The sequence below is a fragment of the Bacillus sp. T17B1 genome (genome assembly GCF_026796395.1).
Classification (GTDB): domain Bacteria; phylum Bacillota; class Bacilli; order Bacillales; family Bacillaceae; genus Bacillus; species Bacillus spizizenii_A.
The window spans coordinates 173,015-230,685 of the sequence record NZ_JALAYA010000008.1 but is presented as its reverse complement, the minus strand read 5'-3'; the positions used below and the strand labels follow the sequence as shown (position 1 = coordinate 230,685).

Genomic DNA, 57,671 nt, shown 5'->3' with positions numbered 1-57,671 from the left:
CCTTGCGTTTCGCGAGCTGCCGCTGATCATCGAGGCGGCCAAAAAACTGAAGATAGAACCGGATGTGTTTTTGTTTGATGGCAACGGGTATCTGCATTACAACCATATGGGCGTTGCCACACATGCGGCTTTTTTTCTTGGTAAGCCGACAATTGGGATTGCGAAAACCTATCTCAAAATCAAAGACTGTGATTTCGTGATGCCTGAAAATGAAATTGGCGCATATACCGATATTATCATTGACGGTGAGGTATATGGACGGGCATTGCGGACGCGGCGGGACGTGAAGCCTATCTTCTTGTCTTGCGGAAATCATATTGATTTAGAAAGCAGCTATCAGATCACGATGAGCCTGATCAATCAAGAAAGCAGGCTGCCGATTCCTGTCCGCCTTGCTGACCTAGAAACACATGTCTTGCGAACGCTCTATCAGAAAAATCACGCGTAACACTTGCAGGCCCAGATCTGCAAGTGTTTTTTATTGATTCCTGTATACTTCGCTTATATATACAGACGGGGATACGCCGGTGACCCGTTTGAACACTCTGCTGAAATAAAAAGGATTAGAAAAGCCTAATGCGCTGCTGACTTCGGTTACGTTTAAGTTGCTAGTTTTGAATAGATCAATTGCCTGTGCAATCAGCAATTCATTTTTATAAGCCGTTATGCTTTTCCCGGTTTGCTTTTTGAAGAGGGAGGAAAGGTAGGCATAATTCATTTCTAGAGCATCCTCAAAATCTCTGCTGACCAGCTTTGCATGCTTGTTACGGTGCAGAAATTCAATGATTCGGCTGATGACCCTTGAAGAGCTTGTGCCGGCCTGACTGTTTATCGCATTGCTATACAGATCAATGAAGAATTGATAGGCGAGAGAACACGCTTGGAGCGCCCTGAAAGCATTTGGTGATTCAAAGGCATGAATAATGCTGCTCAGCTGTTTCTCTGTGTACTCACGATGAGAGACAGAACCGCTTTTCGGGAAGGTTAATTGCGATGAATAGATGCTGTCGAGAAGGATTGGTGAATTGTGAAATGGAGAGAACTCCTCCTCCGCATTCAAGGAAGGTTCGGCATAAAAATGAATGTAGTACCATTCGGTGCCGGGTGTATAAAAATCGCCTCCCCAATGCGGTGCATTGTTCTTAAGAAAAAGATATCCCCCCGCCTGAATGCGGTACTCGTTTTCGTTCTCAAATACATGGATTGCACCTTGTTTTACGTAAAAAAATACGCTGATTCTATCCATCGTCCTGTCAGGGTGACGTAAAGCCCCTTTTGTATCCTTCATATGTCCGGCCTCACGGATCTTAGGGAGATGATTGGCTTGGAGTTTTACTTCATACATGGCTTCACCATCTTTCGCTATTCTTATCTCCAGTGTAACGGTTCAATCTAAAAAAAGGATATGTTTTTGATAAATATTGAATTCACATCCCATATCATCATTTGGATAATGAAAGCATCAACACGAATGATGAAACGTGATAGGGGGAGATCAAAAAATGAAAGATGTAACATTATTAAAAGGCATGTTTTATGATTCTCAGATGAAAGGGAAGGAATATTTGCTTTTTTTGGATGTAGACCGTCTTTTGGCCCCTTGTTATGAGGCTGTGTCACAGACGCCTAAAAAAACACGCTACGGCGGGTGGGAGGCAAAGGAAATTGCCGGGCATTCGATCGGTCATTGGCTGTCCGCCGCATCAGCCATGTACCAGGCTTCCGGAGATGAAAAGCTGAAAAGGAAAACAGAGTACGCAGTGAATGAGCTGAGTCATATCCAACAATTTGATGAAGAGGGATATGTAAGCGGTTTCTCAAGGGCGTGTTTTGATGAGGTGTTCAGCGGTGATTTTCGGGTGGACCACTTTAGTCTGGGTGGTTCTTGGGTGCCGTGGTACAGCCTCCATAAACTGTTTGCGGGATTAATAGATACGTATCGGCTAACCGGCAATCAGTCGGCTCTACGAGTCGTCGTCAAGCTGGCTGATTGGGCAAAAAAGGGACTGGATCGCCTGAACGATGAGCAATTTCAGCGTATGCTGATATGTGAGCATGGCGGTATGAATGAGGCGATGGCTGATCTTTACATGCTGACGAAAAACAAAGCATACCTTGAACTTGCAGAACGTTTCTGTCATCGTGCCATTCTTCAGCCTCTTGCAGAGGGGAAGGATGAGCTTGAAGGAAAGCATGCCAATACCCAAATACCAAAGGTGATCGGAGCAGCCAAGCTGTACGATATTACTGGTAATGAAGCATATAGAAATGCCGCGCTCTTCTTTTGGGAACAGGTTGTCTATCAGCGTTCCTACGCAATTGGCGGCAACAGTATCGGCGAGCATTTCGGAGCGGAAGGCAGCGAGGAGTTAGGGGTGACGACCGCAGAAACGTGCAATACGTATAACATGCTGAAATTGACTGTGCATTTATTCCGGTGGTTTCAAGAATCGAGATTTATGGATTACTATGAGAATGCACTTTATAATCACATTCTTGCTTCCCAAGATCCTGATTCGGGCATGAAAACCTATTTTGTTTCCACACAGCCGGGGCATTTCAAGGTGTATTGTTCACCGGAAGACTCTTTTTGGTGCTGTACAGGCACCGGGATGGAAAACCCCGCGCGCTATACGCGGCATATTTACCATTTAGACCAAGACGATCTGTATGTGAATTTATTTATTCCTTCACAAATGAACATGCAAGAAAAACAACTGATCATCACACAGGAAACCTCATTTCCAGCAGCCGAAAAAACCAGGTTAGTTATCAAAAAAGCTGTCGGTGTGCCTATAACACTCCATATTCGTATTCCTTATTGGACGAATGGCGGCCTTAAAGCTGTGGTTAATGGAAAACGAGTTCAATCGGTTGAGAAAAATGGGTACCTTGTTATTCACAAACATTGGAACACAGGAGATTGTATTGAGATTGATCTGCTGATGAAACTCCACATTTATCAAGCGAAGGATGATCCTAAAAAAAGTGTTCTGATGTATGGGCCAGTTGTATTGGCAGGAGCACTAGGAAGAGAGGGCTTCCCTGAGACAGATATACTTGCTGATCATCTCGCCCTTAATAACCATCCGTTAATTGATGTCCCGGTGTTGGTTGCAGATCAGGGAGAGTTGGGTCATTGGGTGAAGTGTATAGATAAAACATCACTCGTATTTCAAACGACACCGATTGGGCAGCCCGGGAATCAAGAAATCACATTCATACCGTTCTACAATGTGCATCATCAGCGGTATTCTATTTACTGGTATGTGATGACCGAAAAGGAATATCGTGATTTTACAGATGAAGAAAAAGAAAGGCAGGAAATCATCAGACGCATAACCGTTGATGCTGTTCAGCCGAATGAACAGCAGCAGGAGATAGAACATCACCTGAAAAAAGAAAACTCTTATTCCGGTTACGCAAGTATCGTCCACAGAGGCTGGCGAGACAGCAGAGGAGATGGTTTTTTCAGTTACGAGATGAAAACAGAGCCGAGTCAACCCATGTATTTGCTGGTCACTTATTTTGGAAGTGATGATACCTTTCAAGCGGAAGAACAAACTTACGAAAGACATTTTGAAATCATGATTGGTGATCAATTACTGGCCAGGCAGCAGCTGAGGGCAAATCACCCGGGAAAGCTTTTTGATGTATGTTATGACATTCCAGTTGCCTATACCAAAGGAAAAGAAAGAGTAACCGTCACGTTCAAATCCAGAGAGGGAACAGCAGCTGGGGGAGTGTTTGGGGTAAGGATCATTAATGAAAAAATGGTTTTACATTGAATGCCTAGCGATATGAATTGTTTGCATCAATCTCACGCTGCAAATCAAGCACATCATCAAGGATGATGTAGGCAAAGAAACAATTGTCATATCGAACGGCATTTCGGGACCAAAATAAAAAAGCACCTGTCCGGGTGCTTTTTTCTACAAATAAGGAATCACAAGGCCGCCATACAAAAATGCCGCGATAATCAAAAATGCCGGATGCATTTTGAATTTTGTCATGGCAAGAAGGGAAATCCCTGCAATCACTCCAGATTGGATCCAGCCGATAGCTTGAATCCCATCAGCGCCGAGTTGCCAAGTAAGAATGAGCATCATGACCGCGATGACAGGCTGGACGGATAGCGTCATGCCCTTGATGACGGGTGATTGGCGGAAGCGCTGAATGATGCGCAGCAGGACGATCAATGCGAGCGCCGACGGTACGACAGTTGCGATCAGCGCAACCAGAAAGCCGGGCCATCCGCCGGCGCTGTATCCGACATAGGCGGCGATTTTGGTTGCGATCGGTCCCGGCAATGCGTTCGCAAGCGCGAGCATATTCGAGAATTGGTCGTTTGAAAGCCAGCTGTATCTGTTTACGACTTCTTCAAACATCAGCGGAATAGACGCAGGCCCACCGCCATATCCGAGTAGGTTTGCGATTAAAAACGCCATAAATAAATAGATCGATATCATGAGGCAGACATTCCTTTATCTTTAGAATGTTTATTTGTGATTTTGTCTTTCAGTTTAAAATGAAACGCGCCGTACGCTAAGAAAATGATAATGACAAGGCCGGGATTAATCTGTAAGGTTTGCAGGCCGATAAAAGCGATAATAAAAAATAGGATACCGGTGACCCAGCCGAAACCTTTAAGCGCTTTTTGGCCAAACTCGTACGCCATGATACCGAGCATTACCGCAATCACTGGCGTTACGGCACCAATCATGCCCGCAACAACTGCTGAATGGCTTAAGACATTTACAGCCGCAAACAGGCCCACCATCGCAAGGCAAGTAGGCAGAATGTGGGCGATTGTCGCCACGACTGCACCTAATGTGCCTTTTAGCTTGAAGCCTAGATAAGCAGCCATTTTTGTCGCAATCGGTCCGGGAAGCGCATTAGCGATCGCTAATATTTCTCCGAATTCATCATCATCAATCCATTTATATTTATTGACCGCTTCATGGCGGATCAGCGGAATCACGGAAGGTCCGCCGCCGAACCCTAGTATGCCGGTGCGCACCATTGCGGCCGTCAAATCCCGATAAGGATGGTTTTTCATTCGTTTCTCTCCTTTACAGCTTCATTCCCATACGGCTTTTGTATCGTTTGATCAGCATCTGGCAATCAACACTGACGACGCCTTGCAGCGGATACAGCCGTTTTGTTAAAAACTCTTCCATTTCTTGATCGTTGGCAAAGATCCCATGCATATGCAGCTTGCTTGGGCCTGTCATGTGATAAAGGCTGGTGACCGCAGGCTCTTCCTCAAGCTTGAGAGCGACCTCTTCTAAAAATTGCGGCTCTACCTCGACATTGAAAAACACGGATACATGGTTGCCGATTTTAGCGGGATTGATGACCGCAGTGAATTTTTCAATGACGCCTGCTTCAATGAGTTGATTGATCCGAGCTTGGACGGCAACCCGTGATAAATCGACTCTCTTGCCAAGATCCGTATAAGAAATTCTTCCTTCTTCATGCAAAATGGTGAGGATTTGTTTGTCAATCTCATCAAGTACAAGGTTGGGGATTTGGTATTCGTTGCTCATTTACTCCACCTGCTTCCGTAAGCCTTTTAGATTTCATTTTATCATAAAAGTTACGTTTCGAATGATAATTTTTTCTTTTGCTTTCAAAATGAATGGAAAAATATTTTGTTATTTGCGAAATGGAGAAAGTTCGTCAGTTTTTCTACCGAGTAAGTAGATGTGAAAAATTAAGCTCTCTATACTGAAGAAAATCTCTTGATAAAGGGGACTTGTGATGAATAAATCTATCATCGGTACAAAACAAATGGTCGTCAGTCCGCATTATCTCGCTTCTCAAGCCGGAAACCGAATACTGGACAAGGGTGGAAACGCGTTTGACGCCGCCGTTGCTGTGAGTGCTTGTCTGGCAGTTGTGTATCCGCATATGACGGGGCTTGGCGGGGATTCCTTTTGGCTGACGTTTCATCAAGAAACAAAGTCGGTAAGAGTCTACAATGGCAGCGGCCGTTCAGGAGAAAATGTAACGAGAGATGTATATAAGGGAAAAAGCATGATTCCGCTAAGGGGAATCGACAGTGCCATTACCGTTCCGGGGATGGTTGATAGCTGGCATGCGGTACTGAAGGAGTACGGACGTATGTCCCTTGCGGACGTGTTGGAATCCGCTCGCGACTATGCCCAAAATGGGTTTCCAGTATCAGCTGATCAGTGCCGTCACACAGAAACGAATCTTGAACTGCTTGCCTCCACGCCTTACACGGCCGATATCTTCACAAGATGCGGAAAAGCGCCTGTCCCGGGAGAGCGGTTTGTGCAAAAAGAGCTTGCAGAAAGTCTGAACATGATCGCCAAAAAAGGAAGAAACGCATTCTATGAAGGAGATATCGCTCAGCGGATCGTCTCCTATTTACAGCATAACGGCAGCTACATGACACTCGATGATTTTAAAGCGCACCGGGGCGAGTGGGCGGAGCCAGTATCAAGTGATTACCGAGGGTACAGTGTATATCAGGCGCCTCCGAATTCACAGGGATTTACCGGTTTATTAACACTGAACATTCTGGAAAACTATGATTTCACCCAAATCGAACACGGTTCATTTGAGTATTATCATGTGCTTGTGGAGGCATTGAAAAAGAGTTTCCTAGATCGGAATGCCGTCCTGACTGATCCGGCATTTGCGGACATCCCGCTTGAAAGGCTTCTGGACAAAAGTTACGCGAAACAATTGGCGGAAGAAATCGGCTATTTGGCAGAACCGGCGGAAAGCAGGCCATTAGGAAGTGATACTGCATATGCGGCCGTCATCGATGCGGATGGCAACGCAGTATCTTTCATTCAAAGCCTGTACTTTGAATTTGGCTCGGCAGTCACTGCTGGTGATACAGGCATATTACTGCAAAACCGCGGGTCATTTTTCTCATTGGATAAAAATCATGTCAATACACTTGAACCGAGAAAGCGCAGCTTCCATACGCTGATGCCGGCTATGGCCTGCAAAGACGGAAAACCGAAAGTCCTGTACGGCACACAAGGCGGCGAAGGCCAGCCGCAGACCCAGACGGCCATCATTACCAGAATGCTGGACTACGGAATGAATCCACAGCAGGCAATCAGCGAACCGCGTTGGGTGTGGGGCAGAACGTGGGGAGAGGAGTATGAAGGTCTCAGAGTCGAGAGCAGATTCTCAGAGGAGACAATTGAAAAGCTCAAAGACAGCGGCCATCTCGTAGAGGTTGTCGGTGACTATGATCCGCTGATGGGACACGCAGCAGCAATCAAAGTTGATGAGGAAGGATTTCTCCAAGGTGGAACCGACCCGCGGGGAGACGGAGCGGCGGTGGGGGTTTGAGGTATCAAAAGAAAATACACATATAAATAAAAACGACTAGAAAGAGGACTGCGCCAAATAAATAGTGTGCATATTGTTTTTCTTCACGCTTATATTTCCATTCCATAAATGTACGAAAGCAATTCATTAGGAATAGAAAGAAAATAAGCATAATCTCTGGAGGAAAGCGTAAAACAGAAAAACCTAATAAAATGAGCATGATGATTTCCAGCAGCCCTTGTGTGCTATTAACAGGTTTATACCACCAAGGCGGTTTAGGGATGCCTAGTTTTTTTCGAGCATATATATATAAAATAGTATTGATAAAAGCTACGATAAGTATCACAATCAAAAAATGAGTGCCTGTCATATAATCCCTCCTAATCTACCTGTATATACGGCGTAAAAAGGAAATATGTTTCATAAAGAACACCTGGAGCTTTCTCCGGGTGTTCTTTTTACGTATTTTCCTGAGACAACATTTTGTAATCATAAGGCCTTTTTGACTAGTTCCTACTATTTAAATAGTCCTTCTGTTCAGCTGGGACGAATCAGCGTAAATTCTTCGCCGAGCTTCGTATAGTGGTTACCCGCCAATCTTGAGACAGGCTTTAATTCATCTGTCAAAACATAGCCTTTTTCTGCATCATACACCTTTTCATCGAGGTGGAAGCAGACGACTCTCCCGATAAGCAGATCTGCTGTAGTAACGCCTTGATCATTGTCGAACGTTATATGCCGCTCTAATGTGCATTCAAAGCGGATACGTGCTTCTTTAATCCCAGGAACTGAAACAGTTTTGCTTTCGACGGGATGAAGCGAGGTGCGTGTGAGTTCGCTTTCGTCCGGATCTAAGCTTGCTGCTGTTTCATTGATGTCTTCAATGATGGCTTCATCACTGACATGAACGACAAATTCCCCGTTCTCCACTGCGTTTCGGGCTGTATCTTTTTGGCATCCGCCAGCCCTGTTAACAGAAACACTGAGAAGCGGAGGGTCTGAGCTGACAACGTTATAAAAACTGAAAGGCGCTGCATTTACCGCTCCGCTTGAAGAAAGGGTGGTTACAAATGCAATGGGACGGGGGATGACAGCACCCGACAATAGCTTGTATGTGTCTTTAGCGCTAAGCTGATCAGCTTGAAATATGTACATAGCAACAACCGCCTTTAGCGTAGGATATCTTGATTATAACGAACTGGTTTCAAGGAAACCAAATGATATGGGTTGCATATGTTATGTCATGACATATATCTAATACAGGGGATTAAAAATAGGCTTCCGTACGTCCGCCGGCAGCCTATTGAATATGAAATCTAAGATTATTTGTATTTCTTTTTGACTACCCAGCAATTTCCGTCTTTCCAGAATTCTTTTTTGCTGTAATAATCATCATCTTTTTTGTTGCGATGGTTATGATGTGGTTTTTTATAGTGCTTTTTGTCAGATTTTCTATTATGGGAACAATATGTTTTTTTGCGTGTCCGGTATGAGCAGCTGTGTGATCTTCTCTTGTGAGAACAGAATGACTTTTTGTGGCTGCGTGATCTTTTCTTGCGAGAACAGAATGACTTTTTATGGCTGCGTGATCTTTTCTTGTCAGAACAGAATGACTTTTTGTGGCTGCGTGATCTTTTCTTGTGAGAACAGAATGATTTTCTGTGGCTGCGTGATCTTTTCTTGTGAGAACAGAATGACTTCTTGTGGCTGCGATGTTTTCTCTTGTGAGAACAGAATGACTTTTTAAAGCTACGCGATCTTCTCTTGTGAGAGCAGAATGACTTTTTGAAGCTACGTGATCTCTTGTGAGAGCAGTATGATTTTTTGTGGCTGCGAGATTTTTTGTGAGAGCGGTGTGACTTTTTATGGCTGCGTTTTTTTCCATGAGGCTCTTGGTATAAATAATCTTTTAAACCTTCGTTTTTTGCGGATTTCACCGCTTCTTTGATGTCAGAATGGGAATAGTGGCCCAATTTGAAATCCTCCTTTTAGAAATGATTTTAAGGACGAAGATCCTTATTACCCTCATAGTACGCGCGGTTTTAAAAAGTGTATAAGTGTTCCGCTGAGATCACATAAAAATAAAAGCCTAAAATTTGTGAGGGGGAATATGGATGAAGAATAAATCCAATTTGCCGCTTTATCAGCTGTTTGTTCATCCAAAAGATTTGCGTGAATTAAAAAAAGATATATGGGACGATGATCCGGTGCCGGCTGTCATGAAGATAAATCAAAAAAGGCTGGATATTGATATTGCTTACCGGGGATCACATATCAGAGACTTCAAAAAGAAGTCATACCATATTTCCTATTATCAGCCGAAAACATTCCGCGGCGCCCGCGAGGTTCACCTGAATGCAGAATATAAAGATCCTTCTATGATGAGAAACAAATTGTCGTTGGATTTTTTCTCAGAGCTTGGGACGCTGTCTCCAAAGGCAGACTTTGTGTTTTTAAAGGTGAATGGGAAGAATGAAGGGGTTTATCTTGAACTTGAATCCGTCGATGAATTTTATTTAGCGAAAAGGAAATTGGCGGACGGGGCAGTTTTTTACGCGGTTGATGATGATGCTAATTTCTCTCTGATGAGCGATTTGGAAAGGGAAACGAAGACGTCGCTTGAGCTTGGATATGAAAAGAAGACAGGGACTGAGGAAGACGATTTTTATTTACAGGATATGATTTTTAAAATTAATACTGTCCCTAAAGCCCAGTTTAAATCAGAAGTGACAAAGCATGTGGATGTCGATAAGTATTTGCGCTGGCTCGCCGGCATTGTATTCACCTCAAACTATGACGGATTTGTCCACAACTACTCGTTGTACAGAAGCAGTGAAACCGGATTATTTGAGGTGATTCCTTGGGATTATGATGCGACTTGGGGCAGGGATATCCATGGAGAGCGGATGGCTGCCGATTATGTAAGAATTCAAGGATTTAATACACTAACCGCCCGGATTTTGGATGAACCCGATTTTCGCAAGTCTTACAAGCAACTGTTAGAAAAAACGCTCCAATCTCTTTTTACAATAGAATATATGAAACCGAAAATAATGGCGATATATGAGCAGATTAGGCCGTTTGTCCTGATGGACCCATATAAAAAGAACGATATTGAGCGTTTTGACCGTGAGCCGGATGTGATTTGCGAGTATATAATAAAGAGAGCTGATTACCTCAAAAGTGAGCTTGATCTTTTATCCTGACGATAAATGGGCGGATTCCGGAGAACGGAGCGCCTTTTTTATTTCCGTTCATTTAACGATTTAGATATATCCACAAATTGCCTCAGTACAGGGTTTTGGCTGTCTTTTCGATATGCGATGATCCATTCTGCTTTAAGCTGAAAATGATCAACGCTGCGATATGTGACATCAAGGTTAAACAGCCGTCTGGCAGAGGAAGGGACTATGGTAATGCCGATGCCCGCTGTCACCAGTCCAATCACCATTTGATATTCTGTCGCTTCTTGAACGATATTCGGGGCAAAACCCGCGTCTTCACAAAGCTGAATAAAGTCGGTATATAGCGTAGGCCACGCTTCTTTGGAAAGGGTGATGATCGGTTCCTTTTCCAAATCTTTAATGTCAATTGATTCTTTTAAGGCAAGCGGATGCTGTTTCGGCAATGCGAGGATGCATGGACTACTCTGGGTTGTCTCTATTTGCAGCTCTGGATGCTCTAACGGCGGATGGAGAATGCCGATATCGATGTTTCCCTTGAGCAATTCCTCCTGCTGCCGGTAAGAAGCAATTTCTTTCAGTTCAATTTTCACAGAGGGGAATTTTTTACGGTATTCCCGGATAATCGGCGGCAAAAATTCATATGTAGCTGACCCGACAAAACCTATAACGAGATGGCCATGTTCGCCGCGAGCCGTCCGCTGGGCGAGTTCAATTCCTTGACCAATTTGCATCAAAGCTGATCGGCAGTGATTTAAAAAGATTTCGCCGGCCGCCGTTAGCTCGACAAATCGTTTTGTCCTCTTCAGAAGCGTCACCCCGACTTCTTCTTCAAGCTGTTTGATCTGCTGGCTGAGAGGAGGCTGTGTCATGTTCAGCCGCCGTGCAGCTTTTCCGAAATGAAGCTCTTCGGCTACTGCGATAAAGTATTGAAGATGGCGAAGCTCCATTCAATATGCATTCCTTTCCGTAGGTTAATAATTCGTAATACATATTAATCATAAGGCGAATCGATATTGGAGGTCAATTTCCAAAGAGTGTATAGTGAAACATATCACAAGAAATATTTAAAATTTTATGTTTAAAATGCATAATAAGGAGTGAGGGTGTTGACAAAAGCAACAAAAGAACAAAAATCCCTTGTAAAAAACAGAGGGGCGGAGCTTGTTGTTGATTGCTTAGCGGAGCAAGGTGTCACACATGTATTTGCCATTCCAGGTGCAAAAATTGATGCGGTATTTGACGCTTTACAAGATAAAGGGCCTGAAATTATCGTTGCTCGGCATGAACAAAATGCAGCATTTATGGCGCAAGCAGTTGGCCGTTTAACTGGAAAACCGGGAGTTGTGTTAGTCACATCAGGACCAGGTGCTTCGAACTTGGCAACAGGATTGCTGACGGCAAACACTGAAGGTGACCCTGTCGTTGCGCTTGCTGGGAACGTGATCCGTGCAGACCGTTTAAAACGGACACATCAATCTTTGGATAATGCGGCGCTATTCCAGCCGATTACAAAATACAGTGTAGAAGTTCAAGATGTAAAAAATATACCGGAAGCTGTTACAAATGCATTTAGGATAGCGTCAGCAGGGCAAGCTGGTGCCGCTTTTGTGAGTTTTCCGCAAGATGTTGTGAATGAAGTCACAAATACAAAAAGCGTGCGAGCTGTCGCGGCTCCTAAACTTGGTCCTGCACCAGACGATGCAATCAGTGCGGCCATTGCGAAAATCCAAACAGCAAAACTTCCTGTCGTTTTAGTCGGCATGAAGGGCGGAAGACCGGAAGCGATTAAAGCGGTTCGCAAGCTTTTGAAAAAAGTGCAGCTTCCATTCGTTGAAACCTATCAAGCTGCCGGTACTCTTACGAGAGATTTAGAGGATCAGTATTTTGGCCGGATCGGTTTATTTCGCAACCAGCCTGGCGATCTGCTGCTTGAGCAGGCTGATGTTGTTCTGACAGTCGGCTATGACCCAATTGAATATGATCCGAAATTCTGGAATGTCAATGGAGACCGGACGATTATCCATTTAGACGAGATTCTGGCTGACATTGATCATGCTTACCAGCCGGATCTTGAACTGATCGGTGATATTCCATCTACGATCAATCATATCGAACACGATGCTGTGAAAGTAGACTTTGCTGAACGTGAGCAGAAGATCCTTTCTGATTTAAAACAATATATGCACGAGGGTGAGCAGGTGCCTGCAGATTGGAAATCAGATAGAGTTCATCCTCTTGAAATCGTAAAAGAATTGCGGAACGCAGTCGATGATCATGTTACAGTGACTTGTGATATCGGTTCACACGCAATTTGGATGTCACGTTATTTCCGCAGCTACGAGCCGTTAACATTAATGATCAGTAACGGTATGCAAACACTCGGCGTTGCGCTACCTTGGGCAATCGGCGCTTCATTGGTGAAACCGGGAGAAAAAGTAGTATCAGTCTCCGGTGATGGCGGTTTCTTATTCTCAGCTATGGAATTAGAGACAGCGGTCCGCTTAAAAGCACCAATTGTACACATTGTATGGAACGACAGCACATATGACATGGTTGCATTCCAGCAATTGAAAAAGTATAACCGTACATCTGCGGTCGATTTCGGAAATATCGATATCGTGAAATATGCGGAAAGCTTCGGAGCAACCGGCTTGCGCGTAGAATCACCAGACCAGCTGGCAGATGTTCTGCGTCAAGGTATGAACGCTGAGGGTCCTGTCATCATTGATGTCCCGGTTGACTACAGTGATAACATAAATTTAGCAAGTGACAAGCTTCCGAAAGAATTCGGGGAACTTATGAAAACGAAAGCTCTCTAGCACTCTGCGCATCACGACTCTGTTTGATGAACAGCACTAAACAAAAGGAGTGAAGGGAATTATGAAACGCGAAAGCAACATTCAAGTGCTCAGCCGCGGGCAAAAAGACCAGCCTGTGAGCCAGATTTATCAAGTATCAACAATGACTTCTCTATTAGACGGGGTGTACGACGGGGATTTTGAACTGTCAGAGATCCCAAAATACGGAGACTTCGGTATCGGAACCTTTAACAAGCTTGACGGAGAGCTGATTGGTTTTGACGGCGAATTTTACCGTCTTCGTTCAGATGGAACTGCGACACCGGTCCAAAACGGGGACCTTTCTCCGTTCTGTTCATTTACATTCTTTACACCGGACATGACGCACAAAATTGATGCGAAAATGACACGTGAAGAGTTTGAAGAAGAGATCAACAGCATTCTGCCAAGCAAAAACTTATTTTACGCTATCCGCATTGACGGATTGTTTAAAAAAGTGCAGACAAGAACGGTAGAACTGCAAGAAAAACCTTACGTGCCAATGGTTGAAGCGGTTAAAACGCAGCCGATCTTCAACTTCGACAGTGTGAGAGGAACGATCGTAGGTTTCTTAACACCCGCTTATGCAAACGGAATCGCCGTTTCTGGCTACCACCTGCACTTCATTGACGAAGGACGCAATTCAGGCGGACACGTTTTTGACTATGTGCTTGAGGATTGCACGGTTACGATTTCTCAAAAAATGAACATGAATCTCAGACTTCCGAATACAGCGGATTTCTTTAATGCGAACCTGGATAACCCTGATTTTGCTAAAGATATTGAAACAACTGAAGGAAGCCCTGAATAAAAACAAAAGAAAGCTCTATGCAGGGGCTTTCTTTTTATTTGGCTCTTTTCCTGATTTTAGATAAAATAACGTCAAAAGGGTAAAGGTGTGGTCTGATGAAAATATTGGTTTTGGCAGTTCATCCTCATATGGAGACCTCAGTTGTGAATAAGGCATGGACAGAGGAATTGAATCAACATGACAATATTACAGTACGGGAGCTTTATAAAGAATACCCGGATGAAGCGATAGATGTTGCAAAGGAGCAGGAGCTGTGCGAGCAATACGACAGGATTGTTTTCCAATTTCCGTTTTATTGGTACAGCTCTCCGCCGCTCTTAAAAAAATGGCAGGATCTTGTGCTGACTTACGGCTGGGCCTTTGGTTCAGAAGGGAACGCCTTGCATGGCAAGGAGCTGATGCTGGCTGTATCAACAGGAAGCGAAGCGGAGAAATATCAAGCGGGCGGAGCAAATCATTACTCGATCAGTGAGCTTTTGAAACCATTTCAGGCCACGAGTAATCTGATCGGCATGAAATACCTGCCACCATATGTATTCTATGGCGTAAATGCTGCAACTGCAGAGGATATTTCCCTCAGTGCAAAACGGTTAGCCGAATACATCCAGAAGCCTTTCGCTTAAAAGAAAGCCCTGTCCGACATGCGGCAGGGCTTCTTTCTGATTAAAAGTCCGGCAACTCGGACAGGTTATTTTCCTTTAAGCCGTCCGGTTCACTTCGCAAAATGTCACGCCCATATTTATGGAAGACATCAACATGAGCAAGCTTTCCCGCTTTTGCTTCAGACAGCGCAGTGGGATAGTCGAGCTCTCTTCCTATGTTTGTTTTTACTGCGATAATATTGTCTTCCTCATTTCTTCTGACCGCAATAATTTCTTCTTTTCCAGATGGAACATTTTCCTGACCGGCAGTTGTTTGCCGGGCTTTATACGATTCATATGCTGCTTCGAATTGATCCATATTTACACCTCCATTTTTTAACGTGAACAAAAATGTCGAGGATCATGTATGGTTTCGACACGGCATACGACAATATTTCCTGAGAAATATCGTGGGGATGTGACAAATCAACCCACCATAAAAGGGATTCCGCATAAACACGGAATCCCTTTCAGTTATTTTGTCATGTGTAAGTCCTTTGTTTTCATATAACCTGTCGCACCGCCGTAATCAACGAATACCCAATCAAAATCAAAACCGTCTTTTTTTGTTTTACTCCAGCCTAAAAAAGAAACGCTTGTGTCTGCTGGAAGAGTCTTGATGCTTTTTCCTTCAGCGAATGTATATACTTTCGTCTTTGTTTTGGTTTTTACTGTTGTAGCTGCTTTTACAATGTAATGAGTGGAGACAAAGCCGGTTTTTCCGTTTTTATAATGAACCTTTGCCCAGTCAGCGTTTGCGAAGGAAATCAGTTTTAAGCTGTCGCCCAAGTGCAGCGTATCGGCTTTCTGGCTTAATGCGGAAGCTTTCGTTCGGACATGTAACGCCTCTGCTGACACCAAATAAGAATCAATCGGATAACTGTATAAATCATCAATGCTTACCGTTGTTTCTGGCTGTTGAGCATGGATCGTGCTTGCTACTCCTGCAGAAGCAGCAGTCATCCCAGCTGCAAGTGCGAAAGTGGATAGTATTTTTGTTGTTTTGTTCATTTCGTTCCTCTCCTCACGTAAGAGAAATAACTCACTCTATATCCCTATTCACGTTTTCACAGATTCCTAAACATCAAAAAGGATCAGATAAAAATCTGATCCAGGGCAATTATTTTTGTGTTTCTAGTTTGAGAGGTGCGGATATTGTTTTTTTCACTTTTTTTCCGTGCAAAATATCATCTGCTGCTTCTGTAGCCAGTTTACCGATTAATTCAGGCTGCTGAGCCACGGTGGCTGAGAGCTTTCCATCTTTAATGGAAGCGAGCGCATCTTTATTGCCGTCAAATCCAATCACTAAAATATCTTTTCCCGAGCTGTTAATTGCCTCAAGAGCACCGAGCGCCATTTCATCATTGTGAGCAAAAACAGCTTGGATATCCGGGTGTCCCTGCAACAGGTTTTCCATGACAGTCAGGCCTTTGGTACGGTCAAAGTCGGCTGATTGCTTAGTGACAACGTCGAGCTCTTGATCTGAGATGTTATGAAATCCTGAGCCCCTTTCCCTTGTGGCAGATGCGCCGGGCACGCCTTCAAGCTCTGCCACCTTTGCACCTTTTCCAAGTTTGTCAGCAATGAATCCAGCAGCCATTTCACCGCCTTTTACATTATCGGAAGCAACGAGGGTTTCAACTTTTCCTTGTTCAGCGGAACGATCGATTGTTACAACGGGCACACCGATTGCGTTTGCAGATTGTACTGCCGTTGAGATCGCTGAAGAATCAGTCGGGTTGATTAACAATGCATCGACACCTTGCTGGATTAAGTCTTCCACATCACTCGTCTGTTTCGATGAATCATTTTGTGCATCGACAATGATGATTTTCAATCCCCGTTTTTCAGCTTCTTTTTCGATGCCCTTTTTTAATGAGACAAAAAAGGGATTATTAAGCGTTGAGACGGACAAGCCGATGGTGAATTCCTTTTTGTTACCCGAATTTGTCGGCTTTGCCCATTGGGGGGGCTCAAGCGAACAGGCAGTTAATAAAAACAATGATAACGTTAAAATGACAGATACAGCCTTTTTCATGTGAAAAACCCTCCTATGCTGACTTTTTGCGGTCTAATAATACCGCAATTAAGATGACAATCCCTTTGACAACCAGCTGATAAAACGATGAGACGCCAAGCAGGTTGAGCCCGTTATTCAATGTGCCGATGATCAGCACCCCGATTAACGTACCGATAATGCGACCGCGGCCGCCAGAAAGACTTGTTCCGCCTAAGACGACCGCTGCGATAGCATCCAGTTCGTACGATTCTCCGGCAGTCGGCTGTGCTGAATGCAGACGAGAAGTCAATATCGCACCGGCAAGGGCGGATAAAAGCCCGGCTAAAGAATAGATCATCACTTTCACGCGCGTCACTTTAATGCCAGAAATGAGCGCGGCTTTTTCATTGCCTCCGATTGCGTACGTTCTGCGCCCGAACGGTGTTTTATGAAGAAGCACCCAAAGGATGACAAAGGCAAGAACCATCGTAATCGCCGGTACAGGAATACCTAAAAAGTAGCCGCGTCCGAACAGCTGAAAAGCGTAGTTTGTGCCAAGTCCGGTAATTGGATTTCCGTCTGTATACACAAGCGTCAGCCCGCGAAATACAGTCATGGTCGCAAGCGTTGCGATAAAGGGCGCCATTTTTCCTTTTGTGATCAATAGTCCGTTGATCATTCCGAGTACGGCACCAATGATACAGCCGAGGATGATCGCGAGAACTGGATCGACACCGGATACAATCATCCCCGCAACTAAAGCGCTGGATAGGGCAAGAATAGCGCCGACAGAAAGATCAATGCCGCCTGTTAAAATTACAAAGGTCATGCCGAACGCGATTAGTCCGTTAATGGCGACCTGGCGAAGCAGGTTTAGAATATTCAGCGGTTCAAGAAAGCTGGGATTTAAAATAGATACAATGATAACGAGAATAAATAAACCGAGAAACGGGCCGAGTTTTTGCATCACTCCGTCGAAGTGAATCCGTTTTTGTTCTGTTTGCAGTTGTTCCGTTTTCATATTACCGCCCTCCCGTGGCAAGTGTCATAATTCGTTCTTGTGTTGCTTCCTGCGCATCGATTTCCCCGCTGATTCTGCCTTCATGGACAACGATAATGCGATCGCTCATCCCGAGAATTTCCGGCAGCTCTGATGACACCATAATGATGGCGACGCCACGCTCAGTCAGCTCATTCATCAGTGAATAAATTTCCCGTTTCGCGCCAACATCAACACCTCTGGTTGGCTCATCCAAAATAAGCACTTTCGGTCCAATCCCGATCCACTTGGCAATCACTACTTTTTGCTGGTTGCCTCCTGATAAATGGCGTGCGTGCGTTTCTGATGATACCGTTTTGATAGTGAGGCGTTTGATTAAAAGATCGACAAACTCAGCTTCCCGCTTGTAATCAATGAGACCTTTTGGAGAAAAGCTGGACAGATTAGGCAACGCAATATTCTCGCGAATTGAGGTGTCGAGCAGCAACCCTTCATCTTTGCGGTTCTCTGTGATAAAGCCGAGCCCTTTTTTTACCGCATCCTGCGGGTTCTTAATCGCTGTCTTTTTTCCGGCGATCCATATCTCACCCGAGTCCAGCCTGTCAACGCCAAACAGCGCTCTCATGATTTCTGTCCGGCCGGCTCCCATCAATCCGGAGACACCGACGATTTCACCGGAACGAATGTAAAAGCTAACATCTTCAAAACGTCCTTTGACGGAGGCTTTTTTCACCTCGAATATTTTGTCGCCGAGAGAAGGAATGCGCTTCGGATATCGTTCAGTCAGCTCGCGTCCGACCATTTTTTTGACGACTTCATCAAAATTGGTTTCTGAGATGTTGGTTGTATCTACCGTTTTTCCGTCACGCATGATGGTGATTCTGTCGCAAATCGCAAAAATTTCTTCCATCCGATGAGAAATGTATACAATGGATACGCCATTCTTTTTTAACGCTGTCATCACCTCAAAGAGCTTGCTGATTTCCCGTTCCGTCAAAGCAGCGGTAGGCTCATCCATAATAATCACCTCGGCATTTGTCATGAGCACTTTTGCAATTTCAATCATCTGCTGCTGCCCGACGGAACACTCCCCGGCTTCTTGATCAAGAGAAAGGGAGACAGACAGTTTGTCAAATTGCTCTTTTGCTAACGCTTTCATTTTTCTTGTTTGTAAAACGCCTAGCTTAGAGGATATCTCTTTTCCGATAAATAGATTCTCAAGAACGGTCATTTCCGGCCAGATATTCAATTCCTGATGAATAAAGGCTATTCCATGTTGCTCCGCTTCTTTCGGATTGGAAAAGTACGTTTCGTGTCCGTTTATGCGGATTTGCCCTTTATCGGATTTATGCAGGCCTGTCAGTATGTTCATAAGCGTGGACTTGCCGGCGCCGTTTTCTCCCATTAATGCGTGAACCTCGCCAGGCACGAGCTGAAAAGAAACGCCTGACAGCACTTGGTTTTTTCCGAATGCTTTATGAATGTCTTTCATTTCAATCTGCATGTTCCATCCTCCTTTCTAGAAAAGCACACCCGCCTGCAGGATGCAGTTGGCATACGGTGTGAATTCACCTGTTCTTATAATGGCTTTTGCTTCTTTTGTCAGCAGCTTAAACTCCTCGTGAGAAAGGTATTCAATCTCCTGTTCAGAAAAAAGGTTCTCTAGACATCTCGCATTCTCCTGATTAGAGACTTTTATTTCACTTGCAGCAATAACTTTTTCGACGACCATCTCGTCCGCGAGAACTGCCGCTGTATCTTGAAAAGCCGGAAAACCCGGCTTCAGTGAAAGATCAATTTTCAAAACGCCGTCAGGTACGGGCAGCCCTGCATCCGCGATGACAATTTTATCAGTGTGGCCAAGGTCGGCTAAAAGCTTGGCAAGATGGCTGTTCAGTATACCGTGTTTTTTCATGACAGCAGCTCCTCTACTTCTTTTCTAGTCGGCATTCCGCCTTGAGCGCCGAAGGAACAGACAGAAAGGGAAGCAGCACGATTGGCAAACCGCAATGCGGCTTCAATGTCTTTTCCCTCAGCCAGAGCCACGGCAAAAGCTGCGTTAAACGTATCTCCGGCTCCGGTTGTATCAACGGGCTCTACGGGGAAGGACGGGATGAGGCGCTCTTTGCTGCCGGTTGAATAGCGGACGCCTTGTTTTCCTTCCGTAATAAAGAGCTTCGCTGGATAAAGCGCCAAGGCTTCAGAAACGGTAAGACCAGGGAATAAGATCGACGCCTCGTGTTCATTCGGCGTGAGATAGGTGGCGTGATCAATTGTTTCTTGTAACAGCGGGCGGGCCGGTGCCGGGTTGAGCATGATCGGGATATCGTGAGAATGGCAGTATCTGCACACCTCATCAACCGTTTCTTCCGGAATTTCCTGCTGAATCAGGACCATATCAACCTTTTCAATCTGATCAAGCGCGTCTATCGCGAATGATGGAGTGATATCATCGTTCGCACCTTTGACAACGACAATGCTGTTATCACCTTCAGCAAGCACAATGTGGGCGGTTCCGCTTTCCTGGTGTGTAACCGGTTCCATATAGTCGGTACAAACGCCGTTTGCTTTTAGATTTTCCAAAATGGCTGTTCCATAATGATCATCCCCGACCTTGCCGACCATAAACACGTGGGCGCCAAGTCTGGCAGCAGCAACGGCCTGATTTGCTCCTTTACCGCCCGGCACTGTCTGAAAGGACGTGCCAAGTACCGTTTCTCCGGCCTTTGGGCGTTTGTCCGAGGTGACCACTAAATCCATAGAACAGCTTCCAATCACACAAATATTACGCATCATGATCTTCCTTTCTTGTCGTCTGTCTTCTTATATAGGTGACAGGCATTTGAATCGCCGTTTCTGTCAGCGGCTGTTTTTTGATGATACGCAAAAGCAGTTTGGCCGCTTCTTTTCCCATATCATATGCGGGCTGTTTAATTGTAGACAGTGGCGGGAACAGCAGCTTGCTTTGCGGTATATCATCATAGCCGATAATTTGAATGTCTTCGGGAACATTTCTTCCGAGCCGCAAAGCTTCATGTAAAACTGCAGCGGCTTGAATATCATTACTCGCAATCACACCGTCTGTCTCAGGATAAGCCGCAAACAGCTCCTTCGCCATCGATTGTGCATCCTTAAAAGAAAATGAAGCCGTCTCGATGACCTGAAAATCAGCATCAGCCTGCTGCAAGATTTCCAAAGCGCCGTTAAAGCGGTCTTGAACGGTCGGCAGGTGAGCGGGTCCTCTCAAGAGCGTGATGCGCTTGCTTTTACCGTAAATGATGACTTCGGCGGCTAATTTTCCTCCTATATAGCCGTCACTGGACACAGAAGGGGCGCCTTCAGGTGTTCTGTCCAGAAAAACGACTGGGTGATTCATGCCGCTGTATTCCTCAAGATCCGGGTAATTCGTTGCAGCAATAATGCCTGCAACATGATTTTGCTTAAAGGTTTGAAGGTACTCAAGTTCTTTTTTTAATTCCTCGTCACTGTTTCCAAAAATAAGGCGATAGCCTTCCCGGTTCAATTCATCCTCCGCACCGCGGGCAAGCTGGGGGAAGAAAGGGTTTGTGATATCCGGGAGCAAAAGCCCGATCAGCCGGGATTCTCTCTTATAAAGAGATCTGGCGACTTCATTCGGGTAATAGTTCAGTTCTTCCATCGCCGCTATGACACGTGTTCGTGTTTCTTCGTGTACATAGCCGTTGTCATTCAGGACGCGGGAAACCGTTGCAACTGAAACGCCAGCCGCTCCGGCGACATCTTTAATTGTAGCCACAACAGCTCCTCCTTGTTAATGTAACCGTTTACATAGATAGATTATCATGCACAAATCATAAATTGCAACAAAAATATAAAAGAAAAGTAATTATAAAATGTATATATAATTTAGAAATTTGAGGTTTTTGTTCTTTTTTTAACAATGTATTCACAAATATGGATGAAGATTTCATGAACAAATATTAAGATTTATTAAGATTATTTCAAAGTTAAGTGTTTAGACCTGTAATTGAGAAGAAACAGAAAAGACTATATACCTAAAAAATGTTTAATTATGTTAAAGGATACGGACTCTTATTTTCAGAATTTTTAAAGAAGGTCTATATAGTCATTTTGGTATGGGCCTTGATTTGCCTTTCCTATGTAAAAAGGTCGACAAGATGATCTTGTCCTTAGGAAACAGGAAGAAACTATTTTGTGTTTATAAGAACTGGAAACCCGCATGAGGGCGGGAAAATATTGATAAGACGGGCTGAGAAAAACCTAATTTGAAATTCATAGCACATGCAATCTGCAAGGTGTGACTATAAGTCTAAAAGTAGGCTAGGGAAAAAATGAAAGCGTATACCTTGCAATTTTTAAAATAATAGACAAGGTGTAAGTCCTGGGGTTTTCCAAAAATAGAAAACAATTTGTAGGTACAAAATCTCTTTCATAAGAGAAGTTTGGCTTAGTGGATGAGGGAAGATTATGTTACATAATGCCGATTGAGAATTCATAGTGATTCTATATACTGATGAATGAATTTACAACAATATAGAAGGAGATGTCGAAAAGCAATGTGGTTACTCATTATAGCCTGTGCTGTCATACTGGTCATCGGAATATTAGAAAAACGCCGACATCAGAAAAACATTGATGCCCTCCCTGTGCGAGTGAATATTAACGGCATCCGAGGAAAATCGACTGTGACAAGGCTGACAACCGGAATATTAATAGAAGCCGGTTACAAAACTGTTGGAAAAACGACAGGAACGGACGCAAGAATGATCTATTGGGATACACCGGAGGAAAAGCCGATTAAACGGAAACCTCAGGGACCGAATATCGGCGAGCAAAAAGAAGTCATGAGAGAAACGGTAGAAAGAGGAGCCAACGCTCTTGTCAGTGAATGCATGGCCGTTAATCCGGACTATCAAATTATCTTTCAGGAAGAACTTCTTCAAGCTAATATCGGTGTCATCGTAAACGTGCTGGAGGACCATATGGATGTCATGGGGCCGACGCTCGATGAAATTGCAGAAGCGTTTACCGCTACTATTCCTTATAATGGGCATCTTGTCATTACAGATAGTGAATATACCGAGTTCTTTAAACAAAAAGCAAAAGAACGAAACACAAAAGTCATCATTGCTGATAACTCAAAAATTACAGATGAATATTTGCGTAAATTTGAATATATGGTATTCCCTGATAACGCTTCTCTGGCGCTAGGTGTGGCTCAAGCACTCGGCATTGACGAAGAAACAGCGTTTAAAGGAATGCTGAATGCGCCGCCAGATCCGGGAGCAATGAGAATTCTTCCGCTGATCAGTCCGAGCGAGCCTGGGCACTTTGTTAATGGGTTTGCTGCAAACGACGCTTCTTCTACTTTGAATATATGGAAACGTGTAAAAGAAATCGGTTACCCTACCGATGATCCGATCATTATCATGAACTGCCGCGCAGACCGTGTGGATCGGACACAGCAATTCGCAAATGACGTATTGCCTTATATTGAAGCAAGTGAACTGATCTTAATCGGTGAAACAACAGAACCGATCGTAAAAGCCTATGAAGAAGGCAAAATTCCTGCAGACAAACTGCATGATCTAGAGTACAAGTCAACAGAAGAAATTATGGAATTGTTAAAGAAAAGAATGCACAACCGTGTCATATATGGCGTCGGTAATATTCATGGCGCCGCAGAGCCTTTAATTGAAAAAATCCACGAATACAAGGTTAAGCAGCTCGTAAGCTAGGAGGATAATGCAGACATGTTCGGATCAGATTTATACATTGCACTAATTTTAGGGGTACTACTCAGTTTGATTTTTGCAGAAAAAACAGGGATTGTACCGGCAGGACTGGTTGTACCGGGATATTTAGGACTAGTGTTTAATCAGCCGGTCTTTATTTTACTGGTTTTGCTAGTGAGCTTGCTCACTTATGTCATAGTGAAATATGGTTTATCCAAATTTATGATTTTGTACGGACGCAGAAAATTCGCTGCCATGCTGATTACAGGGATCGTCCTGAAAATCGCGTTTGATTTTCTATACCCGATTGTACCATTTGAAATCGCAGAATTTCGAGGAATCGGCATCATCGTGCCAGGTTTAATTGCCAATACCATTCAGAAACAAGGTTTAACCATTACGTTCGGAAGCACACTGCTATTGAGCGGAGCGACCTTTGCTATCATGTTTGTTTACTACTTAATTTAATGTAAGGTGTGTCAAACGATGAAAAAAGAACTGAGCTTTCAAGAAAAGCTGCTGAAGCTGACAAAACAGCAAAAAAAGAAAACCAATAAGCACGTATTTATTTCCATTCCGATCGTTTTTGTCCTCATGTTCGCTTTTATGTGGGCGGGAAAAGCAGAAACGCCGAAGGTCAAAACATATTCTGACGACGTTCTCTCAGCCTCATTTGTCGGCGATATTATGATGGGGCGTTATGTTGAAAAAGTAATGGAGCATAAAGGGACAGACAGTCTTTTTCAGTATGTTGAACCGATTTTTAAAGCCTCTGATTATGTAGCAGGAAACTTTGAAAACCCGGTAACCTATCAAAAGAATTATCAACAAGCAGATAAAGAGATTCATCTGCAGACGAATAAAGAATCAGTGAAAGTCTTGAAGGATATGAACTTCACGGTTCTCAACAGCGCAAACAACCACGCAATGGATTACGGCGTTCAAGGCATGAAAGATACACTTGAAGAGTTTTCGAAACATAACCTCGATATCGTTGGAGCTGGATACAGCTTGAGCGATGCGAAAAAGAATATTTCGTACCAGGAAGTCAATGGGGTAACCATCGCGACGCTCGGCTTTACCGATGTATCCGGAAAAGGTTTCGCGGCTAAAAAGAATACACCGGGCGTGCTGCCCGCAGATCCTGGAATCTTCATCCCTATGATTTCAGAAGCGAAAGAACATGCGGACATCGTCGTTGTGCAGTCACACTGGGGACAAGAATATAACAATAATCCAAACGACCGTCAGCGCCAGCTTGCGAGAGCTATGTCTGATGCGGGAGCTGATATCATTGTCGGCCATCACCCGCACGTCTTAGAACCGATTGAAGTATATAACGGAACCGTTATTTTCTACAGCCTCGGTAACTTTGTTTTTGACCAAGGCTGGACAAGAACGAGAGACAGTGCACTGGTTCAGTATCACCTGAAGAAAAACGGAACAGGCCACTTTGAAATAACGCCGATTGATATCCATGAAGCGACGCCTGCACCGGTGAAAAAAGGAAGCCTGCAACAAAAAACGATTATTCGCGAACTTACAAAAGATTCTAATTTCGCATGGGAAGTGAAAGACGGAAAACTGATGTTTGATGTTGATCATAGCGATAAACTAAAATCTAAATAATCGGAGTGATAAAGATGAAATTTGTCAAAGCCTTCTGGCCGTTTGTTGCCGTAGCTATCGTGTTCATGTTTATGTCAGCTTTTAAATTTAATGATCAGCTGACAGATCAGGAAAAGCAGAAGATTGATACGGAAATCCACAAGATCCAACAGCAGGAAGAACCGGCAAACGCCAATAAATAATTAAAAAAAGAGAGTGTCTGATGAGGCATTCTCTTTTTATTTGCCCAGCATATTCATTCTGTGAAAATATCAAAAAGTCTCTTAATAAATTCAAAAAAATACCGATGTTAAAACTGCAAACAGAGGAGGAGATAATAAAAGTGAAGACACTGGCAAACTGGAAGAAGTTTTTGCTTGTGGCGGTTATCATTAGTTTTTTGGGATCAACTATTACAAAAGCGGAGATTGCGGAGGCTGATATGTCATCTGAACTGGTGATCAGCGAAGCAAAAAAACTGCTTGGGTATCAGTATAAATATGGCGGTGAAACGCCGAATGAGGGATTCGATCCTTCGGGATTGATTCAATATGTTTTCAGTAAGGCTGATATTCATCTGCCGAGATCTGTGAACGACCAGTATAAAGTCGGAACGGCCATAGTGCCGGAAGACCTGAAGCCGGGCGATATTTTGTTTTTCAAGAAAGAAGGAAGCAGCGGGACAACACCGACACATGACGCTCTTTATATCGGAGACGGCCAAATGATTCACAGTACGCAATCAAAAGGGATTATCATTACCAATTACACAAAAAGCAGCTATTGGAGCGGCACTTATATCGGGGCAAGACGAATTGCAGCTGATCCGGCAACAGCTGATGTTCCTGTCGTTCAGGAGGCCGAAAAATATATCGGCATTCCATATGTGTTTGGCGGGAGCACACCGTCAGAAGGCTTTGATTGCTCAGGACTCGTGCAATATGTATTTCAGCAGGCACTCGGCATTTATCTGCCGCGATCAGCCGAACAGCAGTGGGCAGTAGGCGAGAAGGTGGAGCCTCAGTACATAAAGCCTGGTGATGTCGTCTATTTCAGCAATACGTATAAATCGGGAATTTCACATGCAGGGATTTATGCAGGCAGTGGAAGGTTTATTCAGGCAAGCCGGTCAGAAAAAGTAACCATTTCTTACTTGTCAGAGGATTATTGGAAATCGAAGATGACAGGCATTCGCCGATTTGACAACCTGACAATCCCGAAAGAAAACCCGATTGTGTCTGAGGCAACACTTTATATCGGAGAAGTTCCTTACAAACAGGGCGGAGTGTCTCCAGAGACAGGATTTGATACAGCTGGATTTGTCCAATATGTATACCAGAAAGCAGCCGGTATTTCCCTGCCTCGCTACGCAACAAGCCAGTTCAAAGTAGGAACTAAGATTGAGAAGGCAGACCTGAAACCGGGAGACATTGTGTTCTTCCAATCAACTAGCCTAAATCCGGCTATCTATATCGGAAATGGACAAGTTGTTCATGTCACATTATCAAACGGTGTGACCATTACCAATATGAACACGAGCACGTATTGGAAAGATAAATATGCGGGAAGTATACGGGTGCAATAAAAGACAAAGACTCCAGAATCTCTGGAGTCTTTTCTTTATGCATATTGGCCGGAAAGAAGCTGGTCTATAAAGTAGGCAACACCATGTTCATCATTGCTTTTTGTGACAAAGGTGCTTTTTTCTTTTAATTCATCGATCGCATTTTCCATGGCGATACGGTGTCCGGCGACTTCAAACATGGACAAATCGTTCGGACTGTCACCAATCGCATAGATATCCTGTGTTGCAATTCCGTATATTTCAGCCAGCTCTGTCAGCGCGCGTCCTTTTCCTGAAGAGGCTGGCAGGATTTCGATAATATGTTTTCCAGAAGAGGTCTGCGCCAGTTTTTTATGATGTTTCAGCTCTTCTTTCGCTTGTTTCAGCTTGTCCATATCAAAGGAGAAGCAAAGAAGCTTATAAATGTTTTCACTGCCGTCAAAAACCGATTCGATATGAGGGATCGGTTTAATGCCAAACTGCTTGAACTGAGTCATGGCTCCTTGCCACAATTCATCCGTCTTCTCGTTGGGATTTGCGCTCTTTAGAATATCAAGCTCCGCATGCAGCTTAGCTTCGCCGTCAAAAGGAGAAAGCAGATGGTCATCTGTATATACCTCAAAGTAGATGTTTTTTGACAGTAGGTAATCAGCGATCGCTTTACCGGCCTCCTGATCCATTAATGTCCGGCTGATCAGGCGGTAGCCTTTGTCATGAACGGTACCGCCATTTGCCGCAATGATAGGGATATCCAAGTCTTCCAGCAACGCTTTTACATCAAAAGTCGCTCTTCCCGTGCAAATGGTGACGAGGATACCGGCGTCAACGGCCCGCTTGATCGCCGCTCTGTTTTCTGCAGAAATGACGCTCTCTTTATTCAGTAATGTACCGTCTAAATCAATCGCAATTAATTTCATATGTAGGGGGAACCTCCTTAAAAATGAAGCTGCTTCGTGTAGTATGTTCAGCTTTACTGTGAAACATAATCCATATAAACCAAGGCTAAACGTTACTTTGATCATTTTCAACAAGAAAATATGTAAAACGGGATGGCGATTACGCCATCCCGTTCATTATACACCTAAATCGTTTTGCAGCTCTTCTTTAACTTCCTGCAGTTTTTGTTGGTTCAATTTTAAATAATAAACTCCAGAAGGTTCATAATCGTAACCCGTCAGCTGAATAGAATCAACCGATTTCAATGAAGTGAGGAACGGGAACAAACCGATGGCATCTTTAAGAGATAAGTTCATTTTCAGATTTTTCCCCATCGTATCCACAATATCATCATAAGCCGGGATTGAGCTTAGTGATTTTGATTTGTCCAAAATGGCGCTCAGCACTTCCATTTGTCTTTGTCCCCGCAAAAGGTCACTGTCCGCTTTGCGTGTTCTTACGTAAGCGAGTGCTTCTTCTCCATCAAGCGTTTGTGTTCCCTTTTGAAGAACCACTTTACCTTTTGTATCTTTTTTGATTTGCTGAATGACTTTATCGCTCTTTACTGTTACTTTGACGCCATTCAGCTGATTTACAACGTCTTCAAAAGCTGTGAAATTGCTTTCGACGACATAATCGACGGGAATATCCAGCATTTCCTCAACTGTTTTCACAGTAAGGTCAACGCCGCCATAGGCATGAGCATGTGTAAATTTATCATAGCCATGGCCTGGTATGTTTACATAGGCATCACGCGGAATGCTCAGCATTTTAGCTGTTTTTTCTTTCCGGTTAAATGTAACCAGCACATTCGCGTCACTTCTAGCCTGATCGACAGTCTCGCCTTTTTCCTCTCTGGCATCAATTCCTAAGAGCAACACAGAGAAAGAATCTTTTCCTGGATCAAATTCTTTAATCCGTTTTACTGATTGTTCTCCGCGTGCAAGGTTAACGTGAGCCTCCTTAGAAGCATTGTTTAGTTTCACATAAGCATAGGTGCCGACAGATCCTGCCGCAATGATTAGAAAAGCCATCAAACCGGCAACGATTTTCACCCATTTTCTAAGTCTTCTCTTTTTCTTTCTCCGATGTGTTCGTTCTTCCATATCAATACCTCTCGATTCTGTAATATTTGAAGAGTACCATTTATTTTGCCATGGGGCAACTCCTGGATAACATTTTTCGATAAATATTCCTATATTTATAAGTTCATAAGTCTCTATTGTTGAAGATAGATAATGTTATTGTGCTGAACCACCTTATATTGGACGTCGCAGCAGATAAAATGTTTCGACGGTGTTGAAAAAACACAAGTAAATGATTGGAAACTCATTTAGCCAGAATAAAAAGGTTTAATGGCCAGAAAAAAAGGCTAAAAGATTTCTAAAAAACTCCACAGGTGGAATGATTGCAACTGATGGAGAAAGGGAGTCATTTTTATGAAAAAGCAGTCCAATATATGGCTATATTTTTTCGGCGCTCTTGGGGGCGCGTTATACGGTTATGATACCGGAGTGATTTCCGGAGCTATTTTATTTATGAAAAAGGACTTAGGCTTGAATGCCTTTACGGAAGGACTTGTTGTCAGCTCCTTATTGGTTGGGGCGATATTAGGCTCAGGAGCGGCCGGCAAGCTAACTGACCGTTTCGGAAGGAGAAAAGCGATTATGGCAGCCGCGCTGCTGTTTTGTATAGGAGGTCTGGGTGTGGCCCTTGCCCCGAATACGGGAGTCATGGTGCTGTTTCGCATCATTTTGGGACTTGCAGTCGGAACATCGACAACAATCGTGCCGCTCTATTTATCTGAACTTGCTCCAAAACATAAGCGCGGGGCGCTGTCATCTCTGAATCAGCTGATGATCACAGTCGGCATCCTACTATCTTATATCGTCAATTACATATTTGCCGATGCCGAAGCGTGGCGCTGGATGCTGGGATTGGCTGCTGTGCCGTCGCTGCTTTTGCTCATTGGCATTTTGTTCATGCCGGAGAGCCCGCGCTGGCTGTTTACGAATGGCGAAGAGAATAAAGCGAAAAAGGTTCTCGAAAAATTGCGTGGCACAAAAGATATTGATCAGGAAATACATGATATTCAGGAAGCAGAAAAGCAGAATGAAGGCGGCCTGAAGGAGCTGTTCGATCCATGGGTGCGTCCCGCACTGATTGCCGGCCTGGGACTGGCGTTTCTGCAGCAATTTATCGGAACTAATACGATCATCTATTATGCGCCAAAGACCTTTACAAACGTTGGATTCGGAAACTCTGCATCGATTTTAGGAACGGTCGGAATCGGCACAGTCAATGTTATCATGACATTAGTAGCAATTAAAATCATCGACAAGATCGGAAGAAAGCCGCTATTGTTATTTGGGAATGCCGGGATGGTAATCAGCTTAATCGTTCTCGCGCTGGTGAATCTCTTTTTCGATAACACCACGGCTGCCTCATGGACGACTGTCATTTGCTTAGGTGTATTTATCGTTGTCTTTGCGGTCAGTTGGGGCCCGGTTGTCTGGGTGATGCTTCCTGAATTGTTTCCGCTCCATGTCAGAGGAATCGGTACTGGTGTATCAACATTGATGCTGCACGGTGGGACACTGATTGTTTCACTTACCTATCCAATATTAATGGAAGCGATCGGCATCAGTTATTTATTCCTGATTTATGCCGCAATCGGTATCATGGCGTTCTTATTTGTCCGTTTTAAAGTGACAGAGACGAAGGGTAAAAGCCTTGAAGAAATTGAGCAAGATTTAAGGGACAAAAACGGACAGGGAGGATCTGCCGGAAAACAGCAGACTGTCGGAACATAAAAAAGGGTGCGCGATCATGCGGACCCTATTGGTTGCTCACTGCCCTGCAGTGCCGAAGTTAACGATTTTGAAAGAAATATCGTATTTAAAATCAGCATCAGAAAATATGTCATCCCAATGTCCTTTTACTTTATGCCAGTATTCAGGGTGTTGAATCCGGATGTAATCCGATAAAAAGATCGGATCGCTTTTATACTCATGCTGCAGTTTATCCATAACCTTCTTTACATCACGTTCAAGCTTTTTCTCAAAAATGTTCTCAAGCCTGTGCAAATAGTTTTTGCGAAACGAGTTTTCATTCGGGCTTTGGTCTTCTGTCAGGATACCCTTTGTTTTGACAGAAATCTGAAAGACAGGTTTCCCGTTTTCAATCGCCGGCTTAATTTTAGATTTCGACTTTTTAATCTCAAACGTAATCGGATGTCCTTTATCTGTCGTCGGCATGACGCCTCCTTGGATTGTCCCCATGACCCATGTCAGTGTCTGGATTTCTTCAGCTGAAAGAAATCCAACGAGTTTATTACTGCCGCTTTTGATAATGCCTGCCCCGTCATACTTTGCTTTTCCCTTTTGGTTATTAACGGCTTGAATAAGAAAACTGTAGCCATTTTGGCAATAGATAGAGGCCCTGCCGATGCGAAGCGGCATCATAATCTTTCCGTTATAACCGCTGTTATGGGTTAGATCAATCAGCTTTTCGGAAGGCATCGGCAACTGCTGCTTCGGGCTTCCCTTTGTGAAAATATCTCCAGCTTTCCCTCTGGCTGCCATCAAATAGCTGCTGCGCCGCAGCTCATCATCCCGGATAAAATGGTTGAAGACTTGATCTATGTTTTGATTCCTCATTAGTTTTTCTCCCAGGAGAATGACTTTTAAATGGTCGCTATAGATAGGAGGATCTTTAATGGATACATCACTGACCGCTTCAAGGACGGTTTTCCCATAGGATGTCACATTGACAAATTCGGGTTTTCCGGATGCTTGGCTGTCTTCACTTTGGGGAAGAAGGTTTTGATACGTTAATTTATACTGATGGTCATCGGTCTCATCGATGGCAAGTCCTCTGGCAAAAGACAGCTTTTCAATATTTTTGACATCCCAGCACCCGCAGAGCATCTGCAACATCAGAACCATTGCTGATAGCTTCATCATTGTTTTCATTGCAGCTGATCCCTCCCCAGTTTTTTCTGTAACCAGCTTAAAAACCAGATAAGAAATGGTATTGCAACGACACCTAAAAATACATATCCGAGAAGTGAACCGTAATAAAATACGGCATTAAGATCTTCAGGAAACATTGATAGAAAAAATGTAACAGCCAGTAATGCAGCAAGAAGCCACGGATTGTTTTTATTTTTCAGGTGAAAGATATCAGTTAATCCGATATGCGCCCCTTTAAAGGAGCCGAGCATACATGCAAATTGCTGAGCTGTCCAAGTTATCTGTAAAAACAGGTCAAACCGTTCAATAAAGATCCCCGGGATTTCTAATGCGTGAATGAGAGATATGGTAGGCCATGTTACTGTTTTTGCCTCAGCTACACTCATACAGCCAATGACCATAAACAATGTAATGCTATAAAAAACAGTCGAGGTTGCAATGCCTAAAGCGACAGCTTTTTTTACCTGCTTGGGATCTTTCATAAAGGGAATGAGATAAAAAATGACTTCAAATCCTGAAAAATATAAAAGAGTTTTAGGAAATAAAGAGAAAAAACTTCGATAACCGCCTTCAAATACAGGCCGGATAAAATCCAGTTGAAATAGCCGAAAGCTAAACATCAGAAGCATAAGGAAAATAATAATAGTAATAGGAAAGATATACGCATATACCTTCGCAATGGGATAGACGCCCCCGGCTACATGATAAATGGCAACAGCCAGAAAAATAAACACGACAACCGCCATTGGAGTGTTTTTTAAAAGAAAGAATCCGACAACCTCGCCCAAAACCCGCGCCTGATAACATACGATACCGATAAAATAAAGGGTAAGAAATATATTCAATAAGGAACCAATCAATTTTCCGGCTGCAATGCTGTTGAGCTCAAAAATTGTTTTCCCGCTGTTTCGTTGAAGAAAAGGCAAAAAAAGCAGTACAATAATAATAAATATAACGCCCTGCAGCAAGATCATGATCCATCCAATGGGACTATCGGTTTCAGCGGCTGAGCGGGGAAGAGTTAAGACACCGGCACCGATCATTGTACTGCTTACCATGATAAGCGTCTGCATAAATGTAAGCTTGTCCTCTATTTGCCTCATAGCCATCACCTTTGCCTGATTTTATCTTTTGTGCCTTTGCGGGTAGGTCTTCTTTTTAAAAATAGGGTGGGAACGCGAATCACAGTGTCCTTTAAATCTTGTCCGGGCTGTGCCATTATCGGAATAATATAATCCTGGCCAAAGCTTTTCAGTCGCATCAAGTGGCCGATTACAAACAGAAAGACCATAATGACGCCATACATGCCAAGCATTGCAGCACTGATCATACCCGCAATGCGAATAATCCGCAGCGGGAAGTTAAAGGCGTATGAAGGAACGGTAAAGGATGCCAATGCGGTGACGGATACGACAATGACCATCAGCGCACTGACGATTTGCGCCTGTACGGCAGCCTGTCCAATGACAACGCCTCCAATGAGCCCGATCGTCTGTCCAATCGGCTTTGGCAGCCGTAAACCGGCTTCCCTGATTAGTTCTATCGTAAATATCATAATAAATGCCTCGACAAAAGGCGGGAAAGGCACATTCAGCCTGCTGCCTGCAATCGAAATGGCCATTCTCGTTGGCAAAAGGCCCGTATGAAAGGAAACGAGAGAAATATATAAGCCGGGCAAATAAATGGTAATCAGGATGCTCGAATAACGAAGCAACCGAATAAGAGACATGATAATCCAGCGCTGGCTGTAATCATCTGGTGAATGGATAAATTCATCAAGCGTAGCCGGTACAATGAGTGCAAATGGGGTGCCATCAACTAAAATGGAAACCCGCCCTTCTAACAAAGAGCTTTCTACACGATCTGGACGTTCTGTGCTTAAGATTGTCGGAAAGATTGTAAAATGCTCATCCTCAATGAGCTGCTCAAGTATGCCTGATTCCGGCAAATCATCTGTCGTAATGGATTTCAGCCGTTTAAACACTTCCTTTACAACATAATCAGGGGCAATATCCTGAATATATGCGACAGCTATCTTTTTCTTCGTCCTTTTGCCTATCGTCATTTCTTTTATGACCAGATTAGGGTCACTCGACCGCTCTCGTAAAAGCGCCGTGTTTGTCCGCAGTGTTTCAATAAAGCCAATCTTCGGACCGCGTTCTACGATTTCAGAGGAAGGTTCTTCAAGGCCGCGCGTCATTAATGTTTTCGTATCAAATGCCAGGCCCGCGCTGTAACCATCAGCCAGCAAAATGGTATGTCCGGAAAAAATAAGCTGCTGTATTTCTTTTATTGTAGAAATCACGCTGTGGCGATAGCCGAAAAAGAAAGCGGATAAATCTTCAATCAAGCCTTCTTTTTGAGCTAACGCTTCTTTTTGTAAAGGAGACATGACGTGTTGTGCCAGAAGCTTATTTTCTGTCAAACCGTCAATATACAGCAGGCACGCCTTCTGTCTGCTGTCTCCGAAAGAAAACGTATAAAAAATGATATCGTCGTTTTGCCCCAATTTTTTTTTCAACGTTTCTACATTGCGCTGGAGATCAGAGTCGATTTGCAAAGTTTCTCTCCCCTTTATAAAACAGATTGACGGTTTTTCTTAATTTGTATCAAAAAAGGAGAATTATTCTTTACAAGGAAAAGGCTGAAACAAACCTTCTTTTGAAAGTGATATAATATAAAGGAAGCGTTTTCTCAAAAAGGGGTCATTGATACATAATGCTTTGTACATATGTTGTCATAGAAAAAAGACAGCTTATCCGGCGTTTGTAAGAGGAGCGCACCGGGAAAATAATGATCAGCTATTTACAGGGGAGGGGTACGGATCATGACGCAATCACCGATTTTTCTAACGCCTGTGTTTAAAGAAAAAATCTGGGGCGGCACCGCTTTACGAGATAGATTTGGATACGGTATTCCTTCAGAAACAACGGGGGAATGCTGGGCCATTTCCGCTCATCCAAAAGGACCGAGCATAATTGCCAATGGCCCGTATAAGGGAAAGACACTGACTGAGCTTTGGGATGAGCATCCGGAAGTATTCGGCTGCGTGGAGGGGGAGCGATTTCCGCTTCTGACAAAGCTGCTGGACGTGAAGGAAGATATGTCAATTAAAGTTCACCCTGATGATTACTATGCCGGAGAAAACGAAGAGGGAGAACTCGGCAAGACGGAATGCTGGTACATTATCGACTGTAAAGAAAACGCGGAGATTATTTACGGGCATACGGCCCGCTCAAAAACCGAACTTGTCACAATGATCAACAGCGGTGACTGGGAAGGCCTGCTGCGAAGAATCAAAATTAAACCGGGTGATTTCTATTATGTGCCTAGCGGAACGCTGCATGCATTGTGCAAGGGGGCACTTGTATTAGAGACCCAGCAAAATTCAGATGCCACATACCGGGTGTACGATTATGACCGGCTTGATAAAAATGGGAGTCCGAGAGAGCTTCATTTTGCCAAAGCGGTCAATGCGGCCACGGTACCCCATGTGGACGGGTATATAGATGAATCCACAGAATCAAGAAAAGGAATAACCATTAAAACGTTTGTCCAAGGTGAATATTTTTCGGTATATAAATGGGACATAAATGGCGAGGCTGAACTTTCTCAGGATGAATCCTTTCTGCTTTGCAGCGTGATAGAAGGAAGCGGTTTGCTGATGTATGAAGAGGAAACATGTCCGCTCAAAAAAGGCGATCACTTTATATTGCCGTCTCAAATGCCCGATTTTATAATTAAAGGAACCTGTACACTTATCGTGTCTCACATTTAACTTAATCTCACTTCGAGATTAAGTTTTTTTTATTAAAAAATGGAAGTGATTCACCTATAAATGAAGCATATGCGTGCCGATAAATAAATTAGTTTTATATACTCATTGAATAAGAAAGAGGAGAAGGAATGAAAAAGAGATTAATCGCACCTATGCTTCTGTCCGCCGCGTCCCTTGCCTTTTTTTTGCCATATCCGGTTCTGCCCAGGCTGCAGCGTATACGGATTACTCGATATATGAGGTAGAGCCGTCAAAAACGTTCAGTACAGAAAGCCAAGCCTCGCAGGCTGTCGCCAAACTGGAAAAGGACACTGGCTGGGATGCTTCCTATCAGGCTTCAGGTACAACAACGACCTACCAAATTTCCGCTGCAGGTATACACAGCGAATCAGAAGCAAAAGCAATACTGAGCGGACTCACCAAACAGACAGCGATTACAGGCACGACAAGCCCTGTCGGAAGCAAACAGCCCTATGTCACCATCACGTCAGGTGCCATTTCCGGAGAAAAACAGGCAAACAACTTGCTGACTAAGCTTAAACAGGAGACGGGAGTGGCTGGCGCTGTAAAAGCTTCCGGAGCAGCTCAATCCTATATAAACGTCATGACATCAGAGATCGCTGATGAGACAAAAGCCAAGGCGCTTATTCAGAGTCTAGCTAAGCAAACGGGGATTAAAAGCTCGTATCAGCCCATCACCCACACGGTGTCCGTCACAACGATTCAGTCAGGCACAATTGTGGGAAACAGCAAAGCAGAGCAGCTCAAAAGCGCATTTCAAAAGGAATCAGGGCTGCAGGCATCATTAAAGGAGACGGTGAAAGGACAAGCCTATTATACGTTCACTACAGATGCGATTTCACGTGAAGCGAATGCCAAAAATCTATTAAATCAGCTGAAACAGAGCACCGGTATCACAGGAAGCTACAGGTCAATCAAACAAAAAACAACTGCTGAGTCATACAATGTTCAATCAGCCTATTTCAAAGGACTGAACACAGTGAAGGACGCCATCAGCCAAATCAAGAAAAACACCGGCGTTTCAGGCAGTTATCAACAGATTGGCAAAAGCTCATCCTATACAGTGAGTATGAAGGGGTTAACGAAACAGAAGCTGCAAAAGATAGACACTTTCTTTAAAAAGAAAAAATGGCATTACACGTCATCCAGCGTCAAAAAAACGACCACGTCTACAGCCTATCAAATAACGACAGCACAGATTTTAGGGGAGCGGCAATCAAACAAAGCCGCAGCCTTCTTTTCTCAGAAAAAAGTAAAGGCAACGAAGAGAGCAACTGGAACAACAGCAGAAAACCAATATCAGCTCATCTCGGAAGAAACATCAGATCAAGCAAAAGTGACAAAGGGATTGAACATGTTAAAGAAAAATCAGCTGAGTGCAGCTGCGAAAACAGTAAATAAACAAATGCCTAACACGTTTAAAATAACAACTGAATCTCTGCTTGATACAGCGAAAGTCAATCAAGCACTTACATTCTTTCAATCAAATCACATATCAGCAACAAGCCAGAAAACCGGCCAGACCACAGCGAGCAGCTATCAAATCATAACTGGAGCAATCATTAGCCAAGAAGATATTGACCGCGTTCTAGCGTTTTTTAAACAAAACAATGCCGCCGGCACCACAGCAAAAACAGGCGAGACGGCATACACACAATTCAAAATCGTAACAGCCCAGCTCAGCAGCAAAACAGCATTGAACAATGGGTTAACCTATCTTAAAACGCAAAGTTTAATCCCAAGTTATACAACGAAAAGCAATACGCTTTATAAAATCAGCATAAATGATCAGTTCACAGGCAATAATGCGGCTGCTGCGGTATCAACAAAGCTAAAACAATTATACGGATGGACATCATCTATCGTGAAAATCAAAAATGGCCCGCAAATCATGAAAACAAATTACAATCTCTCGCTGCGTGATATGGTCCAAAAACAAATGACAGTTAGCCCGCAAACAGACGGTGCCGCTTACGTATCACTCAATTACATTAATACAGCAACTTCAACCGTTACGGCTGATGTACTGAATATCCGGTCAACACCGGCAGTCATCCCGACGAACGTGATCGGCCAATTTAAAAACGGCGATAAGGTGAAAATCATCGGCCAGATCAACGGCTGGGCCAAAATCAATTTGGGCTGGCGAAACGCAAGCAGTGACGAAGTGGTTCAATATGTAAATCCGAATAATTTTTCCAGAGACAGCAAATACTACTTCCAATTTCTCAAGCTGTCACAGACAGCCGGCCTCAGCATGACTGAAGTCAATCAGAAAGTGCTTGCGGGTAAAGGCATTCTGACAGGGAAAGCAAAAGCATTTATCGATGCCGCCAAACAATACGGCATCAACGAGCTGTATTTAATCTCACACGCTCTTCTTGAAACAGGCAACGGAACATCCGATTTAGCCAATGGTTTAACCTATAACGGAAAAAAAGTATATAACATGTACGGAATTGGCGCTTACGACAGCAACCCGAATGAATACGGCGCGAAATATGCCTATGAGCAGGGCTGGTTCACACCAGAGGCTGCTATTATCGGCGGTGCCAAATTCATAGGCTCATCGTATATCCACAACACGGCTTACAATCAGGACACACTGTACAAAATGAGATGGTCAGCCACAGCGACACACCAATACGCAACAGATATCGGGTGGGCGTACAAACAAGTAAACCGCATGTACAGCCTGTATTCATTGCTGGACGGTTATACCCTATACTTTGATGTTCCGGAATATCAATAAAAACTTAGAAAGTTTCTATATTCATATCAATAGGCTGTAGCTGTTTAATAGCTACAGCCTATTTGTTTATCACACCTCAATCTTGTCCGCAACAATCATAAAAATACTCATTCTTGAAGCATTTAAGATGGATGCATCATCAGGTCTGATTTTTGTACTTGCTTTAATAAAACCTATCTCAAGTACATTTGATTTTTCTCCGCCGGCAAAATACCAGGATCCCATACGTATATCCTTTTGTTTTAATCGGAAATCTCCTTCTATCGATTGATGCAGTAAACTAATATAGCGCTCATTTAACGTAACTTGCAAGTTTCCATCTGAATTGATAGTAATATTTCGGACTAAATTTGATGTGTAAGATGGTAAATAACCTGAAGTCGGAACCATCCATTTTTTGCTTTGAGCATGATACTCTAAAATGAAGGTTTGAATAAATGGTTGAAATCTTTCTGGAGATGTATCTTGGTGTCCCACTGTTTTTAATAAAGGGGATCGAAGCATTGGTACATGATTCATAAAGTTTTCATAGGAATGGTATGCATAAATTCTGCTTATCCGATTTCCTTCTTTTCCGCTTGTAATTCCCACCATTAATGATTTTGCCCCTGTTTCGGGATTAGTGTACATACAGATCCCTTCTGGTTCACGGAAGTTATTCTCATATCTAGTAGACAAGTCTTTGCCCACAGTAATTTCTTTTTGCAGCACTATTTTATTAGCTGAATCGAATACAGTAATGAGATTCGGATAGCTGTTGCTGTTTGTATCTCCTGTATACCAATATAAATAACCGTCATCTAAAAAGAACCCTTGTAAATAGTGCAGTTCGTCAGGAATATTAATAGTATAAAGAGGATTGTTTTTATTTGCTATTGCATCGTCCAAATCAAAAATTGTTACCCACTGTTTATTATTATCTGTATCGTATTGTCTAAGTGCTAATTGTCTATTCTTCATATCAAGAGCAGGTGTAACCCTATAATTTAAAGGGAGATTCGAGAATCGTTGAAGTTCTTTAGAATTTTCATCTAAAGTCGCACCTGCTTTATATGGGAAGCAAACTAAATCACTTTTATCTGTTTCATTTGGTCTATCGTATAGTGACCAAATATAAATGGTGCCATTACGGTTTTCAATGCCGATATTTGTTCCATGGCCTCCATGTTTCAGCAACATGCTGTCTAATTGTAACCCTTCAAAAGATAGACGGGTAATGCGATAGCTTTGAGTATTGTCTTTTCCCATTCCAGTTGCCACTTGGGTTGTGTAAATTTGATGGTTTTTCTCATCGAAATTGAATGACTGAAGTACGGTTTTGTCCGCTACACGAAGTTCAGTAAATAATTTTGGAGTGATGTGGGTGAAATCAAAGAGTGATTGTTTGCTCATATATTTACCACCTTTATTTTTGTTTGCTGCCATAAGCAACTAATAACATTTAACCAAACATATGTTCGATAGTCAAGAGAAAAAAGAACACCCGTTCTGTTTTGAGCGAGTGTTCAACACTAGTTTATTAATTTTTCGATAAATTGTAATAAATTACTGCTTGAATTCCCTTTAGAATATTCATTCCACTTATTGGAGAAATCTTTTATTTTGGTATTGTTAAGTGACGTTTTCATTTCATTTATTAATGATTTACTGTCATAACAAGCTCTTCCGGGTATTACAGAAAGGTAATTATCGATCAACCCCCGTTTCTCTTGATAAATGGGTAAATCATAAGTATAGAAAAGAATGGGTTTATTTAAAATCGAAAATTCAAAGGGAACAGAAGAATAGTCAGTGACTAATATGTCTGCAGCCATAAGTAGATCATATAAGGCATAATGAGAAACATCTTTAATATAATCACTAGAATATTTAATTGCTATATTGTTCTGAATTGCGGGATGCAGTTTAACCAATAAAACATATTCTTCTTTTAACTGATGAATTAATTGTTTTTCCGTAAAAGGCAATTGAATTGAGTGCATATCATAATCTCTAAACGTCGGTGCATAGAGGATTATTTTTTTACTTTGTAATTTTAGAGTTCCCGAAATTTTCTTTTTGTTTTCCTGATAATAAGGGTCTGTTAAAGGCACACCTATTTTTAATAATTGATCATTCTTTATTCCGAATGATTTCTTAAAAATATGTGCCATTTCTTCTGAGCCAACAGTTAAATAATCATACGAGCTGTATACTTTTTTGAACCTTTTAATATCAGTTTTTGTCCGTTGCATGTTTGTAATGTCTTCTAAACCAAATTTTTTTAGTGATCCATTCGCATGCCATACTTGGATGCATTTGGTTTGCTTCCGATTGTTTAACACACTTGTTAATAGAAAGTAATTATCTGTTATGACCACTTTGCTGTTAAACATTAGGTACACAGCTTTAATGAGATGGATAGGATTTTTTTCTTGTAATAGATAAGCATCTACATTAGGGAATCTCTCGGCAATAGAAGATGCCTGCTGAGTATACAGGATGTTAAGGTTATATGAGTAATGGCCTTGTTCATATTCCTCCATAATCGCTTTTGCGTTTGCTTCAAATGAGATAAGGAGGGTTACATTGTTTTTAGGTTTCACCCATTGCAGAAAAAAGGCGATTGCCGATAAAAAATACAAATAGCAATTCGCCAATAGTGATCTTATTTTCATTTTTATCAATCCACTTATATAAAAAATTTCGTTTTATATCTGTTTTGTGTGATCTTTTTCAGGCTTTGGATAAAAAGTTTTTTTGTTTTTTTCTTCTTTTAAAACTGCTAAAGCATATTTTGGGATGCTGAGCATTCTTTTCCATCGCCATGGATTCAAGATTAAACGATAAAACCATTCTAAATTTAAACGTATCAACCAGGAAGGGGCCCGTTTGACATTGCCGCTAAATACATCGAAGCTTCCTCCAAGACCTATAGATACAGCTTTAGGAAACAAGTGTCTGTAGTTATGAATGAATTTTTCTTGATAAGGATACCCTAAAGCTACGAATACCATATCTGGATTTGCTTTTGCAATTTGTTTTGCGACTATTGTGCGATCTTGCACATAACCGTCTGAATAACCTGCGATTTGAATGTTTGGGTATTCAGAAGAAATTTTGGATACAACTCCTTTTATAACATCTTTCTTCGCCCCATACAGAAATATACGTTTTTTCTTTTTGTCAGCTATACCGAGAAGTTCTTTAAAAACATCGTAACCTGCAATTCGGGACTGAAGTCTGTTGTTAGTCAAACGTGACATCATGACTACACCGATGCCATCAGGCAAAATGAAGTTTGAAGAAGATAGTATATCAAAGTAGTCCCGATCTCTAATGGCTGCAAATGCAATTTCAGGATTAACAGTAGAAATGACAGCGCCAATCTTCTGATCAATATAATGTTTTTCTAGATAATTGATGAATGATGTTAAGTTGCTGTTAACATAAGGAATATGATGAATTGTCTCTGTTTGCATGTCTGGCTCCTCCTTCCTTACAGGATTCTATTTATATAGTTAAAAGGTTTAAAAAACAAAGTCAGCCTAGCTTATATTTTAACATAAATTATCAACAAAGGCTTAACATTATCTTTACATTAAATTTAAATATGTTTCCAATTTTACAATTGAATGAACTCCATGAACGACAATCCTTGATGTTCATGGAGTTTGAATGTCATTACATATTTTGGAATGTTTTTCTCCGTATGAGTACTTAACCTTTTTTAGGCGGTATGCTATAATTAATGACCAGTGAAGACATACGAGAAATATGTCGATATAAGGAATACAATTACAGGTTTTTTGAGAATCAATCGCTAACGACAGTAGTGTTTTTAATAGTGTTTAACAATGGGAAGGAGCGTTACTTTAAATGAAGAAAGTCATCACATATGGAACTTTTGATTTATTGCATTGGGGTCACATTAAATTGCTTGAGCGTGCAAAACAGCTTGGCGATTATTTAGTTGTTGCTATTTCAACGGATGAGTTTAATTTACAAAAGCAAAAAAAGGCTTATCACAGCTATGAACACCGTAAATTAATTTTAGAAACGATTCGATATGTGGATGAAGTAATTCCTGAGAAGAACTGGGAACAAAAAAAGCAAGATATTATTGATCATAATATTGATGTTTTTGTTATGGGGGATGACTGGGAAGGTAAATTCGACTTCCTTAAAGATCAGTGTGAGGTTGTTTATCTCCCTAGAACTGAAGGCATCTCTACAACAAAGATCAAAGAGGAAATTGCTGGTTTATAATTTAGGATCCTGATATCATTGGTTTAATATCTAATTAAAGTACTTCTTATTGAAATAAGAAGTACTTTTTGATGCTTGCATTGGTTTTTGTAGCTAATGTACCGGGAAGATATAAATTTCAATGATCAAATTCTAGATGCCGAAAGGGAGTAAGAAATTGTCTTTACATGCGGTGAGTGAATCTAATATAAAACAAATTCCTGACATGAATTATTATTTTATCTCTGGTGGTCTGCCAAGTAATTACGGTGGCCTGACAAAATCATTATTATTGCGTTCAAAATTATTTGGTGAAGAGTGTAACCAAAATACATTTTTCTTAACGTTTCGTTTTGATCTAGAGCTGTCTTCAAAGATTGACGAATTATACAGCAACGGTAAGATTGATAAAAAATTCACGAGTGTTATTAATCTATTTGATGATTTTTTAAGTGAAAGAACAAATGGTAAAAGGTCATACGACGAACGAATAGGCCTTGATCAGGTAAAAAAGCAAGCTGGCATAGGGAAGTTTGCAAAAACTGTGTCAAGATTGTTTGGTAAGAAAAACAATGAAATGTCTGTCGGTTACTATGGAAATAAGGAAACTATCCGTTATGTCGACTATTGGAATGATAAAAACCAACTTACAAAGAGAGAGGAATATACAAAGGACGGAAATTTAGTTCTTGTCACTCATTATGATGTGCAGCTAAACAAGATGTATCTGCAGGAATATATTAATGACAAAAATCAAGTATATTTAGACAAACTCTATATATGGAACAATGAAGAAAAGGATGTTCAATTATCTCATATTATTTGGTACTCTCTTGAGGGTGAGATTAAAGTAAAAGATGAATCAGAACTGCGTCAATATTGGATAGAACATCTGCAAAACGAAAATGAGAAACCTAAGTTGTTCTTAGTAGACAGCAGACCGCAAGACAAACATGTTTTTAAAGTGAAAAAATCCCCTTCTTCGTATTATGGAGCTATCATTCATAATAAACATTACGGTAACAATAAATATCAAATTAAGGGACGCTATAAAGAAGTTTTTAGTCAGATGTATAATTTGGATGCTGTCTTTTTTATAACTGAGGAACAGCTAGAAGATTTTAAATTAATTTCAGGGGAACAAGAGACGTTTTTCTTTACTCCGCATACAATTGATAAGCCGCTTAATCCCGATGTATTAAATGTGCCGAGTGAAAAATACAAAGCTGTAATTATTTCAAGACTTGCATCTATGAAGAATTTAATACATGCAGTAAAGGCTTTTAGTCTTGTCGTGAAAGAAATTCCTGAAGCAAAACTTGATATATTCGGATCAGGCGAAGATTTTGAAAAAATAAAAAAAGAGATTGAAGATACCAAACTGCAGAATAATGTCTTTTTGAAAGGTTATACAGATAATCCTGACGCAGAGTTTCAAAAAGCTTGGCTGACCATTTCAACCTCTCACTTTGAAGGATTCGGTCTCTCAAATATGGAGGCACTGAGCAATGGGTGTCCAGTTGTCACGTATGATTATGATTACGGAGCAAGGAGTTTAGTGACTGATGGAGTAAACGGATATGTCATTGAACAGTATAATATAGAGAAATTGGGACAAGCCATTATCTCTTTAATGAAAGATGAAAGTACTCACCGGAAATTTTCAGAAGAAGCCTTTAAAATGGCTGAAAAATATTCAAGACCCAACTACATTGAAAATTGGGCTTTTGCTCTTAATCAGATGATTGAGGTGCGGGTAAAGAGAGAGAATCTCTCTAAAAAGATTGGGAAAAAAGATCCGTTTATTGTTTCTTATAACGAGGATTCTGATAAAAGCAAAATAGAAATTGAAAATTATGATCATGATGATTTTATTAAAATGAGTTTAGTGGGCTTGGATAGAAAGAATAAGGCTGAAATTATTTCAACAAACTTACAAAATGATCAGTTCTTTGTAATTGATCTAAAAAAAGATGTAAATATTGAAAAGATAGCAGCTAATAAAACTCAAGTCATTGACTTTTATATACTTTTCAATGCAGATGGCCATATTAAAACAATGCGCAGACTTTCGAGTGAAGAAATAAAGTTGTCAGAAAACAGTATGATTACTGATAATGGCTATAGAATAGAGCCCTATACTACAGTTAAAGGGAATTTCTCTTGGAGGGTCACGGAAATAAAAGAGAGTTAATATTTTGCTGGGGAATGTCTTTAGTAGTTGACACCAATTAAAGGAAGCAAAAAGGAATGAGCTTTTATACAGAGGAGCAGAAAAAAGTAATGAATGAAAACACTGTGATTAAATGTATTTTGAAAAGCTTGAAAAACAATTTAGGGAATTTTGAATTGTTAATCTCAATTGATTCAGAGCAACAATTTTTAGACGATCAGCAGTTATTTTTAAAGCTGAAAGAGAGACGTTCAGGGACAGAATCTGAATTTTCGCTTCAAAACACTGGCTCATTAGAGTATAAAGCTGATGTGAATATTCATGCTTTTCCTATGCCTGTTGAAATGGGACAAACATATGACTTTTATATTGAATTCCGAAAAAAATATGAGGATGCAGAGCAGGAAACATTTTTGAAGCGTCTTTCTGCTGAAGTAGATTCAATTGAGCGTGCCTTTCATGTTGATCAAACTACGGAACTTTTAATTTTACCATACACAACTGATAAAGGAAATTTTTCTATTAAGGTAAAGAGAGAGGCCAAAATCATCAGGTTTGATCAAATTGAGATTAACTCTGAAGTAATAAGCATAACAGGCTATGCTGGTTACCTGAGTTCCGAAAATCAATACCGAATAAAAGACTTGAACCTTATTTTAAAAAAGGGCGGAGAAACACCTATTGAGGAAAAGTTTCCACTCCAGTTTGAAAGAAAAACACATGGGCTTGAAAGCATGAGAGCAGACGGTTTTATTCCGGAATTGTATGATTTTGAAGTGAAAGTGCCTTTGAAAGAAATTCCTTTTTCTAATCAAAAACGTTATGCTTATCGCCTTTTTATGGAGTATGTATGCTCTGACAAGGACGGAACGGATATTCAGTTCAACAGCACTGCTCTTGTTCTAGGAGATCGAAAAAACAAATTAAAAGGATTAGTAAGTGTTATTAAATCTAACAAAGCACCGGTTCGTTATGAAGTCTTTAAGAAAAAGAAAAAACAGACTCTAGGTATCAGAGTAAACGATTATAGCCTGAATACAAGGATTAAATACTTTGTTAAAGGGAAGAAGAAGAAGGTAGTATCAAAAATAAAAAAGATCACCAAATTGAGAAACAAGTTTATCACTAAAACATACAAATTACTATTCGTGATGGCTAGCAGAATGCCAGTTAAAAGGAAAACAGTCATTTTTGAAAGTTTTAATGGTAAACAATACAGTTGTAATCCGAGAGCGATTTACGAATATATGCGGGAAAACCACCCTGAGTATAAAATGTACTGGAGTGTAAATAAACAATATTCAGCGCCATTTGATGAAAAGAGAATTCCTTATATTAGTCGTCTCTCAATAAAATGGCTATTCGCTATGGCTAGAGCTGAGTACTGGGTTGTTAATAGCAGGCTTCCATTATGGATTCCAAAACCTAAGCACACAACATATTTACAAACATGGCATGGCACACCGCTAAAAAGACTTGCTATGGATATGGAAGAAGTCCATATGCCTGGTACAAACACGAAGAAATATAAAAGGAATTTTATCAAAGAAGCTTCTAATTGGGATTACTTGATTTCGCCAAATGGCTATTCAACTGAGATCTTTGCACGGGCGTTTCAGTTTAACAAAACAATGATTGAGTCTGGATACCCTAGAAATGATTTCCTTCACAATGATAATAACGAAGAAACAATATCATTAATAAAGCGCAGATTAAATATTCCTAGTGATAAAAAGGTCATTTTATATGCTCCTACATGGAGAGATGATCAGTTTTATGCAAAAGGGCGTTATAAGTTCGATCTCGATTTAGATTTGCATCAGCTTAGACAAGAGCTGGGAAATGAATATATCGTGATTTTAAGAATGCATTATCTGGTAGCTGAGAACTTTGATTTAGGGCCTTTTGAAGGGTTTGCATTTGATTTTTCAGCTTATGAGGATATTCGAGAGTTGTATATGGTCTCTGATTTGCTGATTACTGATTATTCTTCAGTATTCTTTGATTTTGCAAACTTAAAACGTCCAATGCTTTTCTTTGTTCCTGATATCGAAACTTACCGGGATAAGTTGCGAGGTTTCTACTTTGATTTTGAAAAAGAAGCTCCTGGTCCATTGGTGAAAACAACGGAAGAAACGATTGGGGCTATCAAGCAAATCTCATCGCCTGATTATAAGCTTCCAGTTTCTTTCGGTCCTTTTTATGATAAATTTTGTTATTTAGAGTCAGGACGTTCATCGGAAAAGGTTGTTAATACTGTATTTAAAGTTGAATAATCTCCATTATATTACAAAATGTATAGCTGCCGATCTTTCGGCAGCTTTTTAGATACTTGTTGAGGAGTGAAAAAAAACGCAGGATCTGTTACAATAATCAGCGGTGCTTTCAAAAGCTTATTACAAAAAGATTCCCAAAAACAACTAAGTCTAAGGAAGATAAAAAATGAATGATTTGTTGCGAATACTCAAAGAGCAAATAACGTCATTTCCTTTAATTTTAAGATTGGCGGCTTATGAAACCAAGTCTAAATATCAAATGAATTATTTAGGTGTCTTATGGCAGTTTTTAAATCCGCTTATCCAAATGCTGGCCTACTGGTTCGTATTTGGTATAGGGATTAGAGAAGGCGGTCCTGTGACAACTGGAGCGGGCGAAGTGCCTTTTATTATTTGGATGCTGGCAGGATTAATTCCATGGTTTTTTATCAGTCCAACCATACTTGATGGCTCAAACAGTGTATTTAAACGCATTAATATGGTGGCTAAAATGAACTTCCCGATTAGTTCTTTACCATCAGTGGCTATTGCGTCTAACCTATTTAGTTATATTATCATGATGGCAATTTATATCATCGTACTACTAGTTAACGGTATTTTTCCGAGTATGCATTGGTTACAATATATTTACTACTTTATTTGTATGATTGCTTTTATGTTTTCGTTTAGCCTGTTTAATTCAACAATCAGTGTATTGATTAGGGATTATCAATTCTTGCTGCAGGCCGTAACAAGACTGCTGTTTTTCTTGTTACCGATTTTTTGGGATGTTAATGCGAAACTCGGTGAAAGTCATCCTGAGTTAGTGCCTATTCTGAAGCTGAATCCATTCTTCTACATTATTGAAGGGTTCCGGAACAGCTTTTTAGACGGCCAGTGGTTTTTCCAAGATATGAAGTATACGCTGTACTTTTGGTTGTTCACATCCCTTTTATTGTTAGTAGGTTCTATCCTGCATATGAAATTCAGAGACAAGTTTGTTGACTTTCTTTAATACGTAAGGAGATTGTACGATGAAACTAAAAGTTTCGTTTCGAAATGTTTCAAAGCAGTATCATTTGTATAAAAAACAATCGGACAAGATTAAAGGATTGTTTTTTCCGGCTAAGGATAATGGTTTTTTTGCTGTGCGGAATGTCTCCTTTGACGTGTATGAGGGAGAGACAATCGGTTTTGTAGGAATAAACGGGTCAGGGAAATCGACCATGTCTAACCTGTTGGCTAAAATTATTCCGCCGACCAGCGGTGAAATTGAAATGAACGGCCAGCCGTCGCTGATTGCGATTGCTGCCGGTTTAAATAACCAATTGACGGGCCGGGACAATGTCCGGCTCAAGTGTTTAATGATGGGGCTAACCAATAAAGAAATTGATGATATGTACGACAGCATCGTGGAATTTGCCGAGATAGGCGATTTTATTAATCAGCCCGTTAAAAACTATTCCAGCGGTATGAAATCGCGTCTTGGTTTCGCGATTTCCGTGCATATTGACCCTGACATTTTAATTATTGACGAAGCGCTTTCTGTAGGGGATCAAACGTTTTATCAGAAGTGTGTAGACAGAATTAATGAGTTTAAAAAGCAAGGAAAAACCATTTTCTTTGTCAGTCACTCCATCGGCCAGATTGAAAAGATGTGTGACCGCGTCGCTTGGATGCACTATGGCGAGCTTCGCATGTTTGATGAAACAAAAACGGTTGTCAAAGAGTATAAAGCGTTTATTGACTGGTTTAATAAGCTGTCGAAAAAAGAAAAAGAAGCATATAAAAAAGAGCAAACGGAAGAGCGCAAGAAAGAAGATCCTGAAGCGTTTGCCCGTCTTCGAAAAAAGAAGAAAAAGCCGAAATCCCTGGCTAATGCTATGCAAATTGCTATTTTGTCTATTCTGACTGTCTTCATAGCGGGAACAATGTTTTTTAATGCCCCGCTTCGTACAATTGCTTCGTTTGGCGCGATCCCGCAAAATGAAGTGAAGAAGCATGATGGCGATGTAAAGGGCAAGGCAGAGAAACGCTTAACAGCAGTCAATAAGCAAGGGTTTATAGCAGATGAAAAAGCGGCTGTTTATAAGGACCAGGATTTGAAACAGAAGGCTGACGTTACACTGCCATTCGGTACCGAGGTGACAGTAGTTGCAAAGAGCAAACAAGCAGCGAAAATAAAGTTTGACGGGCACTCTTTTTACGTAAATCAGAGTTCTGTAGTAACAAACGTGAAACATGCTGAATTACGTTCTGCTGCCTTTACGCCTTATGTCCCGAAAAATGCAGCACATTCCTATGAATACTTTCTGAAATTACTGGGAGACAGCAGTAGCAGCATTCAATCGAAATTGAGTGGATATACTGAGGGAGATACAGCTGATGGCAGAAAGAAGCTGGATTTTGATAATGAAAAAATAAGCTTTGTGCTTGAGAATGATAAAGCATCACAGCTTATCTTTTACAACATTTCTTCAGTTACTCCTGAATCATTAGCATTAAGTAACAGTGATGTATTGTATGACAGCAGCAAGAATCGTTTTCTTGTGAATACTGATGATCAGGTTTTTGCAGTTGATAATGTAAGGCATACGCTGACCTTGATGTCGAAATAAGAAAAGGCTATTGGATGAATGTCCAATAGCCTTTTTGCTTATATTTCTTCTTTGTTTAGTAAACCTTCCATAAATGGAACGAGCTGATCGCGAAGCTCTTTATCCTGCATTGCAAACTCAAGAGTTGTTGTGATAAAGCCCAGCTTTTCACCAACATCATAACGCTTGCCTTCAAAGTCGTAAGCAAATACTCTTTGAATTTCATTTAGCTTTTGAATAGCATCTGTCAGTTGAATTTCTCCGCCGGCGCCAATCTGCTGCTCCTCTAAGTACATGAAAATCTCAGGAGTGAATACGTAACGGCCTAAGATGGCAAGGTTAGAAGGTGCAGTGCCTTTAGGCGGCTTCTCAACGAAGTTTTTCACCTGGTAACGGCGGCCATCACTAGTCAGCGGGTCGATTATGCCATAGCGGTGTGTTTCTTCGTCAGGCACTTGCTGAACACCGATAATAGAAGAAAGTGTTCTTTCATACTCATCCATTAATTGGCGTAATCCAGGTGTTTCTGCCTGAACAATATCGTCTCCAAGCAGGACCGCAAACGGCTCATCGCCAATAAAGTTCCGCGCACACCATACAGCGTGTCCGAGTCCCTTAGGCTCTTTTTGGCGGATATAGTGAATGTCAGCCAAGTTTGAAGATTTTTTCACTTTTTCAAGGAGTTCAGTCTTGCCTTTTTCTTCTAAGTTTCTTTCGAGCTCAGGAGAGTAATCAAAATGATCCTCAATCGCACGCTTGCTTTTTCCTGTTACGATAATAATATCCTCAATACCGGCTTCAACAGCTTCTTCAATTATGTATTGAATGGTTGGCTTATCAACGATAGGGAGCATTTCTTTCGGCATTGCTTTTGTAGCTGGAAGAAAACGTGTTCCTAAGCCTGCTGCTGGTATTATGGCTTTACGTACTTTTTTCATTAAAAGGCACCTTCCTTATGATCGAAAAAATTTATGGTTACACTATTCTCTATTTACCCTATTAATTATGATTTTACACATTTTTATGATATAGGATAAACCATTTTTAAACAAGGTTTATCCTTAATATAAAAAACATATATCATTTTATTTGAATCGAAAGCGAAATGATTTAAAATGGTCCATTTTCATGTAGAATAAGTAGTATGAATGTATTTACTATAGCAGAAAATCAGGTGACAAATATGAAAAAACTAAAAGTCATGACCGTCTTCGGAACCAGACCGGAAGCGATCAAGATGGCACCGCTTGTTCTTGAATTGAGAAAATATCCTGAAATAGATTCCTATGTTACGGTCACTGCTCAGCACAGACAAATGCTTGATCAGGTTTTAGATGCGTTTCACATCACGCCTGATTTCGATTTGAACATTATGAAGGAGCGGCAGACGCTGGCAGAGATTACGTCCAACGCACTTGTGAAATTGGATGAGCTGTTTAAAGATATGAAACCCGATATTGTGCTTGTCCATGGTGATACAACGACGACGTTTGCCGGAAGCCTAGCCGCCTTTTATCATCAAATTGCTGTCGGCCATGTAGAGGCCGGGCTTCGCACAGGCAATAAGTATTCCCCGTTTCCTGAAGAGCTCAATCGCCAGATGACAGGGGCAATAGCCGATTTGCATTTTGCACCGACAGGCCAGGCCAAAGACAATTTATTAAAAGAAAACAAAAAGGCCGACTCTATTTTTGTAACGGGCAATACAGCAATTGACGCACTTCGCACAACGGTTAGGGATGGTTACTCACATCCTGTTTTCGATCAGGTGGGCGAGGATAAAATGGTTCTGCTCACCGCGCATCGCCGGGAAAATTTGGGTAAGCCAATGGAAAACATGTTCAAGGCCATTCGCAGAATTGTTGAGGAGTTTAACGATGTACAGGTCGTTTACCCTGTGCACCTGAATCCTGTTGTCCGGGAAGCGGCTAAGAAGCATTTTGGCGATTCTGATAGAGTGCATTTGATTGAACCTTTAGAGGTAATTGATTTCCATAACTTTGCGGCAAAATCGCATTTTATATTAACAGATTCGGGCGGCGTACAGGAGGAAGCACCATCACTGGGAAAACCGGTGCTTGTGCTGCGCGATACAACGGAACGGCCTGAAGGAGTAGAAGCGGGAACGCTGAAACTTGCAGGGACGGATGAGGAAACCATTTATCAGCTGGCAAAACAGCTGTTAACTGATGATGATGAGTACAGGAAAATGTCCCAGGCTTCTAATCCGTATGGAGATGGAGAGGCTTCCCGACGGATTGTGGAAGAATTGCTGGTTCATTACGGATATCGGAAAGAACATCCGGACTCATTTACAGGCAAATAAAAAATAAGCTTTGCACATTGTGCAAAGCTTATTTTTGTTTTAATTTTCGAGGCTTTCCTTCAGCTCTTTTGTGATATCTGAAAGTGCGCTTTCATCAGCTTGGTAATAGTAAATTCCATTTATTTTCGTGCCAGTACCTTTCAATTCGTGCTGTTTAATATTATTACGCGCACCTTTGTAGTCAGACTGGATATCCCACATGTCATCAAAGGTCAAGTTCGTTTTCACATTATCTTCAACAACTTTAAACATATCTCCAAACTTCGTGATAGAAGAAATATTTGCGCCTTTATTAATGATTCCTTCAATCACTTGGCGCTGGCGGTCCTGGCGCCCGAAGTCGCCTCTTGGATCTTCTTTTCTCATACGTGTATAGGCGAGCGCCTCTTTCCCGTTCAGTGTGATTTCTCCTTTGCCGAACGAATAACCGTCATAGCTGAACGCGAATGTGCTGTTTACTGTGACGCCGCCAAGTGTATCAACAACGTCCCTAAAGCTTTCCATGTTTACTTTTACAAAATAATCAACCGGAACATCGAGGAAGTTCTCAACCGTGTCAACCGTCATCTGCGTACCGCCGAATGCGTATGAATGGTTGATTTTATCCATTGTGCCTTTTCCGATAATTTTTGTATATGTGTCACGCGGAATGCTGACCATTTCAGTTGTATTGGTTTTTGGGTTAACAGTCATATAAATGAGCGTGTCGGCACGGCCTTTATCGCCGTCGCGTTCATCCACACCCATGATTAGGACAGAAAACGGGTCTTTTTTATTGATATTGACCTCTGTATCCCTCTTTTTAGATTTATCAATACTCTCATGAATACTTGCTACAGTAGATGCTGCTTTATGCCATAAATAGTATGCATAGCCGCCTGTTCCAAGTACAAGGAGTCCAATTATCGTTAAAATCGTCAATAATAAGTTTTTTTTCTTTTTTCTGCGTTCACTTCTCATCCTTTGTACACCTCGTCTGTTAAATTATTTTCATTATGAGTTAAATTTCCATTAAATACAACACTATTTAATACAAGAATGAAATCCTAAAATAGTCGTTTTTTATAAAAAAAAGTTTCACTGTTTCTTAATTTTTCTTTAAAATATAAAATAGATTGTCGATAAAACATAATGAGGTGAAAAAAATGAAAAAATTGATTGCTTTAACGTTATTTATATTGCTCCTTTCGGGTTGCGGGGCTAATAGTCAAAAGAGTCAAGGTGAAGATGCATTGACAGACAGTAACATTGAAACAAAAGAAGGTATTTATGTAGGTTTAGCAGATACTCACACAATAGAAGTAACTGTAGATAATGAGGCGGTTAGTCTTGATATCACAGAAGAATCGACAAGTGATCTTGATAATTTTAACAATGGAGATAAAGTCACGATTACATATGAAAAAAATGATGAGGGTCAGCTTCTTTTAAAAGATATTGCACGTGCCAACTAAGATATAGGAGGAACCAGAAATTTTGAAATCTTGCAAACGATTGATAATGTGTTCGCTTGCTGCAATCTTATTATTGATTCCATCAGTTACTTTTGCAGCAGACTCAAACATCTCAGTTAAATTGTCAAATTATATTGGAAATAAATCGAGCATCAGTCTATCGCCAACAGGATTTTACAAAGTAACTGGAGATAATGTTGCTGTTACGAATCGCTTTGCAGGCGCTTCACGATATGAAACTGCAACTCTTGCATCCAGCAGTCAGTGGAAAAATCCTAATACAGTTATATTGGTGAATCGAGATATATTTATTGATGCATTGCCTGTTATTCCATTGGCAAAAAAACTGGACGCTCCAGTTTTATTTACTCAGCCTGACACGTTAACAAAAACTACTGAAAGACAAATTGCTAAGTTTAACCCTGACAATATTTTAATCATTGGGGGAGCGCGAAGCATTTCAAAAGATGTAGAAAGCAAGCTGAAATCTTATGGCGCTGTGAAAAGAATAAGCGGAAAAAATAGATATGTATTATCAGAAAATATTGCAAAACAAATGGGCAGTTATGATAAAGCGATTGTTGTAACCGGAAGGGTATTTCAAGACGCTTTAGCCATTGCTCCGTATGCAGCAGCTCACGGATACCCTATTTTACTTACAGAGAAAGATAAGCTTCCGGATTATGATTTGCCAAAACAAGTAATCATTATAGGCAGTTCATTTAGTGTCAGTGATAGTGTAGAAGATCAAATTAAAAAAACTTCAACTGTGCAGAGGATACCTGGATCAACCAGATATGAACTCACAGCAAATATAATTAAGCAACTAAAGTTGAAGGCTGATAAAGTCGTAATGACGAACGGAACAAAATATGCAGACGTATTGGTAGGAGCTTCGCTTGCTTCGAAGAAGAACAGCCAAATTTTATTTATTAAACAAGATAGTGTTCCGACGGCGGCTAAAAGTATAACGAAGGATAAAGCCACATATGCATACGACTTTATCGGAAGCACCAGTTCTATTTCTGCTGAAGTCGAGAATTCACTTGCCGATGAATTTTATTTAGCTGGTGGAAGCACCTATAATCTAAACATCAGCGGCGGGAAATTAAGTCTTGAAAATATCAAAACTTATGGAAACTCTCTACGAATTAAACCGGAAAACTATTCTACTTCTAATAGGATTAGTCTTAATGGAAAGCAGTATCTTGGAACGGTTAATTTCTCTATTGAATCTACTAAATATATCCGACCGGTAAATGAAAATATTCCATTTGAGGATTACCTAAAAGGGGTTATTCCAAATGAAATGCCTGCAAGCTGGTCACTTGAAGCTCTTAAAGCACAGACTGTCGCTGCAAGAACCTACTCTATAACAAAAACAGGAAGTACTGTACCTGATACGACAGCATTTCAAGTTTATGGAGGATATAGCTGGAATTCAAATACCAATAAAGCGGTTGAACAAACAAAGGGAAAAGTTCTGAAATATAACGGGTCTCTTATAACTGCTGCTTATTCATCCAGTAATGGCGGTTATACAGAAGCAAGTAACGAAGTATGGTCATCCAGTGTACCTTACTTAATTGCAAAAAAAGATACAAAGGATCCTCAGATGGACTGGACCCTTACTTTATCAAAAAAACAGCTAGATACGAATTCGCTGGACCTAACAAAGCCGTCTTCTTGGTGGTCTTCAGCAACTGAAACTGATTCTTCAAAACTTGCTGGAATTAAAAAGTGGATCTTGAAAAATAAAGAAACAGGTGCTGACTCTGTCAAAATTGCTAGTATAGAGGATTTGAGCTTTAGTGGAACGACACAGGGGCAACGTGCAAAAACAGCATCGATGAAAGTAAAATATTTTGTTAAAAGCAGTACCGGCTCCTATGACATGAGCAAAATTACAACTATTAGTGTGCCAACAACTGAGTTACGAACAATGATAGGGGCGACTGTATTTAAAAGTACTTATGTGACTGTTAAAAAAGATACATCAAAGTACACAATCAGCGGTAAAGGATACGGTCATGGAATCGGAATGAGTCAATATGGAGCAAAAGCAAGAGCAGAAGCTGGAGATTCATATAGTTCAATTTTAAAATTTTACTATCCTGGTACAACTCTTACAAATTATTGATTATTTTAGGGTATTAAAGGCCGATTTAAGGGGGAAATCAATTGCGTTCTTATATAAAAGTCCTAACAATGTGTTTTCTGGGACTCATTCTTTTTGTACCAACAGCTTTGGCCGATAACTCGGTGAAAAGAGTCGGGGGCAGCAATAGATATGGCACTGCTGTACAAATATCAAAGCAAATGTATACAACAGCAAGTACAGCTGTAATTGTCGGTGGAAGTTCTTATGCAGATGCGATTTCAGCAGCGCCTCTTGCTTATCAGAAGAATGCACCATTGCTTTACACAAATACTGATAAACTTTCGTATGAAACCAAAACAAGATTGCAAGAGATGCAGACTAAAAATGTAATTATTGTAGGCGGAACACCTGCTGTTTCTGCAAACACTGCTAATCAGATTAAAAGCTTAGGGATAAGTATTAAACGAATTGCAGGAAGCAACCGCTATGATACGGCTGCACGGGTGGCAAAAGCGATGAATGCGACTTCAAAAGCTGTTATTTTAAATGGTTTTTTATATGCAGACGCTCCGGCAGTTATCCCTTATGCAGCGAAAAACGGATATCCAATTCTTTTTACAAATAAAACATCTATAAATAGTGCGACAACTTCGGTGATAAAAGAAAAAGGGATTACAAGTACAATTGTTGCAGGAGGTACTGGAAGTATCAGCAGTACGGTATATAATAAACTGCCTTCTCCTACAAGGATTAGCGGCTCAAACAGATATGAGCTTGCTGCAAACATTGTACAAAAACTTAATTTATCTACAAGTATGGTATATGTAAGCAATGGATTCAGTTATCCAGACTCCATTGCAGGAGCTACTTTAGCAGCTAAGAAGAATCAATCTCTTATCCTGACAAATGGTGAAAATTTATCTACAGGAGCCCGTAAAATCATCGGCAGTAAGAACATGTCCAACTTTACAATAATCGGAAACACCCCTGCTGTAAGCACAAAAGTAGCTAATCAGCTAAAGAATCCTGTTGTAGGTGAAACAATTTTTATTGATCCGGGCCACGGTGATCAAGATTCAGGAGCTATCGGGAATGGACTCCTTGAAAAAGAGGTTAACCTTGATATAGCGAAAAGAGTCAATACAAAGCTAAATGCTTCAGGGGCTCTTCCAGTAATGTCGAGATCTAATGATACTTTTTATTCTTTACAGGAGAGAGTAAGTAAAGCTGCTTCTGCACAAGCAGATTTATTTATCAGTATACATGCAAATGCTAATGACAGCTCATCGCCAAATGGAAGTGAGACGTACTACGATTCAACATATCAAGCAGCGAATAGCAAGAGACTGGCTGAACAAATTCAACCAAAGTTAGCTGCTAATCTTGGAACGAGAGACCGGGGAGTAAAAACAGCTGGTTTCTACGTTATTAAATATTCTAAAATGCCAAGTGTATTAGTTGAGACTGCTTTTATCACAAATGCATCGGATGCAAGTAAATTGAAACAAGCAGTTTATAAAGATAAAGCTGCCCAAGCAATTCATGATGGCACAGTATCTTACTACAGATAATCGCAAGAGACAAATCTAACCACAGATTTGTCTCTTTTTTATGTGAAATGATTAAAACGAGTAGTACTTGTATATATAATAAGTAAAAGAGTATTAACAATACTTATCAGAAAAAACACGTAATTCACACTTCTTAACATACCATTTACATCCAATTAACATTCGTCTGCTAAACTGACTGGCATAGGTCATCATAACATCCCAAACAAATCGTGAGGTGTGTGTCAGTGAGTGCAGAGAAAAGCATGAATGTGGGTCGTGAATTCTCAGTTCAGCAAATACATTCTTTTACATTATCTGAAAAGACGACTCGTTATTTGGCAGTAAAACGCGTAATGGATATTTGGTTTGCGCTCATTGGATTGGCGATTGCGCTGCCAATGATTGCGGTATTTTCAATATTGATTTGTTTGGAGACGCCGGGGCCTGCCATATATACGCAGGAACGCGTAGGGAAAGGCGGGAAACCATTTAAGCTTTATAAGCTTCGTTCCATGAAAATAGATGCCGAGAAGTCTGGGGCTGTTTGGGCGCAGAAGCAAGATCCGCGGGTGACAAGGATCGGAGCTTTTATCAGAAGAACGAGAATTGATGAGCTTCCTCAGCTATTTAATGTGCTGAAAGGCGATATGAGTATGATTGGCCCTCGTCCGGAACGTCCTGTGTTTACGGAAAAATTCCAGAATGAGATTCCAGGCTTTACACAGCGTCTGGCAGTTAAACCGGGATTAAGCGGCTGGGCTCAGGTGAACGGCGGTTACGATATGACGCCGAAGGAAAAGCTGATATTTGATTTATATTACATT

50 protein-coding genes and 1 pseudogene (2 of these 51 running past the window's edge) are annotated in these 57,671 nt (G+C 41.4%); 25 read left to right on the top strand and 26 right to left on the bottom strand.

Annotated elements, in window-relative coordinates; genetic code table 11:
• Positions 1–448, top strand: partial view of an endonuclease V gene (locus tag MOF34_RS06090; protein ID WP_268399160.1) — the 3' portion only. It extends 269 nt beyond the left edge of the window; only the last 448 of its 717 coding nucleotides appear in the window; its start codon lies beyond the left edge, outside the window; the stop codon is at positions 446–448.
• Between the two features lie 30 nt (positions 449–478).
• Here MOF34_RS06090 and MOF34_RS06085 read toward each other — a convergent pair whose 3' ends face one another.
• Positions 479–1,345, bottom strand: a complete 867-nt coding sequence (locus MOF34_RS06085; protein ID WP_268399158.1) for an AraC family transcriptional regulator — start codon at positions 1,343–1,345, stop codon at positions 479–481.
• 157 nt (positions 1,346–1,502) lie between these two features.
• Here MOF34_RS06085 and MOF34_RS06080 point away from each other — a divergent pair, with 157 nt between their 5' ends.
• Positions 1,503–3,788 (top strand): beta-L-arabinofuranosidase domain-containing protein, encoded by a 2,286-nt coding sequence (locus tag MOF34_RS06080; RefSeq protein WP_268399156.1) that lies wholly within the window; start codon positions 1,503–1,505, stop codon positions 3,786–3,788.
• A 144-nt stretch (positions 3,789–3,932) separates the two neighbouring features.
• Here MOF34_RS06080 and chrA read toward each other — a convergent pair whose 3' ends face one another.
• Genes chrA through chrS form a run of 3 tightly spaced genes read right to left on the bottom strand, consistent with a single transcriptional unit; the run spans position 3,933 to position 5,549 of the window.
• A complete protein-coding gene (chrA, locus tag MOF34_RS06070) occupies positions 3,933–4,469 on the bottom strand; it encodes a chromate resistance efflux protein ChrA (RefSeq protein WP_268399155.1) in 537 nt (178 codons plus the stop codon).
• Positions 4,466–5,059: a chromate efflux transporter subunit ChrB gene (gene chrB / locus MOF34_RS06065; RefSeq protein WP_268399153.1), complete on the bottom strand. Its 594-nt coding sequence runs from the start codon at positions 5,057–5,059 to the stop codon at positions 4,466–4,468. The genes chrA and chrB overlap by 4 nt, the downstream gene beginning before the upstream one ends.
• Positions 5,060–5,072: 13 nt before the next feature.
• Positions 5,073–5,549, bottom strand: a complete 477-nt coding sequence (chrS, locus tag MOF34_RS06060) for a chromate efflux transcriptional regulator ChrS (RefSeq protein ID WP_019715942.1) — start codon at positions 5,547–5,549, stop codon at positions 5,073–5,075.
• A 214-nt stretch (positions 5,550–5,763) separates the two neighbouring features.
• Between chrS and ggt the strand changes: the two genes are divergently transcribed.
• The gene (ggt, locus tag MOF34_RS06055; RefSeq protein WP_268399151.1) at positions 5,764–7,341 is read left to right on the top strand and encodes a gamma-glutamyltransferase; all 1,578 of its coding nucleotides are present in this window, start codon (positions 5,764–5,766) and stop codon (positions 7,339–7,341) included.
• A gap of 4 nt (positions 7,342–7,345) precedes the next feature.
• Here the strand turns inward: ggt and MOF34_RS06050 are convergent, their stop codons facing one another.
• From MOF34_RS06050 to cotG, 3 genes are all read right to left on the bottom strand, one after another.
• A complete protein-coding gene (locus MOF34_RS06050; protein ID WP_268399150.1) occupies positions 7,346–7,690 on the bottom strand; it encodes a DUF4181 domain-containing protein in 345 nt (114 codons plus the stop codon).
• Between the two features lie 167 nt (positions 7,691–7,857).
• A complete protein-coding gene (locus tag MOF34_RS06045; protein ID WP_268399148.1) occupies positions 7,858–8,475 on the bottom strand; it encodes a flavin reductase family protein in 618 nt (205 codons plus the stop codon).
• A 167-nt stretch (positions 8,476–8,642) separates the two neighbouring features.
• Positions 8,643–9,293 (bottom strand): spore coat protein CotG, encoded by a 651-nt coding sequence (gene cotG, locus MOF34_RS06040; protein WP_268399146.1) that lies wholly within the window; start codon positions 9,291–9,293, stop codon positions 8,643–8,645.
• 141 nt (positions 9,294–9,434) lie between these two features.
• Here cotG and cotH point away from each other — a divergent pair, with 141 nt between their 5' ends.
• Entirely contained in the window at positions 9,435–10,526 is a 1,092-nt protein-coding gene (gene cotH / locus MOF34_RS06035) for a spore coat protein CotH (RefSeq protein WP_019715937.1), read from the top strand.
• A gap of 38 nt (positions 10,527–10,564) precedes the next feature.
• Here cotH and alsR read toward each other — a convergent pair whose 3' ends face one another.
• On the bottom strand, positions 10,565–11,452 hold the full coding sequence (gene alsR, locus MOF34_RS06030) for an acetoin biosynthesis transcriptional regulator AlsR (RefSeq protein ID WP_019715936.1): 888 nt from the start codon (positions 11,450–11,452) through the stop codon (positions 10,565–10,567).
• A gap of 159 nt (positions 11,453–11,611) precedes the next feature.
• Here alsR and alsS point away from each other — a divergent pair, with 159 nt between their 5' ends.
• The 3 genes from alsS (at position 11,612) to MOF34_RS06015 (ending at position 14,776) form a co-directional block, all read left to right on the top strand.
• Positions 11,612–13,324 (top strand): acetolactate synthase AlsS, encoded by a 1,713-nt coding sequence (gene alsS, locus MOF34_RS06025; protein ID WP_268399143.1) that lies wholly within the window; start codon positions 11,612–11,614, stop codon positions 13,322–13,324.
• 61 nt (positions 13,325–13,385) lie between these two features.
• Positions 13,386–14,153: an acetolactate decarboxylase gene (gene budA, locus MOF34_RS06020; RefSeq protein ID WP_019715934.1), complete on the top strand. Its 768-nt coding sequence runs from the start codon at positions 13,386–13,388 to the stop codon at positions 14,151–14,153.
• Between the two features lie 95 nt (positions 14,154–14,248).
• Positions 14,249–14,776, top strand: a complete 528-nt coding sequence (locus MOF34_RS06015; RefSeq protein WP_268399140.1) for an NAD(P)H-dependent oxidoreductase — start codon at positions 14,249–14,251, stop codon at positions 14,774–14,776.
• A 40-nt stretch (positions 14,777–14,816) separates the two neighbouring features.
• On the opposite strand, the gene MOF34_RS06010 is transcribed toward MOF34_RS06015, so the two are convergent.
• From MOF34_RS06010 to MOF34_RS05975, 8 genes are all read right to left on the bottom strand, one after another.
• A complete protein-coding gene (locus tag MOF34_RS06010) occupies positions 14,817–15,113 on the bottom strand; it encodes a DUF3892 domain-containing protein (RefSeq protein ID WP_268399137.1) in 297 nt (98 codons plus the stop codon).
• Positions 15,114–15,268: 155 nt separating this feature from the next.
• Positions 15,269–15,805, bottom strand: a complete 537-nt coding sequence (locus MOF34_RS06005) for an SH3 domain-containing protein (protein ID WP_268399134.1) — start codon at positions 15,803–15,805, stop codon at positions 15,269–15,271.
• A gap of 109 nt (positions 15,806–15,914) precedes the next feature.
• Positions 15,915–16,832 carry a ribose ABC transporter substrate-binding protein RbsB gene (rbsB, locus tag MOF34_RS06000; RefSeq protein WP_019715930.1) on the bottom strand — a complete coding sequence of 306 codons (918 nt, stop codon included), beginning with the start codon at positions 16,830–16,832 and terminating at the stop codon, positions 15,915–15,917.
• 13 nt (positions 16,833–16,845) lie between these two features.
• Positions 16,846–17,814: a ribose ABC transporter permease RbsC gene (rbsC, locus tag MOF34_RS05995; RefSeq protein ID WP_014115411.1), complete on the bottom strand. Its 969-nt coding sequence runs from the start codon at positions 17,812–17,814 to the stop codon at positions 16,846–16,848.
• Position 17,815: 1 nt separating this feature from the next.
• Positions 17,816–19,297: a ribose ABC transporter ATP-binding protein RbsA gene (gene rbsA, locus MOF34_RS05990; protein WP_268399130.1), complete on the bottom strand. Its 1,482-nt coding sequence runs from the start codon at positions 19,295–19,297 to the stop codon at positions 17,816–17,818.
• A gap of 15 nt (positions 19,298–19,312) precedes the next feature.
• Positions 19,313–19,708: a D-ribose pyranase gene (gene rbsD, locus MOF34_RS05985; RefSeq protein WP_019715928.1), complete on the bottom strand. Its 396-nt coding sequence runs from the start codon at positions 19,706–19,708 to the stop codon at positions 19,313–19,315.
• Positions 19,705–20,586 carry a ribokinase gene (rbsK, locus tag MOF34_RS05980; protein ID WP_019715927.1) on the bottom strand — a complete coding sequence of 294 codons (882 nt, stop codon included), beginning with the start codon at positions 20,584–20,586 and terminating at the stop codon, positions 19,705–19,707. Before rbsK ends, rbsD begins: the two co-directional genes overlap by 4 nt.
• Positions 20,579–21,568 (bottom strand): LacI family DNA-binding transcriptional regulator, encoded by a 990-nt coding sequence (locus MOF34_RS05975; RefSeq protein ID WP_268399128.1) that lies wholly within the window; start codon positions 21,566–21,568, stop codon positions 20,579–20,581. The genes rbsK and MOF34_RS05975 overlap by 8 nt, the downstream gene beginning before the upstream one ends.
• A gap of 781 nt (positions 21,569–22,349) precedes the next feature.
• On the opposite strand from MOF34_RS05975, the gene pgsB reads away from it, so the two are divergent.
• From pgsB to MOF34_RS05950, 5 genes are all read left to right on the top strand, one after another.
• On the top strand, positions 22,350–23,531 hold the full coding sequence (gene pgsB, locus MOF34_RS05970) for a poly-gamma-glutamate synthase PgsB (RefSeq protein ID WP_019715925.1): 1,182 nt from the start codon (positions 22,350–22,352) through the stop codon (positions 23,529–23,531).
• Positions 23,532–23,546: 15 nt separating this feature from the next.
• On the top strand, positions 23,547–23,996 hold the full coding sequence (gene pgsC / locus MOF34_RS05965) for a poly-gamma-glutamate biosynthesis protein PgsC (RefSeq protein ID WP_003227889.1): 450 nt from the start codon (positions 23,547–23,549) through the stop codon (positions 23,994–23,996).
• Between the two features lie 18 nt (positions 23,997–24,014).
• A complete protein-coding gene (pgsA, locus tag MOF34_RS05960) occupies positions 24,015–25,157 on the top strand; it encodes a capsular polyglutamate synthetase PgsA (RefSeq protein ID WP_268399126.1) in 1,143 nt (380 codons plus the stop codon).
• 14 nt (positions 25,158–25,171) lie between these two features.
• Positions 25,172–25,339, top strand: coding sequence for an extrachromosomal elements maintenance protein EdmS (gene edmS, locus MOF34_RS05955; protein WP_268399124.1), 168 nt, complete (start codon positions 25,172–25,174; stop codon positions 25,337–25,339).
• Between the two features lie 140 nt (positions 25,340–25,479).
• Positions 25,480–26,721 (top strand): C40 family peptidase, encoded by a 1,242-nt coding sequence (locus MOF34_RS05950; protein ID WP_268399122.1) that lies wholly within the window; start codon positions 25,480–25,482, stop codon positions 26,719–26,721.
• A gap of 35 nt (positions 26,722–26,756) precedes the next feature.
• On the opposite strand, the gene ywtE is transcribed toward MOF34_RS05950, so the two are convergent.
• Together ywtE and MOF34_RS05940 are read right to left on the bottom strand one after the other, a co-directional pair.
• A complete protein-coding gene (gene ywtE, locus MOF34_RS05945; RefSeq protein ID WP_268399119.1) occupies positions 26,757–27,617 on the bottom strand; it encodes a 5-amino-6-(5-phospho-D-ribitylamino)uracil phosphatase YwtE in 861 nt (286 codons plus the stop codon).
• A gap of 156 nt (positions 27,618–27,773) precedes the next feature.
• The gene (locus MOF34_RS05940; RefSeq protein WP_268399116.1) at positions 27,774–28,742 is read right to left on the bottom strand and encodes an LCP family protein; all 969 of its coding nucleotides are present in this window, start codon (positions 28,740–28,742) and stop codon (positions 27,774–27,776) included.
• 333 nt (positions 28,743–29,075) lie between these two features.
• Here MOF34_RS05940 and MOF34_RS05935 point away from each other — a divergent pair, with 333 nt between their 5' ends.
• The gene (locus tag MOF34_RS05935) at positions 29,076–30,449 is read left to right on the top strand and encodes a sugar porter family MFS transporter (RefSeq protein ID WP_268399115.1); all 1,374 of its coding nucleotides are present in this window, start codon (positions 29,076–29,078) and stop codon (positions 30,447–30,449) included.
• A gap of 36 nt (positions 30,450–30,485) precedes the next feature.
• On the opposite strand, the gene MOF34_RS05930 is transcribed toward MOF34_RS05935, so the two are convergent.
• From MOF34_RS05930 to MOF34_RS05920, 3 genes are read right to left on the bottom strand one after another with little or no spacing between them, the layout of a single operon-like run.
• The gene (locus MOF34_RS05930; protein WP_268399114.1) at positions 30,486–31,610 is read right to left on the bottom strand and encodes a Ger(x)C family spore germination protein; all 1,125 of its coding nucleotides are present in this window, start codon (positions 31,608–31,610) and stop codon (positions 30,486–30,488) included.
• A complete protein-coding gene (locus tag MOF34_RS05925) occupies positions 31,607–32,713 on the bottom strand; it encodes a spore germination protein (RefSeq protein WP_268399113.1) in 1,107 nt (368 codons plus the stop codon). Before MOF34_RS05925 ends, MOF34_RS05930 begins: the two co-directional genes overlap by 4 nt.
• A gap of 5 nt (positions 32,714–32,718) precedes the next feature.
• The gene (locus tag MOF34_RS05920) at positions 32,719–34,170 is read right to left on the bottom strand and encodes a spore germination protein (protein ID WP_268399110.1); all 1,452 of its coding nucleotides are present in this window, start codon (positions 34,168–34,170) and stop codon (positions 32,719–32,721) included.
• A gap of 267 nt (positions 34,171–34,437) precedes the next feature.
• Between MOF34_RS05920 and manA the strand changes: the two genes are divergently transcribed.
• Both manA and MOF34_RS05910 read left to right on the top strand, forming a co-directional pair.
• Positions 34,438–35,388 carry a mannose-6-phosphate isomerase, class I gene (gene manA, locus MOF34_RS05915; protein ID WP_268399107.1) on the top strand — a complete coding sequence of 317 codons (951 nt, stop codon included), beginning with the start codon at positions 34,438–34,440 and terminating at the stop codon, positions 35,386–35,388.
• Positions 35,389–35,516: 128 nt separating this feature from the next.
• Positions 35,517–38,161: pseudogene (locus MOF34_RS05910) on the top strand (N-acetylglucosaminidase).
• Between the two features lie 69 nt (positions 38,162–38,230).
• Here the strand turns inward: MOF34_RS05910 and MOF34_RS05905 are convergent.
• The 3 genes from MOF34_RS05905 to tagA form a co-directional block, all read right to left on the bottom strand.
• Positions 38,231–39,553: a teichoic acid biosynthesis protein gene (locus tag MOF34_RS05905; RefSeq protein ID WP_268399106.1), complete on the bottom strand. Its 1,323-nt coding sequence runs from the start codon at positions 39,551–39,553 to the stop codon at positions 38,231–38,233.
• A 119-nt stretch (positions 39,554–39,672) separates the two neighbouring features.
• Positions 39,673–40,818 (bottom strand): CDP-glycerol glycerophosphotransferase family protein, encoded by a 1,146-nt coding sequence (locus tag MOF34_RS05900; protein ID WP_268399104.1) that lies wholly within the window; start codon positions 40,816–40,818, stop codon positions 39,673–39,675.
• Positions 40,819–40,851: 33 nt separating this feature from the next.
• A complete protein-coding gene (gene tagA / locus MOF34_RS05895) occupies positions 40,852–41,622 on the bottom strand; it encodes an N-acetylglucosaminyldiphosphoundecaprenol N-acetyl-beta-D- mannosaminyltransferase (protein WP_268399102.1) in 771 nt (256 codons plus the stop codon).
• A 397-nt stretch (positions 41,623–42,019) separates the two neighbouring features.
• Between tagA and tagD the strand changes: the two genes are divergently transcribed.
• From tagD to tagH, 5 genes are all read left to right on the top strand, one after another.
• Positions 42,020–42,409, top strand: coding sequence for a glycerol-3-phosphate cytidylyltransferase (gene tagD / locus MOF34_RS05890; RefSeq protein ID WP_003227921.1), 390 nt, complete (start codon positions 42,020–42,022; stop codon positions 42,407–42,409).
• A 157-nt stretch (positions 42,410–42,566) separates the two neighbouring features.
• Positions 42,567–44,582, top strand: a complete 2,016-nt coding sequence (locus MOF34_RS05885; RefSeq protein ID WP_268399101.1) for an alpha-glucosyltransferase N-terminal domain-containing protein — start codon at positions 42,567–42,569, stop codon at positions 44,580–44,582.
• Positions 44,583–44,638: 56 nt separating this feature from the next.
• A complete protein-coding gene (locus MOF34_RS05880; RefSeq protein ID WP_268399099.1) occupies positions 44,639–46,837 on the top strand; it encodes a CDP-glycerol glycerophosphotransferase family protein in 2,199 nt (732 codons plus the stop codon).
• Positions 46,838–47,003: 166 nt separating this feature from the next.
• Positions 47,004–47,831 carry a teichoic acids export ABC transporter permease subunit TagG gene (gene tagG / locus MOF34_RS05875; protein WP_268399097.1) on the top strand — a complete coding sequence of 276 codons (828 nt, stop codon included), beginning with the start codon at positions 47,004–47,006 and terminating at the stop codon, positions 47,829–47,831.
• A gap of 19 nt (positions 47,832–47,850) precedes the next feature.
• Positions 47,851–49,434 (top strand): teichoic acids export ABC transporter ATP-binding subunit TagH, encoded by a 1,584-nt coding sequence (tagH, locus tag MOF34_RS05870; protein ID WP_268399094.1) that lies wholly within the window; start codon positions 47,851–47,853, stop codon positions 49,432–49,434.
• A gap of 38 nt (positions 49,435–49,472) precedes the next feature.
• On the opposite strand, the gene galU is transcribed toward tagH, so the two are convergent.
• On the bottom strand, positions 49,473–50,351 hold the full coding sequence (galU, locus tag MOF34_RS05865; RefSeq protein ID WP_019715905.1) for a UTP--glucose-1-phosphate uridylyltransferase GalU: 879 nt from the start codon (positions 50,349–50,351) through the stop codon (positions 49,473–49,475).
• A 245-nt stretch (positions 50,352–50,596) separates the two neighbouring features.
• On the opposite strand from galU, the gene wecB reads away from it, so the two are divergent.
• Positions 50,597–51,739, top strand: coding sequence for a non-hydrolyzing UDP-N-acetylglucosamine 2-epimerase (wecB, locus tag MOF34_RS05860; protein WP_268399093.1), 1,143 nt, complete (start codon positions 50,597–50,599; stop codon positions 51,737–51,739).
• A gap of 39 nt (positions 51,740–51,778) precedes the next feature.
• Here wecB and lytR read toward each other — a convergent pair whose 3' ends face one another.
• On the bottom strand, positions 51,779–52,699 hold the full coding sequence (lytR, locus tag MOF34_RS05855; RefSeq protein ID WP_268399090.1) for a transcription antiterminator LytR: 921 nt from the start codon (positions 52,697–52,699) through the stop codon (positions 51,779–51,781).
• Between the two features lie 185 nt (positions 52,700–52,884).
• On the opposite strand from lytR, the gene MOF34_RS05850 reads away from it, so the two are divergent.
• The 4 genes from MOF34_RS05850 to MOF34_RS05835 all read left to right on the top strand — a co-directional run.
• A complete protein-coding gene (locus MOF34_RS05850) occupies positions 52,885–53,193 on the top strand; it encodes a membrane protein (RefSeq protein ID WP_019715902.1) in 309 nt (102 codons plus the stop codon).
• A 22-nt stretch (positions 53,194–53,215) separates the two neighbouring features.
• Positions 53,216–55,333: a SpoIID/LytB domain-containing protein gene (locus MOF34_RS05845; protein ID WP_019715901.1), complete on the top strand. Its 2,118-nt coding sequence runs from the start codon at positions 53,216–53,218 to the stop codon at positions 55,331–55,333.
• 41 nt (positions 55,334–55,374) lie between these two features.
• On the top strand, positions 55,375–56,865 hold the full coding sequence (gene lytC, locus MOF34_RS05840) for an N-acetylmuramoyl-L-alanine amidase LytC (RefSeq protein WP_019715900.1): 1,491 nt from the start codon (positions 55,375–55,377) through the stop codon (positions 56,863–56,865).
• 227 nt (positions 56,866–57,092) lie between these two features.
• Positions 57,093–57,671, top strand: partial view of a sugar transferase gene (locus MOF34_RS05835; RefSeq protein ID WP_019715899.1) — the 5' portion only. It continues 81 nt past the right edge of the window; the window shows 579 of its 660 coding nt (coding positions 1–579); the start codon lies at positions 57,093–57,095; its stop codon lies off the right edge, out of view.

Bases quoted from the DNA above. Each gene is read 5' to 3' on its own strand.
- budA (WP_019715934.1), top strand. From the start codon at position 13,386: ATGAAACGCGAAAGCAACATTCAAGTGCTCAGCCGCGGGCAAAAAGAC.
- tagA (WP_268399102.1), bottom strand. From the start codon at position 41,622: ATGCAAACAGAGACAATTCATCATATTCCTTATGTTAACAGCAACTTA.
- MOF34_RS05880 (WP_268399099.1), top strand. From the start codon at position 44,639: ATGAGCTTTTATACAGAGGAGCAGAAAAAAGTAATGAATGAAAACACT.
- rbsK (WP_019715927.1), bottom strand. From the start codon at position 20,586: ATGCGTAATATTTGTGTGATTGGAAGCTGTTCTATGGATTTAGTGGTC.
- MOF34_RS05930 (WP_268399114.1), bottom strand. From the start codon at position 31,610: ATGAAAACAATGATGAAGCTATCAGCAATGGTTCTGATGTTGCAGATG.
- MOF34_RS06050 (WP_268399150.1), bottom strand. From the start codon at position 7,690: ATGACAGGCACTCATTTTTTGATTGTGATACTTATCGTAGCTTTTATC.
- MOF34_RS06015 (WP_268399140.1), top strand. From the start codon at position 14,249: ATGAAAATATTGGTTTTGGCAGTTCATCCTCATATGGAGACCTCAGTT.
- MOF34_RS05850 (WP_019715902.1), top strand. From the start codon at position 52,885: ATGAAAAAATTGATTGCTTTAACGTTATTTATATTGCTCCTTTCGGGT.
- ggt (WP_268399151.1), top strand. From the start codon at position 5,764: ATGAATAAATCTATCATCGGTACAAAACAAATGGTCGTCAGTCCGCAT.
- cotH (WP_019715937.1), top strand. From the start codon at position 9,435: ATGAAGAATAAATCCAATTTGCCGCTTTATCAGCTGTTTGTTCATCCA.
- alsR (WP_019715936.1), bottom strand. From the start codon at position 11,452: ATGGAGCTTCGCCATCTTCAATACTTTATCGCAGTAGCCGAAGAGCTT.
- MOF34_RS05925 (WP_268399113.1), bottom strand. From the start codon at position 32,713: ATGAGGCAAATAGAGGACAAGCTTACATTTATGCAGACGCTTATCATG.
- MOF34_RS06080 (WP_268399156.1), top strand. From the start codon at position 1,503: ATGAAAGATGTAACATTATTAAAAGGCATGTTTTATGATTCTCAGATG.
- lytR (WP_268399090.1), bottom strand. From the start codon at position 52,699: ATGAGAAGTGAACGCAGAAAAAAGAAAAAAAACTTATTATTGACGATT.
- ywtE (WP_268399119.1), bottom strand. From the start codon at position 27,617: ATGAAATTAATTGCGATTGATTTAGACGGTACATTACTGAATAAAGAG.
- chrB (WP_268399153.1), bottom strand. From the start codon at position 5,059: ATGAAAAACCATCCTTATCGGGATTTGACGGCCGCAATGGTGCGCACC.
- tagG (WP_268399097.1), top strand. From the start codon at position 47,004: ATGAATGATTTGTTGCGAATACTCAAAGAGCAAATAACGTCATTTCCT.
- rbsD (WP_019715928.1), bottom strand. From the start codon at position 19,708: ATGAAAAAACACGGTATACTGAACAGCCATCTTGCCAAGCTTTTAGCC.
- MOF34_RS06045 (WP_268399148.1), bottom strand. From the start codon at position 8,475: ATGTACATATTTCAAGCTGATCAGCTTAGCGCTAAAGACACATACAAG.
- chrA (WP_268399155.1), bottom strand. From the start codon at position 4,469: ATGATATCGATCTATTTATTTATGGCGTTTTTAATCGCAAACCTACTC.
- rbsA (WP_268399130.1), bottom strand. From the start codon at position 19,297: ATGCAGATTGAAATGAAAGACATTCATAAAGCATTCGGAAAAAACCAA.
- rbsB (WP_019715930.1), bottom strand. From the start codon at position 16,832: ATGAAAAAGGCTGTATCTGTCATTTTAACGTTATCATTGTTTTTATTA.
- wecB (WP_268399093.1), top strand. From the start codon at position 50,597: ATGAAAAAACTAAAAGTCATGACCGTCTTCGGAACCAGACCGGAAGCG.
- MOF34_RS05900 (WP_268399104.1), bottom strand. From the start codon at position 40,818: ATGAAAATAAGATCACTATTGGCGAATTGCTATTTGTATTTTTTATCG.
- MOF34_RS05940 (WP_268399116.1), bottom strand. From the start codon at position 28,742: ATGGAAGAACGAACACATCGGAGAAAGAAAAAGAGAAGACTTAGAAAA.
- MOF34_RS06085 (WP_268399158.1), bottom strand. From the start codon at position 1,345: ATGTATGAAGTAAAACTCCAAGCCAATCATCTCCCTAAGATCCGTGAG.
- rbsC (WP_014115411.1), bottom strand. From the start codon at position 17,814: ATGAAAACGGAACAACTGCAAACAGAACAAAAACGGATTCACTTCGAC.
- pgsA (WP_268399126.1), top strand. From the start codon at position 24,015: ATGAAAAAAGAACTGAGCTTTCAAGAAAAGCTGCTGAAGCTGACAAAA.
- galU (WP_019715905.1), bottom strand. From the start codon at position 50,351: ATGAAAAAAGTACGTAAAGCCATAATACCAGCAGCAGGCTTAGGAACA.
- tagH (WP_268399094.1), top strand. From the start codon at position 47,851: ATGAAACTAAAAGTTTCGTTTCGAAATGTTTCAAAGCAGTATCATTTG.
- manA (WP_268399107.1), top strand. From the start codon at position 34,438: ATGACGCAATCACCGATTTTTCTAACGCCTGTGTTTAAAGAAAAAATC.
- chrS (WP_019715942.1), bottom strand. From the start codon at position 5,549: ATGAGCAACGAATACCAAATCCCCAACCTTGTACTTGATGAGATTGAC.
- tagD (WP_003227921.1), top strand. From the start codon at position 42,020: ATGAAGAAAGTCATCACATATGGAACTTTTGATTTATTGCATTGGGGT.
- MOF34_RS05905 (WP_268399106.1), bottom strand. From the start codon at position 39,553: ATGAGCAAACAATCACTCTTTGATTTCACCCACATCACTCCAAAATTA.
- MOF34_RS05935 (WP_268399115.1), top strand. From the start codon at position 29,076: ATGAAAAAGCAGTCCAATATATGGCTATATTTTTTCGGCGCTCTTGGG.
- MOF34_RS06010 (WP_268399137.1), bottom strand. From the start codon at position 15,113: ATGGATCAATTCGAAGCAGCATATGAATCGTATAAAGCCCGGCAAACA.
- pgsB (WP_019715925.1), top strand. From the start codon at position 22,350: ATGTGGTTACTCATTATAGCCTGTGCTGTCATACTGGTCATCGGAATA.
- pgsC (WP_003227889.1), top strand. From the start codon at position 23,547: ATGTTCGGATCAGATTTATACATTGCACTAATTTTAGGGGTACTACTC.
- MOF34_RS06005 (WP_268399134.1), bottom strand. From the start codon at position 15,805: ATGAACAAAACAACAAAAATACTATCCACTTTCGCACTTGCAGCTGGG.
- edmS (WP_268399124.1), top strand. From the start codon at position 25,172: ATGAAATTTGTCAAAGCCTTCTGGCCGTTTGTTGCCGTAGCTATCGTG.